This is a genomic window from Candidatus Sphingomonas colombiensis (assembly GCA_029202845.1).
GTDB classification, from domain to species: Bacteria; Pseudomonadota; Alphaproteobacteria; order Sphingomonadales; family Sphingomonadaceae; genus Sphingomonas; species Sphingomonas colombiensis.
Genome location: CP119315.1, coordinates 1,101,634 through 1,156,945, shown reverse-complemented (window position 1 = coordinate 1,156,945; position 55,312 = coordinate 1,101,634). Strand labels below are relative to the sequence as shown.

The 55,312-nt window shown below is 66.6% G+C and carries 56 protein-coding genes, 8 pseudogenes and 1 riboswitch (2 of these 65 running past the window's edge); of the genes and pseudogenes, 37 read left to right on the top strand and 27 right to left on the bottom strand.

The window, feature by feature from the left end:
* The 4 genes from P0Y64_05410 to ung all read left to right on the top strand — a co-directional run.
* Positions 1–392, top strand: the 3' portion of a protein-coding gene (locus P0Y64_05410; GenBank protein WEK44249.1) for a DUF1993 domain-containing protein. 130 nt of this gene lie to the left of the window's left edge; the window shows 392 of its 522 coding nt (coding positions 131–522); its start codon lies off the left edge, out of view; the stop codon is at positions 390–392.
* A gap of 86 nt (positions 393–478) precedes the next feature.
* On the top strand, positions 479–1,624 hold the full coding sequence (locus P0Y64_05405) for an acyltransferase family protein (GenBank protein WEK44248.1): 1,146 nt from the start codon (positions 479–481) through the stop codon (positions 1,622–1,624).
* On the top strand, positions 1,621–1,929 hold the full coding sequence (locus tag P0Y64_05400; protein ID WEK44247.1) for an alkylphosphonate utilization protein: 309 nt from the start codon (positions 1,621–1,623) through the stop codon (positions 1,927–1,929). Before P0Y64_05405 ends, P0Y64_05400 begins: the two co-directional genes overlap by 4 nt.
* A gap of 19 nt (positions 1,930–1,948) precedes the next feature.
* The gene (gene ung, locus P0Y64_05395; GenBank protein ID WEK44246.1) at positions 1,949–2,653 is read left to right on the top strand and encodes a uracil-DNA glycosylase; all 705 of its coding nucleotides are present in this window, start codon (positions 1,949–1,951) and stop codon (positions 2,651–2,653) included.
* Positions 2,654–2,678: 25 nt separating this feature from the next.
* Here the strand turns inward: ung and P0Y64_05390 are convergent, their stop codons facing one another.
* The 7 genes from P0Y64_05390 to P0Y64_05360 form a co-directional block, all read right to left on the bottom strand.
* Positions 2,679–3,956: a hypothetical protein gene (locus tag P0Y64_05390; protein ID WEK44245.1), complete on the bottom strand. Its 1,278-nt coding sequence runs from the start codon at positions 3,954–3,956 to the stop codon at positions 2,679–2,681.
* Between the two features lie 90 nt (positions 3,957–4,046).
* Positions 4,047–5,894, bottom strand: coding sequence for a phosphomethylpyrimidine synthase ThiC (gene thiC / locus P0Y64_05385; GenBank protein ID WEK44244.1), 1,848 nt, complete (start codon positions 5,892–5,894; stop codon positions 4,047–4,049).
* A gap of 42 nt (positions 5,895–5,936) precedes the next feature.
* A riboswitch (TPP riboswitch) is annotated at positions 5,937–6,046 on the bottom strand.
* A 48-nt stretch (positions 6,047–6,094) separates the two neighbouring features.
* On the bottom strand, positions 6,095–7,081 hold the full coding sequence (locus tag P0Y64_05380) for a ferritin-like domain-containing protein (protein WEK44243.1): 987 nt from the start codon (positions 7,079–7,081) through the stop codon (positions 6,095–6,097).
* 46 nt (positions 7,082–7,127) lie between these two features.
* Positions 7,128–8,078 (bottom strand): ferritin-like domain-containing protein, encoded by a 951-nt coding sequence (locus P0Y64_05375; GenBank protein ID WEK44242.1) that lies wholly within the window; start codon positions 8,076–8,078, stop codon positions 7,128–7,130.
* Between the two features lie 154 nt (positions 8,079–8,232).
* Positions 8,233–9,081 carry a MipA/OmpV family protein gene (locus tag P0Y64_05370; protein ID WEK44241.1) on the bottom strand — a complete coding sequence of 283 codons (849 nt, stop codon included), beginning with the start codon at positions 9,079–9,081 and terminating at the stop codon, positions 8,233–8,235.
* A gap of 68 nt (positions 9,082–9,149) precedes the next feature.
* Positions 9,150–9,539 (bottom strand): DUF2141 domain-containing protein, encoded by a 390-nt coding sequence (locus tag P0Y64_05365; protein WEK44240.1) that lies wholly within the window; start codon positions 9,537–9,539, stop codon positions 9,150–9,152.
* Positions 9,505–10,308, bottom strand: coding sequence for a sterol desaturase family protein (locus P0Y64_05360; GenBank protein WEK44239.1), 804 nt, complete (start codon positions 10,306–10,308; stop codon positions 9,505–9,507). Before P0Y64_05360 ends, P0Y64_05365 begins: the two co-directional genes overlap by 35 nt.
* A 122-nt stretch (positions 10,309–10,430) precedes the next feature.
* Here P0Y64_05360 and crtY point away from each other — a divergent pair, with 122 nt between their 5' ends.
* From crtY to P0Y64_05330, 6 genes and pseudogenes are all read left to right on the top strand, one after another.
* Complete coding sequence (gene crtY / locus P0Y64_05355; protein ID WEK44238.1) at positions 10,431–11,591, top strand: lycopene beta-cyclase CrtY; 1,161 nt, start codon at positions 10,431–10,433, stop codon at positions 11,589–11,591.
* Positions 11,588–13,064 (top strand): annotated as a pseudogene (locus tag P0Y64_05350) (phytoene desaturase). Before crtY ends, P0Y64_05350 begins: the two are co-directional and overlap by 4 nt.
* A gap of 67 nt (positions 13,065–13,131) precedes the next feature.
* The gene (locus tag P0Y64_05345; GenBank protein ID WEK44237.1) at positions 13,132–13,713 is read left to right on the top strand and encodes a TIGR00730 family Rossman fold protein; all 582 of its coding nucleotides are present in this window, start codon (positions 13,132–13,134) and stop codon (positions 13,711–13,713) included.
* Positions 13,710–14,648, top strand: coding sequence for a phytoene/squalene synthase family protein (locus tag P0Y64_05340; GenBank protein WEK44977.1), 939 nt, complete (start codon positions 13,710–13,712; stop codon positions 14,646–14,648). Before P0Y64_05345 ends, P0Y64_05340 begins: the two co-directional genes overlap by 4 nt.
* 60 nt (positions 14,649–14,708) lie before the next feature.
* A complete protein-coding gene (locus P0Y64_05335; protein WEK44236.1) occupies positions 14,709–14,903 on the top strand; it encodes a hypothetical protein in 195 nt (64 codons plus the stop codon).
* 45 nt (positions 14,904–14,948) lie between these two features.
* Positions 14,949–15,389: a GNAT family N-acetyltransferase gene (locus tag P0Y64_05330; GenBank protein ID WEK44235.1), complete on the top strand. Its 441-nt coding sequence runs from the start codon at positions 14,949–14,951 to the stop codon at positions 15,387–15,389.
* 22 nt (positions 15,390–15,411) lie between these two features.
* Here P0Y64_05330 and P0Y64_05325 read toward each other — a convergent pair.
* Positions 15,412–17,032 (bottom strand): annotated as a pseudogene (locus tag P0Y64_05325) (alkaline phosphatase D family protein).
* A 92-nt stretch (positions 17,033–17,124) separates the two neighbouring features.
* Between P0Y64_05325 and P0Y64_05320 the strand changes: the two are divergent.
* Both P0Y64_05320 and P0Y64_05315 read left to right on the top strand, forming a co-directional pair.
* Entirely contained in the window at positions 17,125–18,588 is a 1,464-nt protein-coding gene (locus tag P0Y64_05320) for a hypothetical protein (GenBank protein ID WEK44234.1), read from the top strand.
* Positions 18,585–19,320, top strand: a pseudogene (locus tag P0Y64_05315) (polysaccharide deacetylase family protein). Before P0Y64_05320 ends, P0Y64_05315 begins: the two are co-directional and overlap by 4 nt.
* Here P0Y64_05315 and P0Y64_05310 read toward each other — a convergent pair.
* Genes P0Y64_05310 through P0Y64_05300 form a run of 3 tightly spaced genes read right to left on the bottom strand, consistent with a single transcriptional unit; the run spans position 19,299 to position 21,938 of the window.
* Positions 19,299–20,489 carry a glycosyltransferase gene (locus tag P0Y64_05310; GenBank protein ID WEK44233.1) on the bottom strand — a complete coding sequence of 397 codons (1,191 nt, stop codon included), beginning with the start codon at positions 20,487–20,489 and terminating at the stop codon, positions 19,299–19,301. The pseudogene P0Y64_05315 and the gene P0Y64_05310 sit on opposite strands and share 22 nt — an antisense overlap.
* Position 20,490: 1 nt before the next feature.
* Positions 20,491–21,018, bottom strand: a complete 528-nt coding sequence (locus tag P0Y64_05305) for a DUF2141 domain-containing protein (GenBank protein WEK44232.1) — start codon at positions 21,016–21,018, stop codon at positions 20,491–20,493.
* The gene (locus P0Y64_05300; protein ID WEK44231.1) at positions 21,000–21,938 is read right to left on the bottom strand and encodes a hypothetical protein; all 939 of its coding nucleotides are present in this window, start codon (positions 21,936–21,938) and stop codon (positions 21,000–21,002) included. The genes P0Y64_05305 and P0Y64_05300 overlap by 19 nt, the downstream gene beginning before the upstream one ends.
* Positions 21,939–22,049: 111 nt before the next feature.
* Between P0Y64_05300 and P0Y64_05295 the strand changes: the two genes are divergently transcribed.
* Positions 22,050–23,216 carry a glycosyltransferase gene (locus P0Y64_05295; GenBank protein WEK44230.1) on the top strand — a complete coding sequence of 389 codons (1,167 nt, stop codon included), beginning with the start codon at positions 22,050–22,052 and terminating at the stop codon, positions 23,214–23,216.
* On the opposite strand, the gene maiA is transcribed toward P0Y64_05295, so the two are convergent.
* From maiA to pyrE, 7 genes are read right to left on the bottom strand one after another with little or no spacing between them, the layout of a single operon-like run.
* Positions 23,110–23,739 (bottom strand): maleylacetoacetate isomerase, encoded by a 630-nt coding sequence (maiA, locus tag P0Y64_05290; protein WEK44229.1) that lies wholly within the window; start codon positions 23,737–23,739, stop codon positions 23,110–23,112. The two genes, P0Y64_05295 and maiA, sit on opposite strands and share 107 nt — an antisense overlap.
* Positions 23,736–24,812, bottom strand: a complete 1,077-nt coding sequence (locus tag P0Y64_05285) for an AI-2E family transporter (protein WEK44228.1) — start codon at positions 24,810–24,812, stop codon at positions 23,736–23,738. Before P0Y64_05285 ends, maiA begins: the two co-directional genes overlap by 4 nt.
* Positions 24,809–25,768, bottom strand: a complete 960-nt coding sequence (gene lepB, locus P0Y64_05280) for a signal peptidase I (protein ID WEK44227.1) — start codon at positions 25,766–25,768, stop codon at positions 24,809–24,811. Before lepB ends, P0Y64_05285 begins: the two co-directional genes overlap by 4 nt.
* 4 nt (positions 25,769–25,772) lie before the next feature.
* Positions 25,773–26,177, bottom strand: a complete 405-nt coding sequence (gene acpS / locus P0Y64_05275) for a holo-ACP synthase (GenBank protein WEK44226.1) — start codon at positions 26,175–26,177, stop codon at positions 25,773–25,775.
* Positions 26,174–26,428 carry a hypothetical protein gene (locus P0Y64_05270; GenBank protein WEK44225.1) on the bottom strand — a complete coding sequence of 85 codons (255 nt, stop codon included), beginning with the start codon at positions 26,426–26,428 and terminating at the stop codon, positions 26,174–26,176. Before P0Y64_05270 ends, acpS begins: the two co-directional genes overlap by 4 nt.
* Positions 26,425–27,177: a pyridoxine 5'-phosphate synthase gene (locus P0Y64_05265; GenBank protein WEK44224.1), complete on the bottom strand. Its 753-nt coding sequence runs from the start codon at positions 27,175–27,177 to the stop codon at positions 26,425–26,427. The genes P0Y64_05270 and P0Y64_05265 overlap by 4 nt, the downstream gene beginning before the upstream one ends.
* On the bottom strand, positions 27,174–27,758 hold the full coding sequence (gene pyrE / locus P0Y64_05260) for an orotate phosphoribosyltransferase (GenBank protein ID WEK44223.1): 585 nt from the start codon (positions 27,756–27,758) through the stop codon (positions 27,174–27,176). The genes P0Y64_05265 and pyrE overlap by 4 nt, the downstream gene beginning before the upstream one ends.
* A gap of 186 nt (positions 27,759–27,944) precedes the next feature.
* On the opposite strand from pyrE, the gene coxB reads away from it, so the two are divergent.
* From coxB to P0Y64_05245, 3 genes are all read left to right on the top strand, one after another.
* Positions 27,945–29,051: a cytochrome c oxidase subunit II gene (gene coxB, locus P0Y64_05255; GenBank protein ID WEK44222.1), complete on the top strand. Its 1,107-nt coding sequence runs from the start codon at positions 27,945–27,947 to the stop codon at positions 29,049–29,051.
* Positions 29,052–29,053: 2 nt separating this feature from the next.
* A complete protein-coding gene (gene ctaD / locus P0Y64_05250) occupies positions 29,054–30,733 on the top strand; it encodes a cytochrome c oxidase subunit I (GenBank protein ID WEK44221.1) in 1,680 nt (559 codons plus the stop codon).
* A 136-nt stretch (positions 30,734–30,869) separates the two neighbouring features.
* Complete coding sequence (locus P0Y64_05245) at positions 30,870–31,832, top strand: alpha/beta hydrolase (protein WEK44220.1); 963 nt, start codon at positions 30,870–30,872, stop codon at positions 31,830–31,832.
* Between the two features lie 156 nt (positions 31,833–31,988).
* Here P0Y64_05245 and P0Y64_05240 read toward each other — a convergent pair.
* The 6 genes and pseudogenes from P0Y64_05240 to hutI all read right to left on the bottom strand — a co-directional run bounded on the left by P0Y64_05240 (position 31,989) and on the right by hutI (position 39,247).
* Positions 31,989–32,644: pseudogene (locus P0Y64_05240) on the bottom strand (IS481 family transposase).
* Between the two features lie 520 nt (positions 32,645–33,164).
* Positions 33,165–33,665: a MucR family transcriptional regulator gene (locus tag P0Y64_05235; protein WEK44219.1), complete on the bottom strand. Its 501-nt coding sequence runs from the start codon at positions 33,663–33,665 to the stop codon at positions 33,165–33,167.
* Positions 33,666–34,083: 418 nt separating this feature from the next.
* Positions 34,084–35,745: pseudogene (locus P0Y64_05230) on the bottom strand (urocanate hydratase).
* The gene (gene hutG / locus P0Y64_05225) at positions 35,742–36,536 is read right to left on the bottom strand and encodes an N-formylglutamate deformylase (GenBank protein ID WEK44218.1); all 795 of its coding nucleotides are present in this window, start codon (positions 36,534–36,536) and stop codon (positions 35,742–35,744) included. Before hutG ends, P0Y64_05230 begins: the two are co-directional and overlap by 4 nt.
* A pseudogene (hutH, locus tag P0Y64_05220) lies at positions 36,533–38,153 on the bottom strand (histidine ammonia-lyase). Before hutH ends, hutG begins: the two are co-directional and overlap by 4 nt.
* The gene (hutI, locus tag P0Y64_05215) at positions 38,057–39,247 is read right to left on the bottom strand and encodes an imidazolonepropionase (protein ID WEK44217.1); all 1,191 of its coding nucleotides are present in this window, start codon (positions 39,245–39,247) and stop codon (positions 38,057–38,059) included. The pseudogene hutH and the gene hutI overlap by 97 nt, the downstream one beginning before the upstream one ends.
* 66 nt (positions 39,248–39,313) lie before the next feature.
* Between hutI and P0Y64_05210 the strand changes: the two genes are divergently transcribed.
* Together P0Y64_05210 and P0Y64_05205 are read left to right on the top strand one after the other, a co-directional pair.
* A complete protein-coding gene (locus P0Y64_05210) occupies positions 39,314–40,663 on the top strand; it encodes a formimidoylglutamate deiminase (GenBank protein WEK44216.1) in 1,350 nt (449 codons plus the stop codon).
* Positions 40,660–41,361 (top strand): GntR family transcriptional regulator, encoded by a 702-nt coding sequence (locus P0Y64_05205; protein WEK44215.1) that lies wholly within the window; start codon positions 40,660–40,662, stop codon positions 41,359–41,361. Before P0Y64_05210 ends, P0Y64_05205 begins: the two co-directional genes overlap by 4 nt.
* A gap of 7 nt (positions 41,362–41,368) precedes the next feature.
* Here the strand turns inward: P0Y64_05205 and P0Y64_05200 are convergent, their stop codons facing one another.
* Positions 41,369–41,932, bottom strand: coding sequence for a helix-turn-helix transcriptional regulator (locus tag P0Y64_05200; protein WEK44214.1), 564 nt, complete (start codon positions 41,930–41,932; stop codon positions 41,369–41,371).
* Between the two features lie 86 nt (positions 41,933–42,018).
* Here P0Y64_05200 and P0Y64_05195 point away from each other — a divergent pair, with 86 nt between their 5' ends.
* The 3 genes from P0Y64_05195 to P0Y64_05185 are packed head-to-tail and all read left to right on the top strand — an operon-like array spanning position 42,019 to position 44,220.
* On the top strand, positions 42,019–42,489 hold the full coding sequence (locus tag P0Y64_05195; protein ID WEK44213.1) for a DUF6456 domain-containing protein: 471 nt from the start codon (positions 42,019–42,021) through the stop codon (positions 42,487–42,489).
* A gap of 19 nt (positions 42,490–42,508) precedes the next feature.
* Positions 42,509–43,456, top strand: a complete 948-nt coding sequence (gene dapF / locus P0Y64_05190) for a diaminopimelate epimerase (GenBank protein ID WEK44212.1) — start codon at positions 42,509–42,511, stop codon at positions 43,454–43,456.
* Positions 43,453–44,220 (top strand): class I SAM-dependent methyltransferase, encoded by a 768-nt coding sequence (locus tag P0Y64_05185; protein ID WEK44211.1) that lies wholly within the window; start codon positions 43,453–43,455, stop codon positions 44,218–44,220. Before dapF ends, P0Y64_05185 begins: the two co-directional genes overlap by 4 nt.
* 9 nt (positions 44,221–44,229) lie before the next feature.
* On the opposite strand, the gene P0Y64_05180 is transcribed toward P0Y64_05185, so the two are convergent.
* Entirely contained in the window at positions 44,230–46,008 is a 1,779-nt protein-coding gene (locus P0Y64_05180) for a chloride channel protein (protein ID WEK44210.1), read from the bottom strand.
* Between the two features lie 223 nt (positions 46,009–46,231).
* Between P0Y64_05180 and P0Y64_05175 the strand changes: the two genes are divergently transcribed.
* The 3 genes and pseudogenes from P0Y64_05175 to P0Y64_05165 all read left to right on the top strand — a co-directional run bounded on the left by P0Y64_05175 (position 46,232) and on the right by P0Y64_05165 (position 49,021).
* Entirely contained in the window at positions 46,232–46,876 is a 645-nt protein-coding gene (locus tag P0Y64_05175) for a TonB family protein (GenBank protein ID WEK44209.1), read from the top strand.
* 395 nt (positions 46,877–47,271) lie between these two features.
* On the top strand, positions 47,272–47,757 hold the full coding sequence (locus tag P0Y64_05170) for a hypothetical protein (GenBank protein WEK44208.1): 486 nt from the start codon (positions 47,272–47,274) through the stop codon (positions 47,755–47,757).
* Between the two features lie 89 nt (positions 47,758–47,846).
* Positions 47,847–49,021: pseudogene (locus tag P0Y64_05165) on the top strand (terminase family protein).
* 3 nt (positions 49,022–49,024) lie between these two features.
* On the opposite strand, the gene P0Y64_05160 reads toward P0Y64_05165, so the two are convergent.
* Positions 49,025–49,300: a hypothetical protein gene (locus P0Y64_05160; GenBank protein ID WEK44207.1), complete on the bottom strand. Its 276-nt coding sequence runs from the start codon at positions 49,298–49,300 to the stop codon at positions 49,025–49,027.
* A gap of 14 nt (positions 49,301–49,314) precedes the next feature.
* On the opposite strand from P0Y64_05160, the gene P0Y64_05155 reads away from it, so the two are divergent.
* The 13 genes and pseudogenes from P0Y64_05155 to P0Y64_05095 all read left to right on the top strand — a co-directional run.
* Positions 49,315–50,058 (top strand): phage portal protein, encoded by a 744-nt coding sequence (locus P0Y64_05155; protein WEK44206.1) that lies wholly within the window; start codon positions 49,315–49,317, stop codon positions 50,056–50,058.
* Positions 50,055–50,348 (top strand): DUF6127 family protein, encoded by a 294-nt coding sequence (locus P0Y64_05150; GenBank protein WEK44205.1) that lies wholly within the window; start codon positions 50,055–50,057, stop codon positions 50,346–50,348. Before P0Y64_05155 ends, P0Y64_05150 begins: the two co-directional genes overlap by 4 nt.
* A complete protein-coding gene (locus P0Y64_05145; protein WEK44204.1) occupies positions 50,336–50,716 on the top strand; it encodes an HK97 family phage prohead protease in 381 nt (126 codons plus the stop codon). Before P0Y64_05150 ends, P0Y64_05145 begins: the two co-directional genes overlap by 13 nt.
* Before the next feature lie 168 nt (positions 50,717–50,884).
* Entirely contained in the window at positions 50,885–51,877 is a 993-nt protein-coding gene (locus P0Y64_05140) for a phage major capsid protein (protein ID WEK44976.1), read from the top strand.
* 74 nt (positions 51,878–51,951) lie between these two features.
* On the top strand, positions 51,952–52,218 hold the full coding sequence (locus P0Y64_05135) for a hypothetical protein (protein WEK44203.1): 267 nt from the start codon (positions 51,952–51,954) through the stop codon (positions 52,216–52,218).
* A 127-nt stretch (positions 52,219–52,345) separates the two neighbouring features.
* Complete coding sequence (locus tag P0Y64_05130) at positions 52,346–52,897, top strand: hypothetical protein (protein ID WEK44202.1); 552 nt, start codon at positions 52,346–52,348, stop codon at positions 52,895–52,897.
* On the top strand, positions 52,894–53,082 hold the full coding sequence (locus P0Y64_05125) for a hypothetical protein (GenBank protein WEK44201.1): 189 nt from the start codon (positions 52,894–52,896) through the stop codon (positions 53,080–53,082). The genes P0Y64_05130 and P0Y64_05125 overlap by 4 nt, the downstream gene beginning before the upstream one ends.
* Positions 53,079–53,468, top strand: a complete 390-nt coding sequence (locus P0Y64_05120; protein WEK44200.1) for a DUF3168 domain-containing protein — start codon at positions 53,079–53,081, stop codon at positions 53,466–53,468. The genes P0Y64_05125 and P0Y64_05120 overlap by 4 nt, the downstream gene beginning before the upstream one ends.
* Before the next feature lie 2 nt (positions 53,469–53,470).
* Positions 53,471–53,878: a phage tail protein gene (locus P0Y64_05115; GenBank protein WEK44199.1), complete on the top strand. Its 408-nt coding sequence runs from the start codon at positions 53,471–53,473 to the stop codon at positions 53,876–53,878.
* Positions 53,875–54,186, top strand: coding sequence for a gene transfer agent family protein (locus tag P0Y64_05110; GenBank protein WEK44198.1), 312 nt, complete (start codon positions 53,875–53,877; stop codon positions 54,184–54,186). Before P0Y64_05115 ends, P0Y64_05110 begins: the two co-directional genes overlap by 4 nt.
* A complete protein-coding gene (locus P0Y64_05105; protein WEK44197.1) occupies positions 54,183–54,371 on the top strand; it encodes a phage tail assembly chaperone in 189 nt (62 codons plus the stop codon). The genes P0Y64_05110 and P0Y64_05105 overlap by 4 nt, the downstream gene beginning before the upstream one ends.
* Positions 54,364–54,573, top strand: a pseudogene (locus P0Y64_05100) (tail tape measure protein). The gene P0Y64_05105 and the pseudogene P0Y64_05100 overlap by 8 nt, the downstream one beginning before the upstream one ends.
* 174 nt (positions 54,574–54,747) lie before the next feature.
* Positions 54,748–55,312, top strand: the 5' portion of a protein-coding gene (locus tag P0Y64_05095) for a phage tail protein (GenBank protein WEK44975.1). Its footprint extends 1,070 nt past the window's final position; only the first 565 of its 1,635 coding nucleotides appear in the window; the start codon lies at positions 54,748–54,750; the stop codon falls past the right edge of the window.

The following is a 55,312-nucleotide window of genomic DNA, read 5'->3' as shown; positions in this document are numbered from 1 at the left end:
CACGGCTCGCACCCGATATGCTGCCATTCGGATATCAGGTGAAAGCCAGCGTCGAGCACGCGGTTGGCGCGATCAACGGTACGCGTGCGGGCAGCTATTCGCCGAGCATGGCGCCCTGGCCGACCGATTTCGCCGGGCTGCACGCGCTGGTTCAGGAAGGGATCGCCACGCTGAAGGCGCTCGATCCGGCCGAGATCAACGCGCTGGCCGATCGCGATACCGAATTCCGCTTCGGCGAAACCGCGATGCCGTTCACCGGCGCCGCATTCCTGCTGAGCTTTTCGCAACCGAACTTCTATTTCCACGCCTCGATTGCATACGCGATCCTGCGCGCGAAGGGCGTGCAGGTCGGCAAGCGCGATTTCATGGGGATGCCGCGCATCAAGCGCTGACTGATGAGCGGCGGCCCGGAGCGATCCAGCGCCGGGCCGCCCACCCGCGATTGTTCTGACCGGCTTTGCGCCCTACAGCCGCCCGGATGACACGGCATTACGGGATGGATTGGCTGCGCATCGCGGCATTCGCGCTGCTCATCCTCTATCACATCGGCATGGTGTTCGTGCCGTGGAACTTCCACGTGAAGTCCCCCAATGGCGAGGATTGGACGCGCCTGCCGATGATGGCGACGAACGCGTGGCGATTGCCGCTGCTGTTCGTCGTGTCGGGTTATGCAAGCCGCGCGCTGATCCGTCGCTCTGCCGGGCTGGGGCCGTTCCTGGCCAATCGTAGCTGGCGGCTGCTCGTCCCCCTCGCGTTCGGTATCGCGGTGATCGTCCCCCCCCAGCCATGGGTCGAGCTGGTGACCAAGCGCGGTTATGCGCATGATTTCCTGTATTTCTGGGCATATGACTATTTCCGCTTCGGCAAGCTCGGCGGGATTTTGCTGCCGACGTGGAACCATCTGTGGTTCATCGCCTATTTGTGGGTTTATACGCTCGGGCTGGCGTTGCTTGTCGCGATCGTGCGGACCGAGCTGTTGCAGCGCTGGTTCGATCGCGTGTTTGGGGGCTGTGGGGTGATCGTCATCCCGATGGCATGGGCGCTTGCGGTGCATGCGTGGTGGTTTCCGATGGCCGGCGAAACCCACATGCTGATCGATGATACGATGGCGCACTTCATGTACGTGCCCTATTTCCTGTTCGGCTTCGGATTGGCGCGCTCGGCGCCCGCGATGGCGGCGCTGCGGCGACTGTGGCCGGTGGCTGCGGTGATCGCGCTGGCGGCCTTCGGCACCGTGCTGTTGATCGAATATACCTGGCCACCGGATGTGCGGACGCCGCGCTGGGTATTGCGGCCTTACGGCGCTGCGCATGCGTTGCAGCAATGGGGCGCGATCGCCGCGCTGCTCGGGGTGGCGGATCGCTGGTTCAATCGCGACGGGCCGATGCGCGCGATGCTGACGGAGGCGGTGTTTCCCTTCTACATCATCCACCAGACGATCATCGTATTGGTGATGTTCTGGCTGTTGCCGCTCGATCTTTCCGGCCTGACGCAATTCGCGATTCTCGTCGTGGCGACGGTGGCGGGGTGCTGGGCCTTCTACCTCGGCGGTCGCGCGGTGCCATTGATGCGCCCGTTGATCGGATTGCGACCCAAAAACGAAATGAAAGGACGGACGCGATGAGCGCGGCGGACGACGAATATGTGTTCGATGAGGAAAGCGGCGAATGGCTCCCTGCCGCCGAGCTGGCGGCCAAGCAAGCCGCCGCCGCCAGCGTGGAGGTGCGCGATGCGGTGGGCAATCTGCTCGCCGATGGCGATCAGGTTACGCTGATCAAGGATCTCGACGTGAAGGGTGCGGGCCAGACGTTGAAGCGCGGCACGTTGATCAAGTCGATTCGGCTGACCGGCGACGCGCAGGAGATCGATTGCAAGTTCGATGGCATCAAGGGTCTCGTGCTGCGCGCCGAGTTCGTCCGCAAACGCTGACCGGGAAAGGGGGCTGGCGATGGCTGATCCGACGATGGACCCAAGCTGGCAGGAGCCGCTGCGCGGCGAATTCGCCAGCGACTATATGGCGGCGCTGCGCCAGTTCCTCGTCGCGGAAAAGGCGGCGGGGAAGCAGGTCTTCCCGCATTCGGCCGACTGGTTCCGCGCGCTGGAGCTGACGGCGCTGCCCGACGTGCGGGTCGTGATCCTTGGGCAAGATCCCTATCACGGGCCGGGGCAGGCCCACGGGCTGTGCTTTTCCGTCCGCCCCGGCGTCCGCCCGCCGCCGAGCCTCGTCAATATCTACAAGGAGCTGGAGAGTGATTGCGGCCTCGCGCGGCCGACGCACGGTTTCCTTGAAAGCTGGGCGCAACAGGGCGTGCTGCTGCTCAACAGCGTGCTAACAGTGGTGAGCGGGCAAGCCGCTGCGCACCGCGATCGCGGGTGGGAGAAATTCACCGACGCGATCATCCGCCTGCTCGCCGCGCGCGAGGAGCCGATCGTGTTCATGCTATGGGGCAGCTACGCGCAGAAAAAGGCCGCGTTCGTGCCGAGCATCGAACGCGGCGGCCACCATCTCGTGCTGAAGGCGCCCCACCCGTCGCCGCTGTCCGCGCATACGGGATGGTTCGGCAGCGGACATTTCAGCAAGGCGAATGCGTTTTTGGAAAAGAACGGACGAGGGACGATCGATTGGGCCCTGCCGGCTGACCCAATCGCGTGACCACCCCCCTCGCCGGATCGGAGGATCAGGAGGCCGGGGCCGCCGCAGCCGCCGGCGCCTCCGTTGCAGGAGCAATCGCCTCCAAACCTTCGATCTCCCACCGGGACATTACGATACCGGAGCAGGCATAAGTAGCGCCGTTGCGCAGGTCGGCTGCCTTCAGCGCCGTCGCAAGCGCGGGCTGGCTGCGTGCCAGCACCGTGCGCGCATCCTCGACATGATTGGCATGGACAAGGCCCGACAACTTGCCGCCGGCGGCCATTTCGGCGCCCATATAGGGAATGAAATCGCCGATATAGGCCACTTCCCCCGGCGCGAGATGGAAGGTGGGCGCGCCGAAGCAATGAGTTGACGTCGGCACTCCTGGACCGACGGTCAAACTGTCGAGAACATAATCGCCCGGCGTCAGGCGGTGGACCTGTACCTCGTAAACCGATTTCCTGTCGGCGCTGGTGGCGAGCAGACTGTAACTGGTCTTGTCGCCCGTCTTCTTCCAGTCGTGCGGGCGATAATGCAGATCGTGCTGGGCCGCGTCGTAACGCAAAATCTGCACGCCACCCGAACGCCCCGTCGCGCTTGGCTCGACCCGGCGGAAGGCGAGCACCACCACCGCCTCGTTCGGTGCAAGCGCAAATGGCGCCGCTGCATCCACCTTCTTGCCCAGGAACACGGAGCCGGGACCCGTCAGCGGCGCTTCGGGATGCAGATTGGCGTCCTGCACCGGCGAGAAGCGCGTTCGCGCTGTCACCTTGCCGGAAACCTCGGCCGCACCGACAATCGTGTTGAAATAGCCGTCGCGTTCGGCGTCGCTCATCGCGGCAACTCGGGCTGATTCGGCCGAAGGAACCTCAACCAGTCGCCAGCCATTGATCAGCAGGCAGCTCTGGCGATTGGCGCGCCGTTGCTGCCCCTCGGCGATCGCGCCCGCGATAAGGCCGCCCAACGCGCCCCCGACCCCGGCTGCGACTGGCGACATAAGCTGCGGATTGTAGAACATCGGCACAGAGCCGGCCGGTGTGCGCGATCCGCGCGCGATCAGCCGGCAGCGCTGCCAGTCGGCGTCATATTGCGCCCGTGTCGCGCCCGGCTTGTTGTAGAAACGGTTGTCCTTGAGATCCCGCGCCGCGTCCTTGGCAATCTCTTCGGGTGAATCGTGCGGATCAACGGCGGGAGATTGCGGCACCGGCGTCGTTTTTTCGCCGCCATAGGTGACGGGCAGCATCGCTTGAGTTTGCGCCTGTACGACAGGCGCGCCAACAACAGACGCGAACATGAGTGCCGTGCGATACGACCAATAACGCATGAAAAATCCCCCCCGGTTCAAAAGCTCGAACCGGGGGCACTTTTTCTATGTTGCGCCGTTTTGGCAATAATTTTTGCACATATGACGCGGCTATTCCGCAGCGGGTAAGTAAACTTCCCCGCCCTTCTCGCGGAACTTCTCGCTCATCTCCGCCATTCCGGCCTCCGCCTCCTCGGCTGCCACGAAGGTCTCGACCGGGGCATTCTGCTTCGCGGCAAACTCCCGCACTTCCTGCGTGATCTTCATCGAGCAGAATTTCGGCCCGCACATCGAGCAGAAATGCGCTGTCTTGGCGCCTTCGGCCGGGAGCGTCTGGTCGTGATAGGCCTCGGCCGTATCGGGATCGAGCGACAGGTTGAACTGGTCGCGCCAGCGGAATTCGAAGCGCGCGCGGCTTAGCGCGTCGTCGCGCATCTTCGCCGCCGGGTGTCCCTTCGCCAGATCGGCGGCGTGCGCGGCGAGCTTGTATGTGACCACGCCGACCTTCACGTCGTCGCGATCGGGCAGGCCCAGATGCTCCTTGGGCGTGACGTAGCAGAGCATCGCCGTGCCATACCAGCCGATCATCGCGGCGCCGATGCCGCTGGTGATATGATCATAGCCCGGCGCGATATCGGTGGTCAGCGGCCCGAGCGTGTAGAACGGCGCCTCGCCGCACGCTTCGAGCTGCTTGTCCATATTCTCCTTGATCTTGTGCATCGGCACATGGCCGGGGCCTTCGATCATCACCTGCACGTCCTGTTCCCAGGCGCGCTTGGTCAGTTCGCCAAGCGTATAGAGTTCGGCGAACTGCGCCTCGTCGTTGGCGTCCGCGATCGAGCCGGGGCGCAGGCCGTCGCCGAGGCTGTAGGCGATGTCATATGCCTTCATGATCTCGGTGATCTCGTCGAACCGCTCGTAGAGGAACGATTCCTTGTGATGCGCGAGGCACCATTTCGCCATGATCGATCCGCCGCGCGACACGATGCCGGTGACGCGTTTTGCGGTCAGTGGCACATATGGCAGGCGCACGCCGGCGTGGATCGTGAAATAGTCCACGCCCTGTTCGGCCTGTTCGATCAGCGTGTCGCGGAAGATTTCCCACGTCAGGTCTTCCGCGATGCCGCCGACCTTTTCCAGCGCCTGATAGATCGGCACCGTGCCGATCGGCACCGGCGAGTTGCGGAGAATCCATTCGCGCGTGTCGTGAATGTTGCGGCCGGTGGACAGGTCCATCACCGTGTCCGCGCCCCAGCGGATCGACCACACCATCTTGTCGACTTCGCTCGCCACGTCGCTGGCGACGGCTGAGTTGCCGATATTGGCGTTGATCTTGACCAGGAAGTTGCGGCCGATCGCCATCGGCTCGGATTCGGGGTGGTTGATGTTGTTCGGGATGATCGCGCGGCCGCGCGCCACTTCGTCACGGACGAATTCGGGCGTCACATAGTCCGGGATCGCCGCGCCGAAGCTCTGGCCGTCGCGGACATATTCGCGCAGCATCTCGCGTCCGAGATTTTCGCGGGTGGCGACATATTCCATTTCCGGCGTGATGATGCCGCGCCGGGCGTAATGCATCTGGCTGACGTTCATGCCGGGCCTGGCGCGCAGCGGACGCTTCACGACATTGGGGAATTGTGGGACGCCGGCCGAGCGATCGGGGCCCTTGAGGCCGTTATCCTCGGGCTTCACCGCTCGCGCGTCATAACTTTCGACATCGCCCCGCCCGACGATCCAGTCGCGGCGCAGCGCGGGGAGGCCGGCCATGATGTCGATCCGCGCATCGGGGTCGCTGTACGGGCCAGAGGTATCATAGACGTTGAGCGGCGGCTCGCCGGATGAAGGCTCCAGATCGATCGCGCGCATCGCTACCTTGAGCGGGCCGACGTGGATTTTGCGGCTGCCGCGAATCGGGCCGGTGGTGACGCCGATCTCGGTGCGGGCTGGGATATCGGCCATGTTACTCGTTCCTCGCGTTGTCGCGGGGAAGGACACGGACGGGTTGATGCGCCGCTCCCTCCCTACGCCGGTGTCAGCCGGATCAGGTTCAGCGGGTCGAGGGCTGCGGCCCTCCTCTCAACCGCGACGAAGCGGTCCCCCGGGGATGAATATGCAGGCTTAGGCCGGTTGGCGGGCGGCGTCCAGCGCCGCCCGGCTCATCAGCCGCTGGCGGCGCTCATGTTGATCGTGCCGTTGACGCCGGACGGGAAGAAGCCCCCGGAGGTTACCGCCGCCTTGTTCTGGAAGAAGATGTTGAGCGCCTGCCCGGTCGTACGGCTGAACACGATGCCGTTGCCATCGACTGGCGCGATGTTCGAGATCGTCGCGTCCGCGCCGGCAATGCCCTTGTCGAGCGTGGAAGCGCCATCGAGGCTGTCGCGCGCGGTGCTGAACAGGCCCGGATTGGCGGTGAGCCCCTTCGAATAGAGAAGCGTGCGGATCAGGCCGGCATGATAGGATTCGGTCCCCAAAATCCCCGACGCGGCGGTGACGTAGGAAGGCGTGCCGATCAGCGGGGTCAGCCCCTTGTAGACGGTGACCAGCACGTCCTTGAGGAGGAATGCGCCGTAGAGGAAATTCTCGTCCGATGCATAAGGGTTGAAGGGCACCCCGGCGCCGACCACCGTGGCAAGCTGCGCGAAGGTGGTGAACGCGCCGGTCGCGCCGCCGTCGATGTTGATCGCCGGCATCGCCACTGCCGTCGCACCGATCTGCGAACGGAGAAATTCGACATGCGCACGCTCATCGCGGGCGATCTCGCGCGCGCAGGCGGCGACGATCGGGTCCGCGAACGGCACCAGTGCGCCGCCGGTTACCGTGCCCGGCGTGGTGGGGCCGGACAGGTCGCTCGCCGGCAGTCCGGTGCCGAACGCGGCATAGGAGAAATATTGCGCGGAGAGGTATTCGAGGTTCAACGCGAGGTTGAGGATCGAAATATCCGCCGCCTCCACGCTGGCCGTCGAGCTGGGGCTCGGGGTGGGCGTTGGCGTGGCGGACGACGAGCTGTTGCCGCCGCAGGCGGACAGCAGCGCCAGGCCGCCGGCAGCGGCGCCGGTGCGCCCGGCGAGGCTGAGGAAGCGACGGCGCTCGGCGCTGCGCAGCGCGGCGGCATCGAGGACGGTGGTGATCTTTTCCTGGTCGATCATGACGATAATCCCTGAATCCTGTGTGGCGAGAGCGGGCGTTTCGGCCTCAGCTCGCGGCGCTCGTCGTGATGTTGCCGTTGACGCCGCCCGGGAAGAACCCGCCCGTCGTCACCGCGGCGCGGTTCAGGAACAGGATGTTGAGCACCTGGCCGCTGCCACGCGGGAAGGTGTTGGCATTGCCGTCGACCGGCGCGATGTTCGCCACCGTGCCACTGCCGGAGCTGACCGGGGTGATGCCCTGATCGTCGTCCGAGCCGCCGTCGATGCTGTCACGATAGTCGGAGATCGCCTGCGCCTGCGTGATGAGGTTCTTCTGGTACAGCGTCGTGCGCACCAGCGCGGCGTGATAGCCCTCGGTCGCCATCAGGCCGCAGACGGCTTCCTGGAAGGCTTTGGTCGAGATCAACTGGATCAGGCCCTGATAGGCGCTGACCGCGAGATCCTGCAGGAAGAAGGCACCGAGCAGGAAGTTGGCATCCGAGGCATAGGGATCGAATACTGCGCCCGCACCAACCACGCCGGCCCTTTGCGCCATCACGCTGAACGCGCTGGTCGCAGTGAAGCCGAGGTCGATTGCCGGCTGCGCGACCGCCGAAATGCCGAGCTGGGTGCGCAGGAAGCGGACCTGCGCGAGCTGGTCGGCTGCCATTTCCTTGGCATAAGCCGCGACGAGCGGATCGGTGAAGGTCGCCTGATGCCCTGCGATGATCGCGCTGCCCGGGGTGGGCGTGGCCGCGCCGCTCTGCGTGTCGGCGGTGCCGAGGCCGGCGCCGCTCGAGGCATAGCTGTAATAATTGGCCTGAAGATACTCGAGGTTGAGCGCGAAGTTCAGCACATCGGCATCGGTGATCGTCTGCGCCGCGACGGGATCGGAGAAAATGAACGCGCCCGCGCCGATCGCTACCGCGCCTACAGCGGCGGCGAAGAAGGCACGGCGGTCATCGCGCCGTTCCTCGGGCGCCTCCGGCGTGCCGACAAGTCGCTCATCCTGCGTCATCGTTGCCTTCCTTCCTGAACCCACCCGTTACGTTGCCGGGCAAAAACGTCGCCTATACCGTTTCGCTGTCGCCAAGCTGAACGAATCGACAGAATCGCGACCGCGTCGCCATAAGCGTTGATCAATTGCGTGTCGCTTCCCGAATGCGCTTTAATCAAAAGGTATAAGCCACGCCAAGCGCGCCAAGCCACTGGTTCGGCGAACCGGCGATGGTGACGAGCGGGCTGTCGGCCGCGTCGCCGGTTATCCGGCGATAGGTGACGCCGCCAATCAGCTTCCAGCCGTGGAGCAGATCGCCAGACACGGAAACGGTGCCGATCGCACCGGCCGACCAGCTCTTCCACCCACCGCTCCCGCTGAACACCGGGAGCCCGCTGGCCAGGCTATCCGCCGGGGTCACATCGAAATAGGCGGTGACGTATCGCTTGCTGACATGTTCGGCCGTGACGAACAGCGCGATCGCCGTCTTGCGGCTGAGCGGGGTGATATAATTGACCGTCGGCGAGACGATCGCGCTGCCGTTCACCCCGGTGATATCGTGACGATAGCTCAGCGACAGCGACAATTTGTCATAATCGCTGGTGATCACCCCGGTCTTGCCGATCCCGACATAGCCGCCGAGTTCCACCGCCAGCCCGCGCGTCGGCAGCGCGCGCACCCGTGGATCGTTGATCGAGCCGCGGGCATTGCGGTTGAAATCGATCACGGCGATCGGCCCTGCTTCGAAATCCCAGCGTTGCCCCGGTTTGTCCCGGATCAGATCGACGCTCGCGCGGTTGCCGAGCACGGTAAAACTATATCCGTTGATCGAGCCGATCGCGCCGGGCAGCGGGAAGAAGGAATAGTGATTCGATCCTTCGTAATCGGTCAAATAGCTGGCGGCGACGCCCACCGTCACCGTGTCGCGCGAAAGATCTTCGGCGGAAGACTCGGCGACCTGTTGCGCCAGCGCGGGCGTGGCGGCGACAGCGCCGGCAAGAGCGATAAGATGTAAGGCGCGCAACTGAAATCCCCGTCTATTATCTCTGGTTCTAACCCGTGGGCCGGCGTTCGGGTCCGTCGCACCTGCGGCTACAACAGGTAGCGCAGCCGGATTTCCTGTGTCGCGCCCGCGCCATCAAGCGTGAAGCGCGCTGCGGCGAAACTGGGCGGCCCGAAGCCGATCGCGGGGTTGCGCGAGAAGCCGAACCCCTCGCGCGGGATGCCGGCGAAGGTATCGAGCTTGCCGTTGCCATTCTCGTCATGGATCACCGCGACGGCGTAATCACCGGCCGGCAGGCCCTCGATCCGCAGATGACGTGTCGCGGCCGGGATCGAGCGTGTCACGGCATGTTGCTCGTCGCGGCAGGCGGGAAAATTCTTCGGCACGATGGTGATGCAGATGCGCACCATCCCCTTGTCCGAACGGAGATTGGTGAAGCTCAGATCAAGCGGCGCTACCGGGGCTGCGCCGATCAGCATCATGCCCGCCAGCATCAGCGCCAGCCGTGGCGCGGCGCGCGCGATCATGCGCGCGGGCAAAGTCCCCGATCCCGCCATCGGTGCCGCAGAGCCGATCCCAGAAGCGGAAATAAAGGCCATAATTGCATCCGTACCGCTCGTGGTGGCGCTGGTGGTGGCTCGCCGTTATCAGCCAGCCGCCCAGTTTCCCGCGCCACATGAAGCGCGGGAAAATCTCCCACCCCATGTGGTTGGTCACCCCCATAACCGTCATGATCGTCAGCACCAGCCCAAGCCCCGCGACATGGATCGGAATGAGGAACACCAGTAGCGGAATTGCCACAGCGCCGGTGATCGCCTCGATCGGGTGGAATGCCATCGCGGCCCAGGCGGTCGGTGGTCGGCTGGCGTGATGGACGGCATGCGCCACCCGGAACGGGCCGGGCAAATGCATCCAGCGGTGCGTCCAGTAGAACCATGTGTCGTGCGCCGCGAGGTAGAGCAGCACCGACAGCGGCAGATACCATAAGGGAAAGGCGTGCAGATCGGTGTAGATCCGCGTCCAGCCGCGATTCTGCCAGCCCCACGCCACCACGCCGGCGGGGACACCATAAATGGCGGCGGAGGCGAGGCTCCACGTGATCTCGCGCCGCATCTGCGGATCCAGCCCGCGATAGAGGCCGGGATGCCGTATCCGCGTGGCGAGGGCGAAGGCACCGCTCGACAACAGGTAACGCACGCCGACGATCGCGGTCATGGCGAGCGCGGAGAGGAGGATGGCGAGCGGCATCGTGAGGCGGTTGTAGCGCGGATTTCGATGGAGAAGAACCGCGCCGCGGCCTGTCCCGATCCGGGGCTGCGGGTGGTTTTCCCGCTCTATCGCCGGGCGGAGCGATCCGCTACGCCGCGCGGATGGCTGAAATCCACAGCTGCGACCTGGCGATCGTCGGCGGTGGTCTCGCAGGATCGCTGATCGCATTGGCGCTCGCGGAAAAGCGGCCCGAACTTTCGTTGCTGCTGATCGAGGCGGGCGAGACGATCGGCGGCAATCATCTCTGGTCGTTCTTCGACGGTGATGTGGCGAAGGAGGATCGCTGGCTGCTCGCGCCGCTCGTCTGCCATGCGTGGCCGGGCTATGACGTTGCGTTTCCGCTCCACAGCCGCACATTGCTCCAGCCATATTATTCGATCGAATCCGCGCGGCTCGATCGGGTGGTGCGCGCGCGCCTGCCCGAAGCCGCGGTGATGACCGGGCGCAAGGTGCTCGGTTGCACCGCGACGAGCGTGTCGCTGGCCGATGGCGATCGGTTCGAGGCGAAGGGCGTGATCGACGCGCGCGGTGCGGGCGATCTGTCGGCACTGGAGCTGGGCTGGCAGAAATTCGTGGGGCGCGAACTGGAGATCGCGGGCGGCCACGGGCTGGAACGCCCGATCGTGATGGACGCGACCGTCGCGCAGCATGACGGTTATCGCTTCGTCTATTGCCTGCCCTTCTCTCCGACGCGGCTGTTCGTCGAAGATACTTATTACAGTGACACCGCGACGCTGAATGCCGGCGCGCTCAATCGGCGGATCGACGTTTATGCGGAGAATCGCGGCTGGCAGGTCAGCGAGATCGGGCATGAGGAGCGCGGCGCGCTGCCGGTGGTGATCGGCGGCGATTTCGAGGCTTATTGGCGCGCGGGCGGGCTGCGGGTGGCGAAGGCCGGGATGCGCGCCGGGTTGTTCCATCCCATGACCGGCTATTCGCTGCCCGATGCGGTGCGACTCGCGGTGCGACTCGCGGCGGCCGACGATCTGTCAGGGGAGGCGCTCCACACGCTCACTCACGATTACGCCCGCGCCTTGTGGGATGATCGGCGCTTTTACCGGCTGCTCGCGGCGATGCTGTTTCGCGCGGCCGATCCGGATGCGCGCTATCGCGTGCTCGAACGCTTCTATCGCCTGCCCGCCGGGCTGATTTCGCGCTTCTATGCCGCACGTTCCACCTTTCCGGATAAGGCGCGGGTGCTTAGTGGCAAGCCTCCCGTGCCGTTCTGGCGCGCGGTGAAGGTGGCGAGACGGATGGCGTGACAACGGCGGTGGTGATCGGGGCCGGATTCGGCGGGTTGGCGCTTGCCATCCGGCTGCAATCGGCGGGCGTGGCGACCACTATCGTCGAGGCGCGCGACAAGCCGGGCGGTCGCGCCTATTTCTGGGAGAAGGACGGTTATACGTTCGATGCCGGCCCGACGGTCATCACCGATCCGGCGTGCCTGAAGGAGCTATGGGCGCTTTCCGGGCAGGATATGGCGGCGGACGTGACGCTCCAGCCGGTCAATCCCTTCTATCGGCTCAACTGGCCGGACGGGACGAACTTCGATTATACCAACGACGATACGTTGCTCCGCGCGGAGATCGGCAAGCTCGATCCGGCGGATATCGCGGGCTATCAGAAATTCCTCGATTATTCGGCCGGCGTCTATCGCGAGGGTTACGAAAATCTTGGCCATGTCGCCTTTCTCGATTTCGCATCGATGGTGAAGGCGGCGCCCGCGCTGGCGAAATATCAGGCGTGGCGATCGGTCTATTCCACCGTCTCGCGCTTCGTGCGCAACGAGAAGCTGCGGCAGGCGCTGTCGTTCCACAGCCTGCTCGTCGGCGGTAATCCGATGACGACCAGCGCGATCTATACCCTGATCCACAAGCTGGAACGCGATGGCGGCGTGTGGTTCGCGCAAGGCGGCACCAATCGGCTGGTGGCGGGGATGGTTTCGCTGTTCGAGCGGCTGGGCGGCACGATCCGGCTTGGCGACGCGGTGACGCGGATCGAGACGATGGGCGATCGCGTTACGGCGGTGGAAACCGAAAGCGGATGGCGCAGCGACTGCGCGATGGTCGCGGCGAACAGCGATATCGTCCATACCTATCGCACGTTGCTGGCCGATTCGGCCGCCGGGCGGCGCAGCGCGGACCGGCTGGAGCGCAAACGCTATTCGCCGTCGCTGTTCCTAGTCCATTTCGGGATCAGGGGGACATGGCCGGGCATCCCGCACCATATGATCCTGTTCGGCCCGCGCTATCGCGAATTGCTCGCCGACATTTACGATCATGGCGTGTTGTCGGCGGATTTCTCGCTTTACCTGCATCACCCGACCGTTACCGATCCGTCGCTGGCGCCCGAGGGGTGCTCGACCTTCTACGCGCTCGCGCCCGTGCCGCATCTCGGCAAATTCCCGGAGGATTGGAGCCGCCTCGCCCCGATCATGGAAAAGCGCATCCTCGATGAGATCGGGCGGCGGCTGATCCCGGATATCCACGAACGGATCGTGACAAAGTTCAGCTACACCCCGGCGGATTTCGCGCAGGATCTGAATGCGCACCTCGGCAGCGCGTTCAGCCTGGAGCCGACGCTGATGCAGAGCGCGCTATTTCCGCGTCCACAATCGCGACGATGCGATCTCGAACCTCTATTTCGTCGGCGCGGGCACGCATCCCGGCGCCGGCATCCCCGGCGTGGTGGGCAGCGCGAAGGCGACCGCCGCGCTGATGCTCGGGCGCGGGTGAAAGCGCGCGACTTGCCCGGAACGGCGCCTTTCGATAGCGCGGCGCGCCACTCCAGCAGGTTGATGATATGAAGCGTCTCGCCGTCTATTGCGGTTCGGCCACGCCGGCCGATCCGATCTATCTCGAAATCGCACGCAATGTCGGGCGCGGACTGGCCGAGCGCGGAATCGGCGTGGTCTATGGCGGTGGCCGGCTGGGGCTGATGGGCGCGGTGGCCGATGCGGCGCTGGAGGCTGGGGGCGAGGTGATCGGCGTGATCCCGCAGGCGCTGGTCGATGCCGAAGTCGCGCATCGTGGGCTGACCGAGCTGCACGTCGTGCCCGGTATGCATGAGCGCAAGAAGGCGTTCACCGATATCGCCGACGGCTTTGTCACCATCCCCGGCGGCACCGGCACGATGGACGAATTGTGGGAGGCCCTGTCCTGGGCGCAGATCGGCTATCACAGCGATCCGGTCGGTTTGTTCAACGCGGAGGGCTATTATGACGATCTCATCGCCTTCTGGCACAAGATGGCGACCGTCGGCTTCCTGCGGCTGCAGCATCGCGACCTGCTGATCGTCGCCGATACGCTCGATGTGCTGCTCGATCGCATGGCGGCGCATGTGCCGACTCAGCCGATCGTGCGAATGAAGGCGGAAGATCTCTGAATCCCGCCGCGCCTGATCGACCCACGGTCGTTGCGACGGCGCGGGAATCGATTGCGCGCGGATCGAAGAGCTTCGCGCTGGCAAGCCGGTTGTTCGATCCGATCACGCGTGAGCGGGCGTGGCTGCTCTATTCATGGTGTCGGCGCTGCGATGATCTGATCGACGGGCAGGATCACGGCCATGACATGAGCGTGGTCGCCGATCCGCTGGCGCGGGTGGAAATGGTCGAGCGGCTGACGACAGCGGCGCTGGCGGGTGAGCCGACGGGCGACGCGGCGTTCGAGGCGCTGCGCATCGTTGCCGCGGAAACCGCGCTACCGCCACGTTTCGCGCACGATCTCGTCGCCGGTTTTCGGCTCGACGCGGAGAATTGGCGACCGCGCAGCGAGGATGACCTCTATCGTTATTGCTATCACGTCGCCGGCGCGGTCGGCTGCATGATGGCGGTGGTGATGGGGGTGGCGCCTGATGACCAGGATACACTCGATCGCGCGTGCGATCTCGGCATGGCCTTCCAGCTTGCCAATATCGCGCGCGATGTGGCGGAGGATGATCGCGTCGGCCGTTGTTATCTGCCGGTCGAATGGCTGGTGGAGATGGATATTCCGCCGGGCCAACACATGAAGCCGCCGTTTCGTGAGCGGCTGGTGGTGCTGGTCCGCCGGTTGACCGACCGCGCCGCACTGCATGAGGCAAGCGCGCGCGTCGGCGCGACGCGGTTGCCGCTGCGCTCGCGCTGGGCGGTGCTGGCGGCGGCGGGCATTTATGGCGACATCGCGCGGGAAGTGGCGGAGCGCGGCGGCCGCGCTTGGGACGGGCGCGTTTCGACCGGCAAGTTGGCGAAGCTCGCGCAGGTCGCTCGCGCCGGGATCGAGGCGTTGGGTGTGGCCCCCGATGCGCCGCGCGCGCCGATGCTGTGGACGCGCCCAAGATAAATCTGTCGCTAACCAATCGCTTTATCCATCGGGCAAACCGGCAATGCGTAAATCGCGGGTATGTCGAAGCTTTCGCTCACCCTCGCCCGCGCACTCGAAAAAGGTCGCGCCGCGCAACAGCCGGCAACCCGCGCAAATCTATTGAGCGCCTTGCTCCGCAAACGTGCCACCGCCCATGGTCATGGCGCGGCAGATCTGGAAGCGATGCTGCGCGATCAGATTCGCTGGTCACTGCCGATCGAGCGCGGGGAATAGCGGCGACGGGTTGGCCGTCGCGGACCGATTCGATATCCACGCGCGATGCCCTTCCTGATCCGTCGCGCCGTCGCCGAGGATGCCAGCGCGCTGACCGCGCTGATGCACGCATCCGCCGCTTATTCCGGCCGATATGCCAGCATCCTTGATGGCTATGCGCTCACCCCCGATCAGGTGGCGCGAGACAGGGTGTTCCTGGCCGTGGGCGAAAACGTAGTCGCCGGCTTTTATAGTCTGACGCTGGTCGGCGAGCCCGAACTGGATCTGATGTTCATTGCCGATAGCGCGCAGGGCAACGGCCTGGGCGCATTGTTGTTCGATCATATGAAGGAGGAGGCACGGCGGATGGCCGTCAAGACCATCCGGATCGTCTCTCATCCGCCCTCGGCCGGTTTCTACAAGCGGATGGGGGCGATTGCCGCCGGCGTTTATCCACCCACGGCGAAAGCGCCGTGGGAGCGGCCGATTCTCCGTCTCGTGGTGTGATCGCTTGCCGGCGCCCCGGCCCTTATGCGTCCATCTTCCGTCGCTCGCGTCGCACCGACGCGGTGTGGCCGATGGCCGTCTTCGCGCCGCGCGCCCGGACCGTATCGACGAATAGCCAGTCGTTGCTGACGCGATCGGGCGTGATCGTCATCGCCATATAGCCGCGCCGGCTGGTGTCGCACCATTTCAGTTCCGGGTTGAATGCGACGAGCGAGCGGCCAACCTGCGCCGGATCGACCGCCAGCGCGCTTTCATAGCCGGGCGAGGTGACCGAATGGCCGGCGAACTCCACGCCGACGGAGCCGCCGTCCTGCGTCAGATCGAACGCCCAGGCATTGTGGCTGTCGCCGGTGATGACGATAAGGTTCGCCTGCGCGGCGCGTGCCGCGTCAAGGAACCGGCGGCGCGCGGCGGGATAGCCGCCCCAGTTATCGTAATTCGAGGGCATCCCCAGTTTCGCCGCCGCGATTCCCGCCGCGACATAGCCGCGCGATCGCTCGCTCGCGCGGGCATCGAGCCACGATTGCGCATCGGGCGGGGTGCGCGTCTCGCCCATCACCGTGCCGAAACCGACGACCTGCCAGCGGCGGCCCGCCTTCACCGAGGCGCGCAGGCCACCACGCCTCCTGCTGGCTGCCCAGCATGGTGACGGCGGTGTCCTGCCAATCGTGATCGCGGAATTGGGTGAGCGCGCGGACCAGATCGGGCGCTTTCAGGAATTCGGCGATTTCGCGCTGGCGGGTCCGCGCCAGAAGCCGCGACTCGGTGCGATAGAGCGTCGCCAGCGCGCCAATGTCATAGGCCTTCCACGGCTCGTCCGACACCGGCGTCCATTCGCGATAGGCCTGGATCGCGGCGGCGCGGCGCTGGTTCCAATCGCCTTCGGTCGCGGAATCGTGATTTTCCGCGCCACCTTCCCAGCTATCGTTGGCGCTTTCGTGATCGTCCCACTGCGCGATCATCGGCAATCGCGCGTGGAGCGCCTGAAGATCGGGATCGGCGCGATAGCTGGCGTAGCGCAGGCGATAGTCGGCGAGGTGGATGATCTCCCCGGCTGGTTCGGGAATGCGGCCCGCCACGGCGTCTTTCGCGGCGGGGTAATGGCCGGTGCCATATTCGTAGAAATAGTCGCCGAGGTGAATCCACAGATCCAGATCGTCGCGTGCGGCGGCGTGGCCATATGCGTTGAACCAGCCGAACGCCATGTTCGAGCAAGAGAAGATCGCGGTGCGGAAACTGCGGGTCGCGTCATCGGGCAAGGTTTTCGTCTTGCCCACGGGCGAGAAGCTGCCGTCGGGCGCGACGAAGCGATAGTGATAGCTGCGCGCCGGCTTGAGCCCCGTCACGGTGATCTTGGCTGTCCAGTCGCGCCATGGGCCGGTGATCTGTGCGCCGGACGCGGCGATGCGCGCGAAATCGGCGGTTTCGGAGAGTTCGACGCGCAATTCGGCCGAGTCGCCCGCGCGCGGGACATAGCGTGTCCACAACAGCATCTCGTCCGGCCCCGGCTCGCCCGAAGCGACCGAATGGGTGAAGCCGCGCGCGGCCATCACATTCTGGGCGGCGGCGAAGCCGGGAATGGCGAACGCACCCAGCCCCAACGTGCCGGTGGCGAGCAGCGAGCGGCGATCGATCCGGAGCATGGCATTCCCTGTTGTCGCGAATTCGCGTCAGCATGAATCGGTAATATGGCGCGCGCGTGACAGGTGGGATCGCCGGAGATAAAGCGGACAGAATGGCTTCCTCCCCCCGCGCTTCGCGTCCGTCATGCTATTCCCGGATAGCGGCGCTGCCCGGTTGGGTGATTGTCGCGATCGCCGCGATCCTCGCTCGCGTCGCGGTGTTCGGCGACCCGGTGGTGCACGTCGACGAGGAATTCTATTACGTCACCGCGCATGAGATGTGGCGCGGTGCGCTGCCCTTCGTCGATATCTGGGACAGGAAGCCGATCGGGCTGTTCCTGCTCTATCTTCCCGCCGCATGGCTGCCGTTGCCATGGGGGATTCTGGTCTATCAGGCGCTGGCGACCGTTTCGCTGATCCTCACCGCGCTGGTCGTCGCCGGTCTGGCGCGACGCGTGGGGTGGGGCGCGGGGGCGCTGTTTGCCGCGCTCGCTTATGTGTGGTGGCCGGATCTGCTCAATGGCGTGGGCGGACAGTCGCCGATTTTCTACAATCTGCCGATGGCGGTGGCGGGTGCGCTGATCGTTGCGGGAGGGGGCCGGCGTTCTCCGCGCGCATTGGGGTGCGCGGCGATGGCGCTGGTGGGGATCGCGCTGCAAATCAAATATTCGGCGGTGTTCGAAGGCGTGTTCTTCGGCCTGTGGCTGATGTGGAGCGAGTGGCAACGCCGCCGCGCGGTTTTCGGTACATTGCTCTATGGCGCGGCGTTGGTGGCGATCGCGCTTGCCCCGACCGCGCTTGCATGGGGCTATTATGCCGCGATCGGCCAGTCGGATGCGTTCCTGTTCGCCAATTTCCTGTCGATCCAGCACCGCAACGACAATCCATTGCCCGAGATGCTGGGGAATATCGGGACACTCGTGCTGATCCTCTCCCCACTGGTGGCGATGGCGTTCGGCGCGCGCGGGCAAGCGGTGGACGGCGATGCCGTGACCCGGCGGTTTCTGTTCGCCTGGTTCGGCGTCGCGCTGGCGGGGCTCGCGGTGTTCGGCACCTGGTTCGATCATTATGGCTTGCCGGCGCTCGTTCCCGGCTGTGCCTGCGCGGCGGGCTTCTTCGGCGCGCCACGGTTTCGCGCGCGCGCGGCGCCGGCGATCCTGGCGATCGTCGCGCTTGGCGGCCTGATCACCGTGCTGGTGAACCGGAGCACCCGCGGCAATGCGGCGGAATTCGCCGCGCTGGCGCAGGCGGTGGGGCATGGGCCGGGATGCCTTTATGTCTATTCCGGGACGACGATGCTTTACGCCGAGACGGCGCGTTGCCGGCTGTCACGCTATGTCGTGCCGGCGCATCTCAATCGCGCGCGGGAAAATGGTGCGACTGGCGCGGATCAGGCGAGCGAGGTGCGCCGTATCATGGCGGCGCGCCCGGCGGTGGTCGTCATGCGGCCGCCGTTCGGCGGAGAGCGGCCCGAAATTCGCGCATTCGTCTCCGCCGTGATGGCGCGCGACTATCGGCTTACGCACGCGCTGCCGATGGGCGACGAAACGATTTCGGTCTATGAGTTGCGGCGATGAAGCGACTTCTTGCCTCGATCCATGATGTCGGCCCGCGTTTCGAGCGCGAGGTGGATATGCTGCTCGAACGGCTCTCGGGCCATCTCGGCGGCCCGCGCCTCGCGATGCTGGTTGTGCCCGATCATTGGGGCGAGGCGCCGCTCACCCCCGGCACGCCGTTCGCCACGCGGCTGCGCGGCTGGGCGGATGCGGGCGTCGAGATGTTCGTCCATGGCTGGTTCCATCGCGATACCACCGAGCATCAGGGGATCGCCGCCCTGAAGGCGAAACACATGACCGCGAGCGAGGGCGAGTTCCTCGGGCTCGATCATGCCACGGCGCTCGATCGCATGACGCGCGGCAAGGCGCTGGTGGAGGGCATCATCGGGCGCCCGGCGGCGGGCTTCGTCGCGCCGGCGTGGCTTTATTCCGACGGCGCGATGCGCGCGCTGGGCGAGGCGGGTTTCGCGCTGGCCGAGAACCATGGCCGGGTGTGGGCGCCGAACGCGGACGACAGGGTGCTGACGCGCGGCCCGGTCATCACCTGGGCGAGCCGGACGAATGGGCGCCAGCTAAGCTCGCTCGCGGCGTCGGCCGTGTTGCGCCATCTGCTTCAGCCGGCGCGGGTGGTGCGTGTCGCGGTGCATCCGGGTGACGCGCATGTGCCGCGCCTGCTCGACAGTATCGATCGCACGTTCCGCGCCTTCACGCGCGGGGCGCACGCCTTCACGTTACGCGGATATCGCGCGCTGAACGCCGTCGCGGCGTTCGATCTGCTCCGCATAATAATCGACCAGCGCCTGCGCATGCTGGCGATCATCGACCACCTGGCCGGCGGCAACGTTGGCGGCGCGGCGCAGCAGCCGTCGATCGCGGGCGGCGAGGCGCCGGATCGCCGCGGCACAGGCCTTCGCATCGCCGGCGGCATAGGTCTCGGCGAACTCCGGCCGGGCGACCTCTGCCGCGCCGCCTTCGTTCGGCACGATCAGCGGCGCGCCTGAGGCGAGCGCCTCCGACACGACCAGCCCGAACGTCTCGATCTCGCAGCCGTGGATGCACGCATCGGCGCTGGCCATGATGCTGGCGAGCCGCTCGCGATCATAAACCGGCTTGAACAAGCGGATATGCGGGCTGCCCGCGGCGCGACGCTCCAGCGCCGGGGTCTGGTTGCCATGGCCGATCAGGATCAGCCCGACGGGGAGATGCGCGCCGGCGCGCTCCACCGCGTCGATGATCATGTCCCAGCGCTTTTCACGATGATGGCGCCCGATGCCGAACAGCAGCAGGCCATCCTCCGGCAGCTCGCATTGCGCGAGCAAGGCGCGCCGCAGTTTCTCGTCCCGGAAGCTCGGCGAGAAATGCTGGCGCTCGATACCAAGCGGGAAGGCGGCGTCGATCCGCAGGCCGCGCGCGGTCAGTCGCTTTTGCAGCGCCGGCCCATTGGTGACGACGCAATCATATTTTTCGAGGAAGCGCGCCATATAGCGCGTGTACCAGGCGAAGGCGCGCTCCACCCGCTCCGCGCTCGCCACGCCCTCGAACCAGCGCTGGGCATAAGCGGCCATATTGTCATTGTGCATGAAATACGACTTGAGCGCACGGCCATGCCAATCGCCGACGAACCACGCCGGCTTCCACGGGCTGCAATTTTCTACCACGTCCGGATCGTAATAATCGAGCAGCCGGGTGATCGCGTCACGATCCCAGAACAGCCCATAATTCTTGTCGAACGGCAGGCCCGGCGATTTCACATAATGGACTCGCCCGCCGCCCGGCCGATCCTCGATCCGTTCCTCCTTGCCGCACGCCAGCACGATCAGCTCGTGCCCCAGATCGGCCATGATGCCGATCTTGCGATCGATATAGGTGCGGACCCCGCCGCCGGTGGGCGAATAGATTTCGTTGACGTCGACGATGCGCATCTCAGTGCCCCACCGGGCCGAACGCGGGCGGGAAGCCGTGAAGATATTGCGCCCGAATCTCGACGTTGGCGACGCCATTGCCGACCGAGATCAACGCATTGGCCAGTTTCGGCTGCGACCGGCCGAGCTTCTGGTTGCTCGGCACGCCTGCGCCGTCGGTCCAGAAGTTGAACTTGTTCTTCCCGTCGCGATCATGCGTGAACAGGATCGCGTAAGTGCCCGGACGCGGCACGCGCATGCAGATCACCACCGGGCCGTTTTGCGGCGTGGGCACCCAGACGCGGTGGAACACCTTGCCCTCCGCGATCAGATCGCGGTCGTCGCGCAGGAAGTCCTGCTGCGTGGCGGGATACAGTTCCAGCTTCAGCGAGCCCTGACGATCCTTCATACCGACGATCTCGGCGCGGATGCCGGGGCCGTTGACGCAGGCTTCCGTCTCGCCGACCGGCTGGGCGGTTGCGGCAAGCGGCGTGAGGGCGGAAGCGAGGGTCGCCAATGCGGCGAAAGAAATCAGGCGGCGGCTTGCCATTCGCGGGCCTTTGCAATGGCGCTCCCGGCGCTGATGACAGCGATGAGTGCGACATGGACGAGAAGGGTGAGGGCGGCGGTGAACGCGATCATCTCGGAAAGCGCACGATCCTGCCCGACGATCAGGATCGCGAAATTCGCGAACAGCAGATCTTTGTTGGGCAGAAAGGGCAGCCGCGAGACGAGCAGCCGCCCGGCGGAAAGAAACAGCCACATGCCGACAGAAACGCCCGGCATCGCGAAATGCCAGCACAACGCGAGCAGCACGGATGTCAGCGCGATCCGCGCGACATGGATGTCGAAGATCACCCACAATTGCCGGCGCGGCAGCGAAAAGACGCGTTTCGAAAACGCCATGATCCCGCCCGAAATGAGCAGGGTGAGCGCGGCCGACCAGATCACCGTTTTCAAAATGTGCGGCGGGATGAGCTGATAACCCAGCGGCAGCGCGATCAGGCACAGCAGGATCGTCGCGCCATTGCCGGCGATGCCGGAGAGGATGCTGACATCCTTTACCGCGCCGAACGGAGCGGCGACCATATGCGATCGCGCGCGCGCCCAGGCGTAGAAATAGGCCTCGCCCGAATAGCCGAGCACCACGTCGTTCGCGATTCGCTTCTTGTTGAGCGCCACGAACCCGCCGAGCCACGGAATTCGCCACAAATAGCGGAAGATCAGCAGGTCGCCGATCGGATAGGTGATATAGAGCAGCGCGAAGCAGACGTAGAATAACGGGTTGGACGGCACGGTGCGGTGCAGCCCGGCCAGCCCGGCGCCGAGCAGCTCATGGCCGAGCCCGACGATCATCGCGACGGTCACCAGCCCGCCGAGAATCATCGGCCAGCGACGCTTGATCGTCTCTACCGGCTCAAGGCCGGCAAGCTCGACGACCGGGTCGGGCGCAAGGGTGGTGACGGGCATGTCAGGTGGGGCTCCGGCGGGCAAAACGATCTTTCTCAGGTCGCCCGGTTACGGGCCATTAGCCCATTCGCGGCTAATTGTGGATTCTTGTGGGCGAATCTGGGCTGTTGCATGGCAGTGTTCAAGATGGATCGCGCGAAACACATCTTCACTTATGCCGAGTCGCTGGAAGGCGGCGGGGTGGAACGGGCGCAGCTCCGGCTGGCGCGGGGCTGGATCGAGGCCGGGCGCCGCGTGACGCTCGCGATCGGCTGCCCGGAAGGGCCGCTCGCCGCAGAGATACCACCGGGCCTGGAGGTGATTCGACTGGGCGGCCCGACATATCGCTCGCTATTTGCGGTTCCTGGTATCGTGCGGAAAACAAAGCCAGATATCATATTCTGCCCTGGTTCTTACTACACCAGCATCGCGCTTTGGACACGATTGAGGCTCGCCGGTTCGTGCCCGCCGATCGTCAGCAAGGTATCGAATGCGATGCGGCGCGACGATCATCCGCCGCTGATCGCGGCCGGCCATTCGGTATGGCTTCGCACCCATCCGTGGTTCCTCGATCGCATCGTGGCGATGACCGACGCGAGCGTCGGGGAGGTATTGAAAACGACGCGAATCGATGCGTCGCGGGTCGCGATAATCGCGAATCCGCCCGCTTTGCCGCTGCCGGGCTCGACAATCGCGGGTTTGCCGCCTCGGTACATCCTGGGAGTAGGGCGGCTCGTCCGACAAAAAAGATGGGATCGGCTGCTGGATGCGATGCCCCGGCTCGCCGAAAAGTTGCCGCTGGTCATTCTTGGCGAAGGTGAGGAACGCGCCGCGATCGAGGCGCGCGCGCGGGCGCTCGGCGTCGACCTGCGGCTGCTCGGCCATGCCCCCGATCCGCTGCTGGCGATGCGCTCCGCCAAGGTGCTGGCGCTGACTTCCGACTATGAGGGCGTGCCCGGCGTGCTGCGCGAGGCGCTGTCGGTCGGCACGCCGGTCGTCACCACCGATTCGTCGCCGGCGGTGGCGGAGATCGTTACGTCGCCCGAATTGGGCACGATCGTGTCGACGCAAGATACCGACGGGCTGGTCCGGGCGCTCGATCAATGGGTGATGGCCAGCGCGCAACGCCCCGCGCCCGTCGCGCCGCCGGGGGCGGATTCCGCGCTGCGCTATCTGGAGCTGTTCGATGCGCTCATGTCGGGCGCACCCGTTCCGGCGTCGCTGCCTGGAATGCTGGGAGCGCCTGGCAAGCCGCTTCCGCAGCCAGAAGCCGCGGCCACGGGTCCAGCGGCACCTTGAAACGCCGCGCATTGGCAAGTTGCGGCACGAGGCAGACATCGGAAACGTCCGGCGCCTCGCCGCCGAGAAATGGCCCTTCTCCGGCCATCAGCTCCAGCGCATTCAGCCCCTCGACGATCCAATGCACATACCAGGCATCGCGCGCCGCCTGATCCGCGCCGAATTGCGATTCGAGCCGTTTCAGCACGCGTAGATTGTCGATCGGGTGAATGTCCGCGACGATCGCCAGCGCGCGGGCGAGCTGCGCCGCGCGGGTGAGCGGATCGCGCGACACCAGCGCCGGATCGGGGAATTGCGTATCGAGCCAGTCGATGATGGCGAGGCTCTGCGTGATCGGGTGCCCGTCGACCACCAATGTCGGCACGAGCCCCTGTGGGTTGATCGCGCGATTCTCCGCCGAGGCTTGCGCGCCCTCCAGCAGGTTCACCGGCACGGTTTCGTATTCAATGCCCTTCAGATTGAGCGCGATACGCACGCGATAGGCGGCCGACGACCGCCAATAATCGTATAATGTGATCTTCATGCTGCACCTGCCGCCGCGGCGTCCTCATCGTCGACCTGTTCGGAACGGCGCTCCATCGCGGTCTTGATCAGGGCGGTCATCGGATCGGCCAGCGCCAGCCCGAGAATGCCGAACAAGGCGCTGGCGAGGATCTGCGTGCCCAGCGTGAGCGCGGGCGGCAGATCCACCGCGCGCTTGGCGACCATCGGGATCACCACATAGCCGTCGAACAATTGCACCGCGACATAGATGCCGATCGCCGCGAAACCGGTATGGACCCCGGCGGAAAAGCCCACCGCGACGGTCAGCGCGCCGGAAATGAACGCCCCGATATTGGGGATGAAGGCGAGCAGCCCGGTGAGGATGCCAAGGATCAGCGCCATCGGCACGCCGGCGATCGCCAGCGCGACGCCGACCAGCACCCCCTCCGCCGCCATGCCGACCAGCCGCCCGGCGAGCAGCCGCCGCAGCGTCTTGCCCATCGCGCGGATGGTGAGCGCGAATTCGCGGCGATTATCCTCCGGCACCATCCATTGCAGGCCGCGATCATAGACGGTCGGGTCCATCGCCACGAACAGGCCGATCACCATGATCATGAACATCGTGGTCAGCGCGCCGAATGCCGTGCCGACCCATGAGGTGAGCCGGCCGACCGACGACAGCGCCTCGCGCGCGATGCTGGTGATGTCTTTCGCGCCGGGGATCAGCCCTTGCTGGGCAAGCCAGTTCGCGATCCGTGTCCCCTGAACCTCCACCGTCGAACGGAGCTGGTTCACCTGATCGGTGATCTGGACGCCGGCGATATAGAAGGTGCCCGCGAGGAACGCGACCGTCAGCAGGCAGACGATCAGCAGCCGCCAGCCGCGCCCGATCGGCAGCACGCGCCCGAGCAGCCGCACGCCGCCGTCAAGCAGGGCAGCGAAGACCAGCCCGGCGAAGATGATCAGCAGCGGCTGGATCAGCAGCACGACCATCGCGATCGCCGATGCCATGCCGAACCATACAGCGGCTCGGCGAATCTCGCGGCGCGTTTCGGGATTGCGAACCTCATGCGGGCTGGCGCCGGCGACGACCTCCACCCGCTCGGCGCTCAACGCCCCTGCTCCGGCGCAACCCGAGCTGGATGGAGCGAGGTGCCGGCGCGGCCCGCGCGCAGCGAGCTCCACCAGCTCAGCGGATTGAGCGTCGCATTGCCATCGACCGAGAAGGTGATGAACTCCGCACGGCCGCCCAGATTCTCCCACGGCACCGGCCCGCCGAGCCCGCGATCGAGCCCGCCCAGCGCGAAGCGGCTGTCGGCGGAACGATCGCGATTATCGCCCATCAGGAAGATATGGCCGGCCGGAATCGTGATCGGATCGCCCACGCGATAGAAATCGCCGGGGCTGTCCGGCACCAGATCGACCGTGTCGTAGCGGCGGCCGTTGGGCAGCGTTTCGGTCACGATCGGCAGCCGGCAGACCGTAGCGCCGCTCGGCAGCGTCACGCGCGCGCCGGGATATTGCACGGGGTCGCAGGTGGCATTGGCGTCCACCGGCAGATCGCGATAATGCATCGGGCCGCGCGCGACCGGCTTGCCGTTCAGGATCACCACGCCGCCGCGCACTTCCAGCGTATCGCCGGGCAGCCCGATCACGCGCTTGATATAGTCGCTCGTCTGGCCGGGCGGGGTGACGATCACCACGTCGCCGCGTTCCGGCATCTTGCCCCACAGCCGGCCCTTGATGAAGGGAAGCTGGACCGACCAGCTATCCTCCGGCTTGCGCAGCACCACGCTTTCGAAGATCGCGACCGGATTGGGGATCGTCGGGGATACGAACGACCAGCCATAGGCATATTTGGATACGACCAGCCGGTCGCCCACTTCCAGCCCCGGCAGCATCGATTCGCTGGGGATATAGAATGGCTTGGCGATGAAGCTGTGAAACCCCAACACCGCGAGAATCAGCCAGAACATGCCGCGCAACTCGCCTCGCCAGTCGACGCCGCGACGTGGGGTGGTTTCCTGCGCGGCCGGCGGTTCGCTCGTCAATGCCAGCTCCTCGGCCATATATTTACTCTTGCACGACCGCTTCGATGATCACGAACGCCTGTGCCCAGGGGTGATCGTCGGTAAGGGTCAGATGGATGCGCGCGCCGTGGCCTTCGGGAATCATTGCGTCAAGCCTTGCCTTCGCCCCCCCGGTCAACGCGAGTGTAGGGGCGCCGGACGGCGCATTGACGACCCCGATGTCCCGCATGAACACGCCGCGCTTGAATCCGGTTCCGACCGCCTTGGAGAAAGCCTCCTTTGCGGCGAAACGCTTGGCATAGGTGCCGGCGCGGGTGAACGGGCGTTTGGCCGCCTTGGCGCGTTCGATCTCGGTGAACACGCGGTTCTCGAACCGCTCGCCGAAGCGATCGAGCGATGCCTGAATGCGCTCGATATTGCACAGATCGGAGCCGAGGCCGATGATCATCGCATGTCTTCACGGTTTGAAACGAACCCGCGAACGAATTTGAAGATCGCTCGCGAAAAGAAGAAGACTACGCCTCCAAACAGCGCGATCCCCGACCCAAACAAAAGATTGCCCCAATCGAAAGGGCGCCCTGCCTGGGCATCACTCCAGATATTTATGCCGATTATGAGTGCGCACCAAAATGGCCAAACGATAAAAAAACGACGCATCCATCGCCATTGCGTGTCGATGAAGCGCAGCTGCTGGCTCACCGCGCGGCGTCCATCAATTCGCGCATCCGCTGGACGCTATCCGCGAGGCCGACGAAGATCGCCTCGCCGATCAGGAAATGGCCGATGTTGAGTTCGCGGACCTGCGGGATCGCGGCGACGGGTGCGACATTGTCATAAGTGAGGCCGTGGCCGGCGTGGACCTCGATGCCGTTCTTCGCCGCCAGCGCCGCCGCGTCGGTCAGCCGGCGCAATTCGGTCGCGCGCGCCTCGCCCGAAAGTTCGGCATAGCGGCCGGTGTGCAGCTCCACCACCGGCGCGCCGAGCCGCAGCGCGGCCTCGATCTGGCGTGGGTCCGGCTCGATGAACAGCGAGACGCGGATGTTCGCGGCGCCCAGCGCGCTGACCATCGGGGCGAGGTGATTGTGTTGCCCCGCCGCGTCGAGCCCGCCCTCGGTCGTCCGCTCCTCGCGCTTTTCGGGAACGATGCAGGTCGCGTGCGGGCGATGGCGCAGCGCGATCGCCAGCATCTCCTCGGTCGCAGCCATTTCGAGGTTGAGCGGGATCGACAGTTCCGCGGAGAGCCGCGCGATATCCGTGTCGGTGATGTGGCGGCGATCCTCGCGCAGATGCGCGGTGATGCCGTCCGCCCCCGCTTCCGCCGCCATCAGCGCCGCGCGCACCGGATCGGGTGTCGCGCCGCCGCGCGCGTTGCGCACGGTCGCGACGTGATCGATGTTGACCCCCAGCCGAAGCCAGTGATCGTCAGCGCGGCGCGGCGCGTGGCTCACGCGGCGGCCCTGCTGCCCGGCTTGATCGCGGGGATCGCGGCGAGCTCGGGCGGCAGCGCGTCGGCCGCATAGGTCGGTACCTCGAGCCGGATCAGCGGGAAGAACGGCACGCCCAGATCGACCGCGCCGTTCGAGCGATCGACCAGCGCTGCGCCCGCGATCACCCTGCCGCCTGCCGCTTCGATGGCCTTGATCGCCTCGCGGCTGGAAAGCCCGGTGGTGACGACATCCTCCATCATCAGCACTTCCTGCCCCGGTGCGAGGCGGAAGCCGCGGCGCAGCGCGAACGTGCCGTCGGGCCGCTCGACGAACATCGCCTCGACGCCGAGCGCGCGCGCCATCTCATGCCCCGCGATCACGCCGCCCATCGCCGGCGAGACGACCGCGCTGATCCGCGCGCGCAGCGCCGCCGGGATGCGCGCGACGAGCGCCTCGGCCAGCCGCGCGCCGCGTCGCGGATCCATCAATACGCGCGCGCATTGCAGATAGCGCGAGCTGCGCAGCCCCGATGAAAGGATGAAATGCCCTTCGAGCAGCGCGTCCGCCGCGCGAAACTCGGCCAGCACCTCGTCGTCGTTCATGGATATCCTTTCGCGTTTCGCTCCTTCGTGCAGATACGGTCGAGCGGAGGCGCGCGCAACGCCGATGCCCAAAAATGCCCTTAGGCGCTTGAGGCGGGGGGGCGGGCTGCGTATAGCGCAGGCCGAATGGACGGAATCTGCGCCGCGCAGGCGGGGGCCGGGACAGGCAGGGGTGACAACAAGACGATGAGAATCGCGTTCAAAGGATTGGCTCTCGCGGCCGGCCTCGCGTTGGCCGGGCTCGCGCCCGTTGCCGCGCAGGCACCCGCGAAAACTGAGGCGCCAGCCGCCACCGCGGCAGCGCCAGCCGCCGCAACACCGGCCGCAACGACACCGGCGTCGCCGGAACTGGCGATGGACGGCGCGCCGGCGATGACGGCCAAGCCGTTGATCGGCCAGCCGACCGACGGCCTGATGCACCTTCAGCCGCAGGTGACCAAGATCGGCCAGCGCGCGCATGATTTCCACAATTACATCCTGCTGCCGCTGATCACCGCGATCTGCGTGCTGGTGCTCGCGCTGCTGATCTGGGTCGGCATCCGCTATCGCCGCGCCGCGAACCCGGTGCCGTCGAAGACCAGCCACAACACCGCGATCGAAATCGTCTGGACGTTGCTGCCGGTGCTGATCCTGGTCGCGGTCGCCGTGCCGTCGATCGGGCTGCTTTCCGCTCAGTACAAGCCGGCGCCGGCCAATGCGATCACGCTGAAGGCGATCGGCAACCAATGGTATTGGACCTACCAATATCCAGATAATGGCGGGTTTGAGATCACCGCCAACATGCTGAAGGAAAAGGATCAGGTCGGCGCGGGCGAGCGTTATCGCACCGACGCGGATGGCCCGCGCCTGCTCGCCACCGATAATCGCATCGTGCTGCCGGTCGGCGTGCCGATCCGCCTGATCACCACCGCGAACGACGTGATCCACAGCTGGGCGGTGCCCGCGTTCTGGATCAAGCTCGATGCGGTGCCGGGCCGTCTCAACGAGACGAGCTTCACGATCGACAAGCCGGGCCTCTATTTCGGGCAGTGTTCGGAACTGTGTGGCGCGCGCCACGCGTTCATGCCGATCGCGGTCGAGGCGGTTTCGCCGGCCGAATTCGCCGCATGGGTGAAGGCAAAGGGCGGCACGATGCCGGGCGCCGCGAAGCCGGCCGAGGCAGCGGCTCCCGCCGCCGCACCGGCCGATGCCGCCGCGAACGCCTCCGCGCCGGCCGCGAACGCCGCCGCCCCCACCAACACCGCCGAGGCGGCGACCGCGAATGCGGCTGCCGCCGGCGCGACGGGACGCTGATTATGACCGATACCGCGATCCAACCTTCGGCGTTCGAGGCGCATCACGCGCACGATCACCATCATGATGCCGATCACAAGCCGGGCTTTTTCGCCCGCTGGTTCATGTCGACGAACCACAAGGACATCGGCACCCTTTATCTGATCTTCGCGATCTGCGCCGGCATCATCGGCGGCGCGATTTCGGGCCTGATGCGCGCGGAGCTGATGCATCCGGGCATCCAGTACCTTCAGGGCTGGGCCGGCATGTTGCACGGCGGCGAGGCGAGCCTCGACGAATCGCTCCACCTGTGGAACGTGATGGTGACGGCGCACGGCCTGATCATGGTGTTCTTCATGGTCATGCCCGCGATGATCGGCGCGTTCGGCAACTGGTTCGTCCCGCTGATGATCGGCGCGCCGGACATGGCGTTCCCGCGCATGAACAACATCTCGTTCTGGCTGTTGATCCCGGCGTTCTCGCTGCTGCTCGCCTCGCCGTTCTTCGGTGGCGCCGGCAATGGCTGGACGCTCTATGCGCCGCTCTCCACTTATGGTGAGCCGGGGCCGTCGACCGACATGGCGATCCTTTCGCTCCACCTTGCGGGCGCATCGTCGATCCTCGGTGCGATCAACTTCATCACCACCATCTTCAACATGCGCGCGCCGGGCATGACCCTGCACAAGATGCCGCTGTTCGTATGGTCGGTGCTGGTCACCGCGTTCCTGCTGCTGCTCGCGCTGCCGGTGCTCGCGGCGGCGATCACGATGCTGCTGACCGATCGTAACTTCGGCACCACCTTCTTCGATCCGGCCGGTGGCGGCGATCCGATCCTGTACCAGCATCTGTTCTGGTTCTTCGGCCACCCCGAAGTGTACATCATGATCCTGCCGGGCTTCGGCATCGTCAGCCAGATCATCTCCACTTTCAGCCGCAAGCCCGTGTTCGGCTATCTCGGCATGGCCTATGCCATGGTCGCGATCGGCGTGGTCGGGTTCGTCGTGTGGGCGCACCACATGTTCACGACCGGCCTCTCCGTGAACACCAAGATGTATTTCACCGCCGCCACGATGGTGATCGCGGTGCCGACCGGCATCAAGATCTTCTCGTGGATCGCCACGATGTGGGGCGGCAGCCTCACGTTCCGCACCCCGATGGTGTGGGCGATCGGCTTCATCTTCATGTTCACCGTGGGCGGCGTGACGGGCGTGGTGCTCGCCAACGGCGGCGTCGACGATTACATGCAGGACACCTATTACGTGGTGGCGCATTTCCACTACGTGCTGAGCCTCGGCGCGGTGTTCTCGCTGTTCGCGGGCTTCTACTACTGGTTCCCGAAGATGTCGGGGAAGATGCTCAACGAGTTCCTCGGCCATCTGCACTTCTGGGTGTTCTTTGCCGGCGTGAACATCATGTTCTTCCCGATGCACTTCCTGGGCCTGCAGGGCATGCCGCGCCGTTACCCGGATTATCCGGATGGCTTCGCGCACTGGAACACGATCGCCACGGTCGGTTACATGATCATGGCCGCCGGCATGGTGATCTTCTTCGTCAACGTGATCATCTCGCTGATCGCGGGCAAGAAGGCGGGCGACAATCCGTGGGGCGAAGGCGCGACGACGCTGGAGTGGACGCTGTCCTCCCCGCCGCCGTATCACCAGTTCGAAACGCTGCCGATCATCGACGACGATCAGCATCATTGATCGCTTGCTCGATCGGCAAAACGAAGCGCCTCGCGGGAAACCGCGGGGCGTTTTGCTTTTGGGGCCGTGGCGCGGGTTTTGGCAGCAGGCGCCAGTGTGACATGATCGGCATATTGCCGGCCGGAGGGAGTGCGCGATGACCGATTTCCGCATGATCGACACGGGCGAGCTTCGCCTGCGAGTCGCCGTGGAGGGGCAGGGGCCGTTGGTGCTGATGGTCCATGGCTTCCCGGAAAGCTGGTATTCATGGCGGCACCAGATCGGGCCGGTGGCCCGCGCCGGCTTCACCGCGGCGGCGATCGACGTGCGCGGCTATGGTGGCTCGGACAAGCCGGATGCGGTCGAGGCCTATGCGATGGAGCATATGGTGGCGGATATCGTCGCGGTGGCGCGCGCGCTGCAACTGGCGGAGCCGGCGATCCTTGTTGGGCATGATTGGGGTGCGCCGATGGTGTGGAACAGCGCGCTGGTCCATCCGGATCGCTTCCGCGCGGTCGCGGCGCTGTCTGTGCCTTATGCCGGCGTGCCGACGCGGCCGTTCACCGATGTGTTCCGCTCCGCCTTCACCGCCAGGGGGCGTTTCTTCTATCAGGAATGGTTTCAGGCTGAGGGGCCGGCGGAGGCCGAGGCAGAGCGCGACGTGCGCGATTTCCTGCGCAAATTCTATTACGCCATATCCGGCGATGCCCCGCCCGGCACCTGGCCGGACAAGGCGGCGGGCGCGACGTTGCTGGAAGGAATGGTCGACCCGGCCCCCTTCCCGGCATGGCTCTCGCCGGCCGATCTGGATTATTATGTCGCGGCGTTCGAGGCATCGGGGTTTCGGGGGCCGATCAACCGCTATCGCAATCACGAGCGCGATTTCGCCTGGCTTCAGCCCTATCGGGAGCGGCGTATCGAACAGCCGGCGTTGTTCATCGGCGGCGGCAAAGATCCCGCCACGACCTTGTTTGGCGCGGTGGCCGATCCGGTCGCGCTGATGCAGCCGCTGGTGCCGCGCGTCGAAGGGCATGTGCTCGACGGATGCGGCCACTGGACGCAACAGGAGCGGCCGGAGGAAGTTAATCGGTTACTCTTCCACTGGCTCCACCGCCTCTAACGCAACTCGACGGTCGCGGCAGTTTGCTCGCGGGGCGGTTTCATACAGCTTGGGCGCTTCCGCCTCCGAATGATGTCGCGCGGCAAACGCGCCGAAATCGCTAATTTCGGCCCGCGCTTGGTGTCGATCGGTCGTGATATTCGGCCAGTCGTTTAGTCCCGGCATCTGGTGGACCGGATTGGCAATGAATCGATCTGGATCCGGTGTCCAGATTTTGCAGATGTACTCGTAGGGTGTGAGTCCGCTGAACGTCTTGAGCCGGAGTGCGACTTTACACGCAGCCATGAAGTCGGCGCGATGTGTTCGCGGCTGTTCATGGCTATCAAGTCGCGTCCTTGCCGGTGGGGTCGATACCCACAACCGGTTACAGCTTGCCGTCGGCGGTCTGCACCTCGGGGATATCTATGTGGAAGAAGTCGATGGGATAACGCTTGAGGTGTTGTCGCTTGGGCTTGTTGCCTTCGACATCCGGTAGCCGGGAGATGCCGTGCGGCTGGAGGCGGCGGTGCGCCGCCGACCGGCGAAGGTGCGGATCGACGGCTGCATCGCATAGAGGCGATCGTCCAGCGGCAGCAGCGTGTGGTGCCGGAACGCGACCATCATTGCCTCCTCGGCTTCGGTCAGTGTCGTCGATCGAGGGGCTTTCGGCCGGGTCTTCAAATCCTTGACCGTCGTCCGCTCGCGCCATTGGGCTACCGTCTTGAGATTGATCCCCAGCTCTCCGCTCAACGTCGCGAGCGAAGTGCGCGATCGCTGCATGCTGCTCGGACAGCGTGCGTGATCGTGGCGCTCCCGCGACGAACCTGTCCTATAGCGCCTCCTTCCATTCCAACGAAAGGATCACACCATCAACCCGCGGGATCAAACACCTGGGCAGCGCAACTTCACAACGAGGCGCGCGATATGCGTCAATTGCGGGTGAGGCGTCTGTCGCGTCATTTACGTTTGTTTGCGCTGTCGCGGGCCTCGTTGCTGGTCGGGACCGCGCTCGCACCCGCGAGCGGATTGGCGGGCTAATGGAAGGGTGGGGATATCGCATCGCGCGATAGATCATAGCCATACGCCATGCCATCGCGCGCGCGGATTACGATTTCGCAGACGTCGCTGATCGCGTGGGCTAACGCGCATTAATGGATCAGGATGGCAGGCCGATCGCCTATCTCAAGCGAGTGGAGTGCTACGCACTCGAGGATGGAGGCGCATGGCTGTCGCGCGCGGCAGGTGGAGGCATCGTGGCTGCGCGACCGAGCGCCTGCCAACGCGTGTCTCACGCTCACAAAATTGCGATGTCGCCCGCCTCCCCGACCGGAGCCAGGGATGCGGGCGCAATCGTCAGCCGTCGGCCTGCGGCGTGTTTTTACGACGGCCGCGACCGGATGGGGCGCTTTCGGTTTCGGCCTTGCGCTTCATGCCCGGTTTGCGGCCAAGGCCAATCTTTTTAGCCATCGCGCGGCGCGCTTCCGAATAGCTTTCGGCAACCATCGGGTAATCCGGCTTAAGCCCATAACGCTGGCGATATTCCGCCGGAGTAAGGCCCTGACCGGCGAGATGGCGGCGGAGCGTCTTATACTGCTTGCCATCTATCATCGAGATGATGAAGTCCTTGGAAGCAAGCGATTTACGTACCGACACCGCCGGGACATATTCCGCCGTTACTTCCGGCGGGCTGGTCGACTCGGTTTCCGTGGAGAGGCCGGCAACCGCTTCATGCATCTTCTTGAGGAACGCCGGCACATCTTCGCCCGATGCGCGGGTATTCGGGTTGGACAACCAAGCGATGGTCAACTCGGTGGCGAGCTCGACCGTGTTCGTGTCGACGGTTTCTTCTGACATATGGCGCTCCTGCGAATTTGTGGACGTGTCAATAGCAGCGAGCGTTCATTCGTCAATATCTCGCCAGAGCAAAGCGGTAAGCACTATTGTCCAAAATCAAGAACAATTCTCTTCATACAGATATTCCAGGAGCTGAAATCACGTCGGGCGAATCTCTATTGTGACGAGTGAAGAGCTCGACGATTTCCCTATCACGTTAACAATGCGCATTATCGGAGAGAAATCTGTCATCGTTGACAGGTTTGCTGCATAGCGGCTCATCGCGGCGCGCAGTTCGAAGAATATATTTTAAGCAAATGTTGCAGCGCTGAAATATTTCAAAGCGGCCGGTATCGCCGATCCAGTCGGCTTTGCCCAACTGCAAAAAAAGCCGCCGCGATTGAGCGCGGCGACGAAAGATGCAGTCGATAAAGTGAGATCAGGCTAGAATTGCCGGAAGATCCAGTTGTTTATCTCGTGCGCAACCCAGCGCGATATCATAACCGGCGTCGGCGTGACGCATCACGCCGCTCGCGGGATCGTTCCACAACACGCGCTCCAGTCGTCGCGCCGCTTCCGGTGTGCCGTCCGCGACGATCACCATCCCTGAATGTTGCGAGTAACCCATGCCCACGCCGCCGCCGTGGTGCAGCGAAACCCATGTCGCGCCGGAGGCGGTATTGAGCAGCGCGTTGAGCAACGGCCAATCGGACACAGCATCCGATCCGTCTCGCATCGCCTCCGTTTCACGATTGGGGGAGGCGACCGAGCCGGAATCGAGATGATCGCGGCCGATCACCACGGGCGCCTTCAACTCGCCTCGCGCCACCATCGCGTTGAAGGCGAGACCGAGCCGTTGCCGGTCGCCCAACCCGACCCAGCAGATGCGGGCGGGGAGGCCTTGGAAGTGTATCCGATCGCGGGCCATATCGAGCCAGCGGTGGAGGTGTTTGTTGTCGGGCAGCAGCTCCTTCACCTTGGCGTCGGTGCGATAGATATCCTCGGGATCGCCCGACAGCGCGACCCAGCGGAACGGACCGATGCCGCGACAGAACAGCGGACGGATATAGGCGGGCACGAAGCCGGGGAAGGCGAAGGCGTCCTTCACCCCCGCGTCGAACGCGACCTGGCGGATGTTGTTGCCATAATCGACCGTCGGCACGCCGGCGGCCTGAAACGCCAGCATCGCCTGCACATGCCGCGCCATTGACGTCTTGGCGGCGGCGGCGACGGTTGCCGGATCCTGCTCACGCGTGGCGATCCAGCGCTCGACCGTCCAGCCGGCGGGGAGATAGCCGTTGACCGGATCGTGCGCGCTCGTCTGATCGGTCAGCAGATCGGGGCGGACGCCGCGCGCGTACATCTCCGGCAGCAATTCCGCCGCATTGCCGAGCAGGCCGACCGAAACCGGCGCCGTGGCAGTGGCGATGATCTCCAGCGCCTCATCGAGGCTGGTCGTGGCGCGATCGAGATAGCCGGTGCGCAGCCGCATCTCGATCCGGCTCTGCTGGCATTCGATCGCAAGACACGAGGCGCCCGCCATCACCGCCGCGAGCGGCTGCGCGCCGCCCATCCCGCCAAGCCCGGCGGTGAGCAGCCATTTGCCCGAGAGATCGCCGTTATAGTGCTGGCGGCCCATTTCGACGAACGTCTCATAGGTGCCCTGCACGATGCCCTGCGTGCCGATATAGATCCACGAACCGGCGGTCATCTGGCCGTACATCGCCAGACCCTTGCGATCCAATTCGTCGAAATGCTCCCAATTCGCCCATTTCGGCACGAGGTTGCTGTTGGCGAGCAGCACGCGCGGCGCATCGCTTATGGGTGCGGAACACGCCGACCGGCTTGCCGGACTGGATCAGCAGCGTCTGATCATCCTCCAGCCGGCGCAGGGTCTCGACGATCTTGTCGTAGCTTTCCCAATCGCGCGCCGCGCGGCCGATCCCGCCATAGACGACGAGTTCCTCGGGCCGTTCGGCCACGTCGGGGTGAAGGTTGTTCATCAGCATCCGCAAGCGGCGCTTCGGTCAGCCAGCTTTTGGCGGAAAGCGTGGTGCCGGTGGCGGGCTTTGATGACGCGGGTGGGATCGAGACGGGTCATTGCGCGAAATCCAGACAGGCGTTGAGGACGTTGCGCAGCGTTTCGGTCAGCGGCGCGGCGTAGGCGGGATCGAAGGCGGGGGGCCAGTTGGCCTCGTCCGGCGCATCCGGCTCGGGCGCGTAGCCGCGGATGGCGAGTTCCATCTGGATCGCGTGGACGCCCTGCGACGGCTGGCCGTAATGGCGCGTCGTCCAGCCGCCCTTGAAGCGGCCGTTGACGATCCGGTCGCGGGAGCAGGCGGCGGAGACGGCGGCGGTCAGCGCGGGATCGCAGGTCGCGTCATTATTGGTGCCGATGTTGAACTGCGGCAGTTCGCCGTCGAACAGGCGCGGAATGCGGCTGCGGATCGAATGCGCGTCGTAGAGCACGACGCGCGGGCGCGCCGCGCGCAGTCGCGCGATCTCGGCCGCGAGCGCGGTGTGGTAGGGATCGAAGAATGCGGCACGGCGGCGCGCGATCTCGCCCTCGTCGGGGCCCGCGCCGATATAGAGCGGCTCGCCGTCGAAGGTGGTGGTCGGGCAAAGCTCGGTCGTCGCCTGCCCCGGATAGAGCGATGCGCCCGAGGGATCGCGATTCACGTCGATCACGCTGCGCGAGATGCCAGTGCGGACGATCGTCGCGCCACGGTCGATGGCGAAGGCGTAGAGCTTGTCGATGTGCCAATCCGCGTCACGCCGCGCGAGCCATGGCGAAGCGAAGTGCGCGTCCAGCCCGGCGAGATCGGTGCCGGTGTGCGGCATGGCGACGATCAGCGGCGCCGCACCGCGATGGACGTGAAGGAAGTCGCTCACGTCACGACGCCCGGCAATGCGAAGCCGCTGGCGGCGGCCAGTGCGCCCGATGTCACCAATTCGGTCGCCTTCAGCATATCCGGTGAGAAGTGACGATCATTGTCGAGCGTCGGCACCTGGGCGCGGATCGCGGCGCGCGCTGCCTCCAGCGTGGCCGAGGATGCGAGCGGGGCGTGGAAGTCGCAGCCCTGCGCGGCGGCCAATGCCTCGATCCCGATCACATTGGCGGCATTGGCGGCCATCGCCAGCAATCGGCGGCTCCCGTGCGCCGCCATCGAGACATGATCCTCCTGATTGGCCGAGGTGGGGATCGAATCGACCGAGGCGGGATAGGCGCGCTGCTTGTTCTCGCTGACCAGCGCCGCCGCCGTCACCTGCGGGATCATGAAGCCGGAATTGAGGCCGGGCCGGGGCGTGAGGAATGCCGGCAGGCCCGACAAGGCCGGATCGACCAGCATCGCGACGCGGCGCTCCGAAATGCGAGCCGATCTCGCAGATGGCGAGCGCGATCATGTCGGCGGCGAAGGCGACGGGCTCGGCATGGAAATTGCCGCCCGACAACGCCTCGTCGGTTTCGGGGAAGATCAGCGGATTGTCGCTCACCCCGTTCGCTTCGGTGGTGAGCGTCGTGGCGGCCTGACGCAATATGTCCAGCGCGGCGCCCATCACCTGCGGCTGGCAGCGCAGGCAATAGGGATCCTGCACGCGCGGATCGTTCTCGCGGTGGCTGGCGCGGATCGCGCTGCCGGCCATCAGCCCGCGCAACGCATCGCCGACCGCGATCTGCCCGGCGTGGCCGCGCAAGCTGTGGATGCGCGGATCGAACGGCGCATCGGAGCCTTTGGCGGCCTCGGTCGAAAGCGCGCCGGTGATGAGCGCGGCCTGAAAAACACGCTCCGTCTCGAACAATCCGGCGAGCGCGTTCGCGGTGGAGAATTGCGTGCCGTTGAGCAGCGCCAGCCCCTCTTTCGGGCCAAGCTCCAGCGGGGCCAGGCCGGCGCGGGCGAGCGCTTCGGCGGCGGGGAGGGTTTCGCCGTGTGCGACGATCTCGCCTTCGCCGATCATCGTCGCGGCCATGTGCGCAAGCGGGGCGAGATCGCCCGACGCGCCGACCGAGCCCTGGCACGGGATCACCGGCAACAGGTCTTGCGCCAGCATCGCCTCCAGCAGCGCGATCGTCTCCGGCCGCACGCCGGACGCGCCCACGCCGAGGCTGGCGAGCTTGAGCGCGAGCATTAGCCGCACCACGCCCGCCGGAGATGGCGTGCCGACGCCGGCCGCGTGGCTCAGCACGATATTGCGCTGGAGCGTCGCGAGATCGTCATCGCCGATCTTGACGCTGGCGAGCTTTCCGAAGCCGGTGTTGATGCCATAGACCGGCTGATGCCGCGCGATGATCCGCGCGACCGCGGCGGCGCTTTCGGCGATGCGCGGGGCGGCGCTGTGGTGGAGCTTGGCGGGCGCGCCGCGATAGATATTGCGCCAGTCGGCCAGCGGGACATGGCCGGGTAGAAGAACGATCACTTGCCTCTCCGAATGCGGGTGTGAAGCGGGTTGAAACCGATGCGATAGACAAGCTCGGCCGGGCGCTGGATGTCCCAGATCGCGAGGTCGCATTGCTTGCCGGGTTCGAGCGTGCCGATCGTGTCGTCGCGGCCCAATGCGCGGGCGGCGTTGACGGTGACGCCGCGCAGCGCCTCGTCCACCGTCAGGCGGAAGCAGGTCGCCGCCATGTTGAGCGCGAGCAGCAGCGAGGTGAGTGGCGAGGTGCCGGGGTTGCAATCGGTGGCGATCGCGATCGGCACGGCGGCGGCGCGCAACGCGGCGATGGGGGGCAATTTGCTCTCGCGGGTGAAATAGTAAGCGCCGGGGAGCAGGGTGGCGACTGTGCCGGCGGCGGCCATCGCCGCGACGCCGGCTTGATCGAGATGTTCAAGGTGATCGGCGGACAGCGCGCCATGGCGCGCGGCGAGCGCCGCGCCGTGGAGATTGGAGAGCTGCTCGGCGTGGAGCTTCACCGGCAGCGCGAAGCGCGCGGCGGCGGTGAATACGCGCTCGGTCTGTGCGGGGGTGAAGCCGATCCCCTCGCAAAAGGCGTCGACCGCATCGGCCAGCCCTTCGCGCGCGATCGCGGGGAGCATCACGTCGCAGACCTGCGTGATATAGCCGTCCGCATCGCCGGCATATTCCGGCGGCAGCGCGTGCGCGCCGAGGAAGGTGGTGGCGACGGCGACATCGCGTTCCGCGCCCAGCCGGCGCGCGGCGCGCAGCATCCGCGCTTCGCTATCGAGTTCGAGGCCGTAACCCGATTTGATCTCGATCGTCGTCACGCCTTCCGCAATCAGTGCGTCGAGCCGGGGGAGCGCGGCGGCGACCAGCGCATCCTCGCTCGCAGCGCGGGTGGCGCGCATCGTCGAGACGATCCCGCCGCCGGCGCGCGCGATCTCCTCATAGGATGCGCCCGCCAGCCGCAGCTCGAACTCATGCGCGCGATCCCCGGCGTGGACGAGATGCGTGTGGCAATCGATCAGCCCCGGCGTGATCCAGCGCCCGGCGCAATCGATCGTCTCGCGCGCGGGCGGCGCATCGGCGGCGGGGCCGGCATAGATGATCGCGCCCCTGGCGCAGGCGATTGCGCCATCCTCCACGATGCCAAGGCCGGGGCCGGTCATCGTCGCGAGTCGGGCGTTGGTCCACAGACGGTCAGCCATCGGCGCATCATTGCAGTGCGCGGCCATAATGTATAGACATTATTGCGACGCGATCAGGAGACCGTCGTGACGACGCTGCACTTTGCCGAAGCGATGCTGCCCGATGGCTGGGCGCGAGACGTGCGCGTGACGATCGCGCACGGCGTGATCGCCTCGGTTCAATGCGACGTCGCGGCGCAACCGGGCGACGAGCGCCACGCGGCCGCACTGCCGGGAATGCCGAACCTGCACAGCCACGCGTTCCAGCGCGGGATGGCCGGGCTGGCGGAAGTCGCGGGGCCGGGTGACGACAGTTTCTGGACGTGGCGCGAGGTGATGTATCGCTTCGCCACGCGCGTTTCGCCCGATGACCTGCTGGCGATCGCGGCGATGGCCTATGTCGAAATGCTGGAGGCGGGATTCACCCGCGTCGGCGAATTCCACTACCTCCACCACGCCCCCGATGGCGCGCCTTATGCGAACCGCGCGGCGATGAGCGAGGGCGTAGCGGCGGCTGCGGTGGAGACCGGGATCGCACTCACCCACCTGCCGGTATTCTACGCGCACGGCGGGTTCGGCGGCGCGGCGCTGGGCGAACGGCAGGCGCGGTTCGCACATGATCTCGATGGCTTTGCCGCGCTGCTGGAAGGCGCGCGCACGGCGTGCCGCGCGCTGCCCGATGCGGTGGTGGGGGTCGCGCCGCATTCGCTGCGCGCGGTGACGCCCGACGAACTGGCCGCGCTGGAGGCGATGGCGCCCGATGCGCCGATCCATATCCATATCGCGGAGCAACTACGCGAGGTGGAGGATTGCATCGCGTGGAGCGGCGCGCGGCCGATCGAATGGTTGCTCGATCATGCGGCGGTGGACGCGCGCTGGTGCCTCGTCCATGCGACGCACATGACGGGGGAGGAAACCACGCGGCTGGCGCGATCGGGGGCGATCGCGGGGCTGTGCCCGATCACCGAGGCCAATCTGGGCGACGGGATCTTCCCGGCGGTGGATTTCCGCGCCGCCGGTGGCCGCTTTGGCGTGGGATCGGATTCGAACGTGCTGATCGATGCGGCGGAGGAATTGCGGCTACTCGAATATGGCCAGAGGCTTGAGCGGCGCGCGCGTAATCTGCTCGGCGGCGGCGGATCGACCGGCGATGCCCTGTGGCGCGCGGCGGTGGACGGCGGCGCACAGGCGCTGGGCGCGGCGAGCGGGATCGCGGCGGGCAATGCGGCGGATATCGTCTCGCTCGCGTCCGATCATCCCGCGCTGGTCGCGCGCGGTGGCGCGGCGCTGACCGATGCGCTTGTTTTCGCGAGCGCACGCGGGGCGATCGACTGCGTCTGGCGGCGCGGCGTGAAGCGGGTGGCGGGCGGACGGCATAGCGCGCGCGCGGCGATCGCGCGGCGCTACGCCAATACCGTGCGTGCGCTGCTCGCATGAGTTCGCTTCACGCGCGGATCGTGGGCGAGATCGCGGCGGATATCCTGTCCGGCACGTTGGCGGCGGGCGCGCGGCTGCCGGTCGAGCAGGAATTGATGCAGCGCTATGGCTGTTCGCGGATGACGGTGAGCAAGGCGCTGGGCGAGCTTTCGCGGCGCGGGCTGATCGATCGGCGCAAACGCGCCGGCACCTTCGTCAGCCGCCCGCGCGTCCATTCGGTGGTGCTCGATATTCCCGATCTGGCGCAGCAGGTGGCGGCGCGCGGGCAAAGCTATGTCTATCACCTTGCCGAGCGGCAGGTGCGTGCGCCGCGCACAGCCGCCGAACGCGCGCTGGCGGGAAAGGGGCAATTGCTCCAGCTAGATGGCGTGCATCTTGCCGATGGGCTGCCGCTGGCGGCGGAGCAACGGCTGGTTAGCCTCGCCAGCGTGCCGACGGCGGCGGACGAGCCGTTCGACGCCATTTCTCCCGGCACCTGGCTGCTCAATCATGTGCCGTGGACGGAGGCGGAAACACGGATCGCCGCCGATGGCGCGCAGGGCGTCATCGCGGAGCGGCTCGGCGTGGGAACCGGTGCGCCCTGTCTGGTTATCGAGCGTTCGACCTGGCGCGGCGAGGCGGGCATCACCTTCGTCCGGCAGCATTTCCTGGGCGCGCATTATGATCTGATCGCCCGGTTCGGGCCGGGCGCGCGCTGAGCGCCTGTCAAAGCGCGCGCACCAGCCGCGCGGCGCAGGCGATCCATGCGGCATCGGCGATGGTTTGCGATTTCGCCCCCGCGGAGAGCGGCAGGATGGTGATCTCTTTCGCCCCCGCCGCGATCAATCGCCCGAACACGAACCGGCCGGCGGGGAGCGGCGCCAATACGTCACGGTTGAGCGCGCCGGCAAAGGCATCGGGCGCGAGCATGTCGCACCATATTTCGTCGCCCGCGCGATAATCGCCCGTCCCGGCGGCGACCGTGACGGCGACGGCACCGGGCGATGGCTGTGGCGACACGATCCGCGCTGACCGGCGCGGCGCATGGGCGCCATCCGGCCCCAGCGTCGCCGCGACCGCGAGGTCGCCCCGCTCGGGCAGCGAGACCAGATCGCTTGCATCCACCTCCAGCGCGGCGGCGATGCGATTGAGCCACGCGACCGATACGGTGCGCGTGCCCATTTCGAGCCGCCCGATCGTCTGCGCGGTGGTTGGCGGGAAGCAACGGCGACCGACCTCCTCCAGCGTCAGCCCCTTGGCGCGGCGCACTTCGCGAATGGCGGTGATCATATCGCTTTCCTAACCAAATTGGTTTTATCCATGTCCTACAAACCGTCCGTTATGGCAAGTGATGATTCGCTGACTGGAGGATGACGATGCAGGAACTGGTGGAAAAAGTCATTGATGGTCAGGGTGTTGTTCAGCCCGGTGCGGCACGTGGGCGCGGACGGACGGTAACCGCGAACCTTGCCGAATCGCCATTGTCATGGCTCGCCGCGCGCGGGCTGGTCGACGCGCGACAATATGAGGCGGGGGAGCGGTTGCGCGGCGATTATGAGCGCGCCGCGATCGCCCCCGCGACGACGATGCGCTGGGGTGTGCAGCGCGTCGATGGCGGCGGGGGCGATGGCGCGGACCCGACGATGGCGAAGATCGCGGCGAAACGGCGCTTCGACGCCGCGATCGGCGGCGTGGGGAGCGGGCTCTCCGATATATTGTGGCGTGTCGTCTGCGCCGGCGAGCGGCTGCCCGAAGCCGAGCGCGCGCTGGGCTGGCCGACGCGATCGGGGCGGGTGGTGCTCACACTGGCGCTCGATCGGCTCGCGGATCATTACCAATTGCGTTGAACGCTGGTAAAGAGGCGCGATGCGGTTCGAAATTGTCAAATGTCACGGATCGGGGAATGATTTTCCGCTGATCGATGCGCGCGATATCGCGCTGGAAGACGCGCAATGGGCGGTCGTCGCGCGTGCGCTGGCTGATCGGCGCGGCGCGGTCGGCGGCGATGGTCTGCTGCTGTTCACGGATCATCACGGCCATGCCGGATTCCGCATGTTCAATGCGGACGGGTCGGAAGCGGAGACGTGTCTCAATGGCGTGCGCTGCGTGGCGCGGATGGCGTTCGAGCGCATGGGTGTCGATCGCGCGACCCTGCATCTGATGCATTCGACGGTGGAGATCGCGCGCGAACCCGATCTCGCGCCGGGGGTCTATAGCGTGCGCGAGGTCGCGGGGCCGGCGGGGCTGGATGTGAGCGAATGGCCGCTGCATGGCGAGGCGCATGAGATCGTCGAACAGCCGGTCGCGCGGCTCGATCCGGGGCTCGCCTTCACCGCGATCGCGATGCCCAATCCGCATCTGGTGACGTTCGTGGAGGGGGTCGACGAGGATGCGCTCGTCCGCATCGGCGCGATCTGCGAGGCCGCGCCGGATTGGTTGCCGAGGCGCGCCAATGTGTCGTTCGTCCGCGTGCTGGCGCCCGATGCGATCTTCGTCCGCACCTTCGAACGCGGCGTGGGGCTGACCGACAGCTGCGGCAGCGCGATGGCTGCCTCCGCCTTCGCCGCCGCGCTGACCGGGCGGACCGAGTTCGCGCGCGACGTGACCGTGCGCAACAAGGGCGGGCTGGTGATGGCGCGCGCCGAGGGTGACGGCATGGTCGCGCTCAACGGCAATGCGACATGGGAATGGGAAGGCGCGGTGAGCGTCGATCTCTCGAACGGCATCGCCGGCGACCTGACGATCGCGCGCCATTTCAACGAGGAGATCGCCGCCTGGGCGGCGGTGGCCGAGGCGAGCGCGGCGGCGGCGTGACCGTCCACGACAGCGCGAGCACGGGCTATGCGCGGGCCGCCGCGACCTATGTGAAGGGACGGCCCGACTATCCCCCGGCCGCGCTGGAGTGGTTGCGCGGGGTGATCGGGCTGCGCGCCGGGCGATCGGTGCTGGAGGTCGGCGCGGGGACGGGCAAGTTCGTGCCGATGCTGCGCGAGACCGGCGCGACGATCATGGCGGTCGAGCCGGTGGCGGCGATGCGCGAGACACTCGCCGGCGATTATCCCGAAGTGACGGCGCTGGATGGGACGGCGGAGACGATCCCGTTGCCTGATGGCGCGGTCGATGCGGTGATCTGCGCACAGGCGTTCCACTGGTTCGCGACCGCGCGCGCGCTTGCGGAAATGCGCCGGGTGCTCAAACCGGGCGGGATGCTTGGGCTGATCTGGAATGTGCGGGACGAGCGTGTCCCATGGGTCGCGGCGCTGAGCGCGATCACCGACCGATGGGAAAGCGGCGCGCCCCGCTTCCGCACCGGGGCGTGGCGGCGCGTGTTTCCCGCGTCCGGCTTTGCGGCGGTCGGCGAGCGGCGGGCAAGCCACGCGCATGTGGGGCGCGCGGAAGAGGTGATCGTCGCGCGCACGCTGTCGGTGAGCTTCATCGCGGCGCTGCCCGATGCCGAGCGAGCCGCGGTGGAGCAGCAGGTGCGGCGGTTGATCGCGGAGACGCCGGAGCTTGCCGGGCAGGCCGAGATTTCCTTTCCCTATGAGACGCGGATGTTCGCGTTTCGCCGGGTGGATTGAGCGCGGCGCTTATTGCTCGCCGAACAGCGCGCGCTGCGCCTTGTCTAGTTCCTCGGCGTAACGGCGATGGACGAACGCCTCTGTGACGATGCCGAGCACGCGCGCGTCCGCATCGAGCACTGCAAGCTCGTCGGTCTCGGCCGCGTCGAACGTTTTCATCACCACGCTCATATCCATGTCGGGTGAGAGCGCGGTGTCGGTCGCGTGCGCGAGCGTTCCGGCGGGCGCGTCGAGATCGACTCCCTCGGCGAAGGCGGCGGCGGTGGCGACGATCCCGGCGTAACGCTCGTCATCGCCGACCAGCACGACGCGGCTCGTCGCGCCGAGCGGGAAGCGGTGGCGCAGTTCCGCGATGGTGATCCCCGCGGGTGCGATCGCCGTGCCGCGCCGCATCATCCGGCCGGCGGTGAGCGATTTGGTCCAGCCCACATCGCGCGCGCTCTTGATCGTCTCGCCTCTCAGATGGAGGCGCCAGGTCGAGAAGCTATACCCGAACAATTCGCGCACGATGGTGGACGAGACGAGACAGGCGGCGAGCACCGCGCCGGTCAGGCTGAAATTGCCGGTCGCCTCCAGCACGAGCATGGCCATGGTGAAGGGGCCGCCGACGATCGCCACCGCCAGCGCCGCCATGCCGACCAGCGAGGCATTGGCCGGATCGAGGATCGGTACGCCGACGATCCAGGCGAGAAAATTCGCATACAGATGCCCGACCAGCGTGCCGAGAAACAATGACGCGAAGAACAGCCCGCCACGGAAACCGAAGCCGAGCGACACGATCGACGCGAGACTCTTCGCCAGCAGCACCCCCAGGATGAAGGTAACCGGCAGCACGGACATCATGTCGATGTGCAGCGCGCTATGCCCGGCGGAGAGCACTTGCGGCGAAAAGGCCGCGATCGGGATCAGCAGCAGCCCGCCCAGCACCGGCCGCGACCATCCGGGAAGCCGCGCACGGGCGGCGCCCTCGACCAGCCCGACCGCGCGCATGATCGCGATTCCGAACAGCGCGCACACCGTCGCCAGGCCGGCATAGATGATATAGCCCGACGTATGGATCGTCGGCCCCGGCTGGACGTGGACGATATAGGGCACGACGCCGAGCCGTTGCGCCACCTGCGCGCCGGCCAGCGCGGCGGCGGCGACCGGCGCGATGGCCGCCGGGGTATAGGCGCCGATGACGATCTCGAACGCGTAGAAGGCGCCCGCGATCGGCGCGCCGAACGCCGCCGCGATCGCTCCCCCCGCGCCGGCGCCGACCAGGATCCGCATGTCCGCCCGGCGCAGGCTCAGCCAGCGCCCGGCGAGCGAGCCGAACAGCGCGCCGATCTGGGCATAGGCCGCCTCCAGCCCGACCGAGGCGCCGAAGCCGTTCGACAGCATCGTCTGCCCCGCGATCACGCCACTATCCGCCTTGGACATGCGCCCGCCGTGGAGCGCATTGGCCTCCACCGCATCGACCAGCGGCCGCTTGCGCGCGCGCACCGCCCAGCTGAACAGCACCAGGATCGCCCCGCCGACCGGCAGCACGAGCAATTGCGGCAGGCTGAGCCCGGGCGCGCCGCTGAGCCGCATCTCGCCGGGCAGGCCGAACAACACATGCTGCATCGTCCGCGCGATGCCGCCGATCACCACCGTCGCCAGCCCCGCCGCCATGCCGGCGGCGATGGCGAGCGCGATGAACGAGAATTCGCTGCCCCGCACCCGCTGCCGCAACCAGCGCAACCACGCCGGCACCCGGCGCAACAGGCGCGGATTGGGGTGGGGCAGGTGCGGGATCGGGCGCATCCTTGTGGTGCATGTCCCGATGGGGGCGCGCTGTCACGCGTTAATGCGGTGAGGGCGCGGGCTGATGGCGGATAGCGCCGCATTACCGGCCCTTTCAGGGCGATGGTCATGCTCGAAGCGGACACTTCATCATCAACGCCGCGACGCTCCAATCAATGGAGCGAATTGCATCTGAGGGAATTCTGCGTCATCGTCGACCCATTAATCGGGGGCGAGCTGGAAAATGTTTGCTGCATTGATGTTTTTTGCTCTGCAAGCAACGCAAGATCTTGCTGCGACTGAAGCGGTTCAGCCTCCCCGCATCCGTAATCTCAAAAATGCCGCCTCCAACGCTCATTATCCGTCAGAATCGATACAACGGCGTGAATACGGCATTGTTTCGGTGCTGCTGCATGTGTCGTCGGATGGAAGCGTCGAATCATGCCTTGTGACGGAAAAGACCAATTTTGCCGCGCTCGATAACGCGACGTGCTCCTTATTCAAACAAACCAGATTTTATCCTGCCAGGAATGCGGCTGGATTGGCCGTTGCTGGAGATTATCGTGGGGCGACAGCATGGGGAACCGGTGATAATCGTCCAAAAATCACGATTGAACTGCCGCTGCAGGTTTACGACGTACCGAAAGATTATAAATCTCCGGTAAAGGGACGTATCTTAATTGATGCGTCTGGGCATGTCGCGGCGTGCGATATTGTAGAAAGTAGCGGGAGCGGCGCGGCGGATCGCGCCGCCTGCGCATACATCGAGAAGCATGGCTTTGTTTTTTCTCCTTTTCCCAAAAGCGGGGCGAGCGATGTCTCGCCGATAGCGGTGCGCCCCTTCATCGCGTCCCTATCGAAACAACCCTCTGAAGAATCTAACAAGTAAACGTATAACAAGAAGAAGTTGAGCGATTGCGGCTAACCTGGCGCTGGTCGGGCTAAAAGCCGCCAGTCGCGAATCCACGCAATCCCGGCCATTCGAGATCGCTGGTGTGAGGCAGCAAGCATCCGGCCTGGCCAATGACGGGCGCCAAATGCGTTGATTCAGGCGCTGTGACGCTTCGTGCGAGCGAATATACAATGAGAACCAAATAGGCACAAAACGCTTGACAGCGCGACGCTGGTTCGGTACATAACGGGAACGCTGACGAATTGCGAGTCGGGGGCCGGACGGGTGGCCCGATGGCGCGGCGTCGGTGGGGAACGGGCTGGTGCGCGCGGATCGACGATCCTGCTGCGCCCGGCCCGTTCCCGTTTCTGGGTTCCGGCGGGAGAAGGGATATGGGCATCGGTTCCGAGGCGGGGGAAGCGCGGGCGAAGTCCGGCCCCCCGCAATGGCCGGAGGCGAAGCGCGAGGCGTTCCTCGATTGCCTTTCGGGAACATGCAACGTGAGCGCGGCGGCGGTGGCGGGCGGGGTGACGCGGCAGACCGCGCTCAAATGGCGGCGCCACAATGCGGACTTCGCGCAGGCGTGGAGCGAGGCGCTGGCGCTCGGCTATGAGATGCTGGAAACGCGGCTGGTCGGCCATGCGCTGGGCGGGGAGCAGGGCGAGACGCTGGCGGGCGACGATGCGCTCCCGCCGGTCTCGGTCGAGATGGCGCTCAAGCTGCTGACCTATCATCGCCACGCACCGGGCAAGCCGCAGCGCGGGATGGGGCCGAAGCGCCGCTATGCCGACAAGGACGATAGCGATCGGGTGATCCTCGCCAAGCTCGCACAGATCGAGAAGCGGCGGGCGAGGGCCGCGACTGGCGGCGCGAAGTGACGCGCGGCGGGGGTGTCGATCCCACCGATGCGATCGTCGACCGGCTGCTCGCCTTGCCGGAGCGCGAACGGCTGGTCGCGATCCGCGCGATGACGCCGATGCAGCGGCGCGAGTTTCGCGATCGCTGGGCGGCATGGGCGCATGACGGGCAACGCGCGCCGGCGCGGAATGGGTGAGCGATCTGGCGCGTGCGATGCCGGACGGGCGGATCGCGCTGGTCGGCGCGACGGTGGACGACGTGCGCAACGTGATGATCGAGGGACCGAGCGGCCTCATCGCAATGGCGCGAGAACATGAGCCGCTGGAGTGGAAGGTGACCGCCGGCGTGGTGCGCTGGCCCAATGGCGCCACCGCGAGCGTCTATGCCGCGAGTGCGCCGGAGAAATTGCGCGGGCCGGAACATCATCTCGCCTGGTGCGACGAACTGGGCAAATGGGGCCGGGGCGGCGAGGCGGCGTGGGACAATCTGATGCTGACGATGCGGCTGGGCAACCGGCCGCGCGTCCTGGTGACGACCACGCCGCGCCCGACGCGGCTGATGCGGCGCGTGATGGCGCTGCCCGGTGTGGTCGAGACGCGCGGGGCGACGGCGGACAATCCGCATCTGCCGGACAGCTTCGTCGCGGCGATGGCGGAAAGCTATGCCGGGACGATGCTCGGGCGGCAGGAGCTGGAGGGCGAGCTGATCGACGAGGTGGCGGGCGCCTTGTGGACGCGCGGGCTGATCGAGGCGCGGCGCGCGCGCGTGGTGCCCGATGCGGTGCGCGTGGTGGTGGGCGTCGATCCGCCGGCCGGGATCGGTGGCGATGCCTGTGGCATCGTCGCGGTGGCGCTGGGCGGTGACGGACGCGGCTATGTGCTGGAGGATGCGAGCATCGCCGGCGCGACGCCCGAACGCTGGGCGCGCGCGGTCGCCGCCTGTGCCGAGCGGCGCGGGGCGGATCGCGTGGTGGCGGAGAAGAATCAGGGGGGCGAGATGGTGCGCTCCACCCTGCTCGCCGCCGATGCCGTTTTGCCGGTGACGCTGGTTCATGCCAGCCGGGGCAAGGCGGCGCGCGCCGAGCCGGTCGCCGCGCTCTATGAGGCGGGGAAGGTGTGGCACGCGGGCGCCTTTCCGGCGCTGGAGGACGAGCTGTGCGGGCTCTCCGCCGGTGGCGGGTATGAAGGGCCGGGGCGCTCGCCGGATCGCGCCGATGCTTTGGTGTGGGCGCTGACCGAGCTGATGCTCGCGCGGCGCGGGGCGGCGGCGGTGCGTGGGTTGTAAGCGCTACAATGCGTTCCGCGATCTCCACGACTGCCACGCAAGGTAACCAATCCACATAAGAAAGGCGAACTGAACCAGCGTCGATGTCGATGTCAGCGAAGATACGCTTATGATGAGGTTGCTGGCCAAAAGGATCACGAAAAACAATCTGAAAACGAGTTCGCGTGATCGCGTGAACGGTAAATAGCGCGGCAGCCAGAACAAGAATGCAGCGGTCGCGGCGATGCCGGCGATCAGCAGCAGAAGTATCGGCAGGTCTTGCGCGGTAATCCCGTCCATTGAGGGAGCATGACATGAAATTGTTCGGGTGGAAGCCCGGGCGCGAGGGATCGCGTCCGGCTTTGTCGCGTGGGGCGACGTATTTCGATGAGGCCGGGCGCTGGCCACAGGGTTATGAGGCGCAGGTCCGCGCCGGTTATTGCGGCAATGCCATCGCGCAGCGTGCGGTGCGACTGGTGGCGGAAAGCGTCGGAGGCGCGCCGATCGATGCCTCCACGCCCGAACTGGCGCGCCTGATCGGCACGCGGATGGGCGGTGAACGGCTGCTCGGCGTGGTGGCGGCGCAATTGCTGCTCCACGGCAATGCCTTCGTGCAGATCCTGCGCGATGCGGAAGGCGGCGTGGCGGAGCTGTATCCGTTGCGGCCCGAGCGCGTTTCGGTCGAGCTGGACGCGGCCGGGTGGCCGGCGGGCTATGCCTATCGCGTCGGCGGGCTGAAGGCCGCCGCCGCGCGGGAGATCGCGCTGGCGTTCGGGGTGCCCCCGATGCTGCTCGGGCTGCCCGGAGATGCGACCTACGCCAATTACAAGGAGGCCAATCGCGCATTGTGGCGGCTGACCGTGCTGCCGCTGGCGGATGCGTTGCTTGGCGCGCTGGTCGCGCGGCTGGAGCGCTGGTTCCCCGAGGCGCGGCTGGAGATCGACCCCGATCGCGTGCCGGCGCTGGTCGAGGATCGCGAACGGCTGTGGCGAATGGTGTCGGCTGCGGACTTCATCACCGATGAGGAGAAACGCCAGATGGTCGGGTGGTCGCAATGAGCGCGGGCATTCTCGCGCAACTGATCGCGCAGGGATCGGCGGGCGGGGCGGACCTCGCCACGCTGCGCGCGATCGCGGAAGAGGCGGGGGAGCTGGGCGCGACGCGCGCGCTGACCCGGCTCGGCCTGGCGGACGACGAGGCGACGCGCGACGTGGCGGAGCTGCGCGCGCTGCTGACGGCATGGCGCGATGCCAAGAGCAGCGCGTGGAAAGCGTTCGCGGGATGGCTCGCGGCGCTGCTGCTCGCGCTGCTCGCGGTGAAACTGGGGTTCGGCCAATGGATGAAGTGACGCGCATCCGGGGCCATGCCGCCGTTTTCGATCGCGTGGATCGCGCGGGCGACGTGATGCGGCGTGGCGCGTTTGGTGCGCCCGCGCCCGTGCCGCTGCTGATGCAGCATCGCGGGGCGCCGGTCGGCGTGATCGAGGCGATCCGTGAGGATGCGCGCGGCCTGTGGATCGAGGCGACCGTGGATGACGCGGAGGCCGCGCGACTGGTGCGCGGCGGCGCGCTGCCCGGCCTGTCCGTCGGCTATCGCGCGACGGCGACGCGGCAGGGGGCGTGGCGCGAGATCCTCGCGGCCGAACTGGTCGAGGTGAGCCTCGTTGCCCGGCCGGCGCAGCCCGCCGCGCGGGCGGAAGTGTTTTCCAACGATTGAGATTGGGGCGGGGCCACCCCCGCCTCTGTCGATGTGGCGGATCGGACCTCCGGCAAAAGCGGATGCTTTCGCCGGATGCGATCCACTTGTTGCCGGCGACGTGGCCGGTTTTCCTCCCTCCCCCGTCGGGGCGAGGGCTTTGCGGAGGTGTGCATGAACGAGATGGTGATGGCGCGGCCAGTGCTTGAGGGGGCCGCGGCCAAGACGGGGAGCCGCGTGTTCGCCGGCTATGTGCGCAGTGGCGCGACGATGGAGATGAAGGCGTTCAGCGGCGTATCGGGCGATACCGGCGGCTATGCCGTGCCCAGGGAAATCGACGCGGTGATCGATGCGACGCTGAAGGCGGTGTCGCCGATCCGCGCGATCGCCAATGTCGTGACGGTGGGATCGGCGGGCTATCGCAAGCTCGTCACCACCGGCGGCACGCCATCGGGCTGGGCGGCCGAGAATGGTGCGCGGACCGAAACGGGCACGCCGGCATTCGTCGAGATCGCGCCGGTGATGGGCGAGCTTTACGCCAACCCGTCCGCGACACAGGCGATGCTCGACGACGCGCTGTTCGATGTCGAGGATTGGCTGGCGGGCGAGATCGCGACCGAGTTCGCCAAGGCCGAGGGGCAGGCGTTCATCAACGGCAACGGCACCAATCGACCCAAGGGTTTCCTCCAGGCGCCGACCGCCGCGACCGGCGATGGCACGCGCGCTTTCGGCACGCTGCAATATCTGCCGGCGGGGGCGGCGGGCGACTTTTCCGCCAACCCGCAGGAGCGGCTGATCGATCTGGTGCAGAGCCTGCGCGCGCCATATCGGCAGGGCGCTGCGTTCGTGATGAACGCCGCCACGCTGGCGCGTATCCGCAAGTTCAAGACCAGCGACGGCGCGTTCCTGTGGCAGCCGAGCCTGGCGCAGGGCCAGCCGGCGACCCTGCTCGGCTATCCGGTGATCGAGGCGGAGGACATGCCCGATATCGCCGCCAACTCGCTGCCGATCGCGTTCGGCAATTTCAAGGCGGGCTATCTGATCGCCGAACGCAGCGAGACCGCGATCCTGCGCGATCCATATAGCAACAAGCCGTTCGTCAGCTTTTACGCGACGAAGCGGATCGGCGGGTGCGTCTGCAACAGCGAGGCGATCAAGCTGATGAAGTTCGCCGCAAGCTGAGCTTCGCTTTGCGTGACTGGCCCGCGTGGATTCCGCGCGGGCCATTTTCCTGAACATTGAAGGGGCAAGGCGAAATGGCCGATCAGTTTGCGAACAGCGCCGATACGGCGTCGGCGCCGGCGACGCGCGCGGCGGCGGTATCGCCGCATGACACCAATGCGCTCAGCGACATTCCCAAGGCGCTCTACGTCGGCACCGGCGGCACGATCGTGATGCGCGGGGTCGCCGGGAGCAGCGACCAGATCTGGAAGAACGTGCCGAACGGCGCGCTGCTGCCGCTTCGCGCGCAATATGTCCGCGCGACGGGCACGACGGCGAGCGACATTCTGGCGCTCTATTGAGTGAAAGTCGGGGGCGGGGGAGCGGGCCGGCCCCGCGCCCGACCCCGCACCAAAGGCGCCGCTCCAAAGACCCGGAGACGGACATGATGACGATAATGACGACCGGCGCCGCGCGCCGGAGCGGCCGATGAGCGCCGCCCCGATTCCGGCCGCGGCGATCAGCGCGGCGGTGGCGGCGGCGCGGGGCCTGATGCGCAACGCGGGCGAGGGCGAGCAGGCGCTGATGGAGCAGCTCGCGGGCGCCGCGATCATGCTTGGCGAGGCGTTCACCGGCACCTTGCTGATCCGCCGCACGGTGGGGGATGTGCTGCCTGCGTCGGCCGCATGGCGGATGCTGACGGAGGCGCCGGTGAGCGCGATCGCCGGGATCACCGGCCTGCCGGCGGATGGCGCGCCGTTCGTGCTGCCCCCGCAGGACTATGCGATCGATATCGACAGCGGCGGGCACGGCTGGGTGCGGGTGACGCAGCCGGGCGCGGCGGGGCGTGTCGCGGTGAGCTTCACGGTCGGGTTGTCGGCGGATTGGGACGGCGTGCCCGCTCCGTTGGCGCAGGGGGTGATCGCGCTGATCGCGCACCTGTTCGAGGATCGCGGCCGCGCGACCCAGCCACCCGCGGCCGTCGCGGCCTTATGGCGGCCGTATCGCCGGCTGCGGCTGGCGACGGAGCAGCGCGCATGACGCGGGCGGAGGAAATTGCGCGCCGGATCGGCGCCGCGCGCGCGGCACGAGTGGCGGAGCATCTGGCGGCGGCGGTGCGTGAGGCGATGCCCGGCGTGCGCGTATCGCGGGAGGGCGACGGCGTGACCGTCATCGGGCGCGGCGTGCTGTCGCGGCTGCGCTGGCCGGGAGGGCTGCTGCGATGAGCGTGCACGAGGCGGTGCAGGCGGCGGCGGTCGCGGCGTTGCGGGAGGCGCTGGGCGAGGTGGCGGTGTTCGATGCGCCGCCGGTGCGCGCGGCGCTGCCGAATGTCGTGATCGAGCCGCCGCTCATGGTCGACTGGAGCGCGAAAGACTGGCGCGGGCGCGAGGGACGCGTCGTCGTCTCGGCGTTCGATCGCGGGGAGCGGCCGGTGCGGCTGCGTGAGCTGGCGGCGGCGATCGAGGAGGCGGTGGAGGCGATGCCGGCGGCGCTGGGCGACGCGTGGCGGCTCGTTTCGGCGCGGTTGGTGCGTAGCCGGATCGCGCGGGCCGGGGACGATCGCTGGGTGGCGACGAGCGAATTCGTCGTGCGGATTTATCAGGAGAATTGATGATGGCGGTGGAGAAGGGAAGCGCGTTCCTGCTCAAGGTCGGCGATGGGGGCAGCCCGGTCGCGTGGCAGACGGTCGCGGGGATGCGGACCACGCAGATGAACGTGAACGGCGAGGCGGTCGTCGTGACCAACAAGGGATCGGGCGGGTGGCGCGAATTGCTGTCCGGCGCGGGCGTCAGGAGCGTCAGCGTATCGGCCGCCGGTGTGTTCACCGGATCGGCGGCGGAGACGCGGGTGAAGGCCAATGCGCTTGGCGGCATGCTCGATGATTATCGGCTGACCTTCGAGGGCGGGGAGACGATGACCGGGCGGTTCCTGGTCACGCGGCTGGATTATGCCGGCGATTTCAACGGCGAGCGTTCTTATACGCTCAGCCTCGAAAGCTCCGGCCCGGTAGTGGCGGCATGAGCGCGGCCAATCCCGTGCGCGGTGAGGCCGTGCTGCGCGTGGCGGGCGAGTTGCTCAAGCTGCGCCCGACCTTCGCTGCGCTGGTGGCCGCCGAACAGGAGCTTGGGCCGTTGTTCGCGCTGGTCGAGCGGGCGGCTTCGGGGAAGCTCTCGCTTGGCGAGATCGTGGGCTTGTTCTGGCATTGCCTGCACGATCGGCCCGAAAGCTTGTCTCGTGAGCGGCTGGGTGAGGCGGTGGCGGCGGGCGGGCTCGCCACAGCGACGCCGGCGCTGAAGGCGCTGCTCGGGCAGATACTCGCCGGGCGATGAATTTCGCGGACTGCGCCGCCCGGCTCGCCGGGCTGGCGGGGGTGGCGTTCGGCTGGTCGCCGGACGCTTTCTGGCGCGCGACGCTGGCCGCGCTGGTGCGCGCGGCGACAGGCGATGAGGCCGGCGTCGCGCCGCCTGACGCCATGACGATCACGCGATTGAGGGAGGCGTTTCCCGATGGATGAGGAAATCGAACGGCTGGTGGTGAGCGTCCGCGCCGACACCGCCGGCTTCGCGCGCGATGTGGGCGCGATGCGCGGCGAGCTGGAAGGGCCGCTGGCGAGCGGGGCGGACCGGGCGGGGCGGGCGATCGAGAACACGCTGCTGCGCGCGGTGCGGACGGGCAAGCTCGGCTTCGAGGACATGAAGAAAGTCGCGCTGTCGATGCGGCCGATCCTTGGCGTCGGGCGCATCTGGGCGGACGGCAAGCTGCTGCGCGGCGCGGCGGGGGACTGGAAAAGCGCCGCAACCTTCCGGTTGCACACCGGCGGCGAGGATCAGCCGGCCGATCCGTTGATCGCCAGCGCCGAGGGAATCGGGCTGACCCCCGCGCATCGCGGCATGGCCTATGCCGTGTTCGAGGATCTGGCGCTGGAGGATTTTGGCAACCGCATCCCATCGCTCACCTTCGAAGTGACAGCCGATCCCGGGCCGGTAGCGATCGGCAGGATCGCCGAAGCGGCAAGCGGCGGCGTCGTGCGCGATGCCGGGGCGAATGCGGTGGTGGACGGCTTCTCGGCCTATGGCGACACGGCGCGCGCGGTGATCGACTCATTGGGACAGATCGGCGGATGCCGCTTCGCGCCGGTCGGCGACGCGATCGAGATGCGCGGCGCGGGGGGCGGCACCGTATTGGTGGTTGAGGATGCGGGGGCGGCGGGCGAAAAGCGCGCGCGCTCCATCCGCCCGATCGAAAGAGTGCCGCAGGCGATATCGGTCGCGCATTACGATCCGGCGCGGGATTATCAGACGGGGGTGCAGCGCGCGGCGCGACCCGGCGCGGGCAGCCGACGCGAAACGATCGACGTGCCCGCTGCGATCGGCGCCGGCGCTGCGAAAGCGATGGCGACTGCGATGCTCGCCCGGGCCGAGGCCGAGCGCGTGCATCGCCGGGTTGTGGGGGATG

Coding starts and splice junctions, on each gene's coding strand:
- P0Y64_05235 (WEK44219.1), bottom strand. CDS start 33,665: ATGTCAGAAGAAACCGTCGACACGAACACGGTCGAGCTCGCCACCGAG.
- P0Y64_05170 (WEK44208.1), top strand. CDS start 47,272: ATGGGCATCGGTTCCGAGGCGGGGGAAGCGCGGGCGAAGTCCGGCCCC.
- P0Y64_05150 (WEK44205.1), top strand. CDS start 50,055: ATGAGCGCGGGCATTCTCGCGCAACTGATCGCGCAGGGATCGGCGGGC.
- P0Y64_05400 (WEK44247.1), top strand. CDS start 1,621: ATGAGCGCGGCGGACGACGAATATGTGTTCGATGAGGAAAGCGGCGAA.
- crtY (WEK44238.1), top strand. CDS start 10,431: ATGGCTGAAATCCACAGCTGCGACCTGGCGATCGTCGGCGGTGGTCTC.
- P0Y64_05405 (WEK44248.1), top strand. CDS start 479: ATGACACGGCATTACGGGATGGATTGGCTGCGCATCGCGGCATTCGCG.
- coxB (WEK44222.1), top strand. CDS start 27,945: ATGAGAATCGCGTTCAAAGGATTGGCTCTCGCGGCCGGCCTCGCGTTG.
- dapF (WEK44212.1), top strand. CDS start 42,509: ATGCGGTTCGAAATTGTCAAATGTCACGGATCGGGGAATGATTTTCCG.
- P0Y64_05125 (WEK44201.1), top strand. CDS start 52,894: ATGACGCGGGCGGAGGAAATTGCGCGCCGGATCGGCGCCGCGCGCGCG.
- P0Y64_05320 (WEK44234.1), top strand. CDS start 17,125: ATGGCTTCCTCCCCCCGCGCTTCGCGTCCGTCATGCTATTCCCGGATA.
- thiC (WEK44244.1), bottom strand. CDS start 5,894: ATGGCCGATATCCCAGCCCGCACCGAGATCGGCGTCACCACCGGCCCG.
- P0Y64_05145 (WEK44204.1), top strand. CDS start 50,336: ATGGATGAAGTGACGCGCATCCGGGGCCATGCCGCCGTTTTCGATCGC.
- P0Y64_05140 (WEK44976.1), top strand. CDS start 50,885: ATGGCGCGGCCAGTGCTTGAGGGGGCCGCGGCCAAGACGGGGAGCCGC.
- P0Y64_05160 (WEK44207.1), bottom strand. CDS start 49,300: ATGGACGGGATTACCGCGCAAGACCTGCCGATACTTCTGCTGCTGATC.
- P0Y64_05180 (WEK44210.1), bottom strand. CDS start 46,008: ATGCGCCCGATCCCGCACCTGCCCCACCCCAATCCGCGCCTGTTGCGC.
- P0Y64_05155 (WEK44206.1), top strand. CDS start 49,315: ATGAAATTGTTCGGGTGGAAGCCCGGGCGCGAGGGATCGCGTCCGGCT.
- hutI (WEK44217.1), bottom strand. CDS start 39,247: ATGGCTGACCGTCTGTGGACCAACGCCCGACTCGCGACGATGACCGGC.
- acpS (WEK44226.1), bottom strand. CDS start 26,177: ATGATCATCGGCCTCGGCTCCGATCTGTGCAATATCGAGCGCATTCAG.
- pyrE (WEK44223.1), bottom strand. CDS start 27,758: ATGAACGACGACGAGGTGCTGGCCGAGTTTCGCGCGGCGGACGCGCTG.
- P0Y64_05135 (WEK44203.1), top strand. CDS start 51,952: ATGGCCGATCAGTTTGCGAACAGCGCCGATACGGCGTCGGCGCCGGCG.
- P0Y64_05300 (WEK44231.1), bottom strand. CDS start 21,938: ATGCCCGTCACCACCCTTGCGCCCGACCCGGTCGTCGAGCTTGCCGGC.
- P0Y64_05110 (WEK44198.1), top strand. CDS start 53,875: ATGAGCGCGGCCAATCCCGTGCGCGGTGAGGCCGTGCTGCGCGTGGCG.
- P0Y64_05365 (WEK44240.1), bottom strand. CDS start 9,539: ATGCTGATCGGCGCAGCCCCGGTAGCGCCGCTTGATCTGAGCTTCACC.
- P0Y64_05305 (WEK44232.1), bottom strand. CDS start 21,018: ATGGCAAGCCGCCGCCTGATTTCTTTCGCCGCATTGGCGACCCTCGCT.
- P0Y64_05295 (WEK44230.1), top strand. CDS start 22,050: ATGGCAGTGTTCAAGATGGATCGCGCGAAACACATCTTCACTTATGCC.
- P0Y64_05390 (WEK44245.1), bottom strand. CDS start 3,956: ATGCGTTATTGGTCGTATCGCACGGCACTCATGTTCGCGTCTGTTGTT.
- P0Y64_05345 (WEK44237.1), top strand. CDS start 13,132: ATGAAGCGTCTCGCCGTCTATTGCGGTTCGGCCACGCCGGCCGATCCG.
- P0Y64_05175 (WEK44209.1), top strand. CDS start 46,232: ATGTTTGCTGCATTGATGTTTTTTGCTCTGCAAGCAACGCAAGATCTT.
- P0Y64_05335 (WEK44236.1), top strand. CDS start 14,709: ATGTCGAAGCTTTCGCTCACCCTCGCCCGCGCACTCGAAAAAGGTCGC.
- P0Y64_05330 (WEK44235.1), top strand. CDS start 14,949: ATGCCCTTCCTGATCCGTCGCGCCGTCGCCGAGGATGCCAGCGCGCTG.
- maiA (WEK44229.1), bottom strand. CDS start 23,739: ATGAAGATCACATTATACGATTATTGGCGGTCGTCGGCCGCCTATCGC.
- lepB (WEK44227.1), bottom strand. CDS start 25,768: ATGGCCGAGGAGCTGGCATTGACGAGCGAACCGCCGGCCGCGCAGGAA.
- P0Y64_05200 (WEK44214.1), bottom strand. CDS start 41,932: ATGATCACCGCCATTCGCGAAGTGCGCCGCGCCAAGGGGCTGACGCTG.
- P0Y64_05245 (WEK44220.1), top strand. CDS start 30,870: ATGACCGATTTCCGCATGATCGACACGGGCGAGCTTCGCCTGCGAGTC.
- P0Y64_05120 (WEK44200.1), top strand. CDS start 53,079: ATGAGCGTGCACGAGGCGGTGCAGGCGGCGGCGGTCGCGGCGTTGCGG.
- P0Y64_05205 (WEK44215.1), top strand. CDS start 40,660: ATGAGTTCGCTTCACGCGCGGATCGTGGGCGAGATCGCGGCGGATATC.
- P0Y64_05130 (WEK44202.1), top strand. CDS start 52,346: ATGAGCGCCGCCCCGATTCCGGCCGCGGCGATCAGCGCGGCGGTGGCG.
- P0Y64_05380 (WEK44243.1), bottom strand. CDS start 7,081: ATGATCGACCAGGAAAAGATCACCACCGTCCTCGATGCCGCCGCGCTG.
- P0Y64_05310 (WEK44233.1), bottom strand. CDS start 20,489: ATGCGCATCGTCGACGTCAACGAAATCTATTCGCCCACCGGCGGCGGG.
- P0Y64_05360 (WEK44239.1), bottom strand. CDS start 10,308: ATGCCGCTCGCCATCCTCCTCTCCGCGCTCGCCATGACCGCGATCGTC.
- P0Y64_05115 (WEK44199.1), top strand. CDS start 53,471: ATGGCGGTGGAGAAGGGAAGCGCGTTCCTGCTCAAGGTCGGCGATGGG.
- P0Y64_05375 (WEK44242.1), bottom strand. CDS start 8,078: ATGACGCAGGATGAGCGACTTGTCGGCACGCCGGAGGCGCCCGAGGAA.
- P0Y64_05105 (WEK44197.1), top strand. CDS start 54,183: ATGAATTTCGCGGACTGCGCCGCCCGGCTCGCCGGGCTGGCGGGGGTG.
- ctaD (WEK44221.1), top strand. CDS start 29,054: ATGACCGATACCGCGATCCAACCTTCGGCGTTCGAGGCGCATCACGCG.
- P0Y64_05195 (WEK44213.1), top strand. CDS start 42,019: ATGCAGGAACTGGTGGAAAAAGTCATTGATGGTCAGGGTGTTGTTCAG.
- ung (WEK44246.1), top strand. CDS start 1,949: ATGGCTGATCCGACGATGGACCCAAGCTGGCAGGAGCCGCTGCGCGGC.